This window comes from Agromyces bracchium (genome assembly GCF_009709675.1).
Classification (GTDB): domain Bacteria; phylum Actinomycetota; class Actinomycetes; order Actinomycetales; family Microbacteriaceae; genus Agromyces; species Agromyces bracchium.
This window is the reverse complement of the sequence record NZ_WMLB01000043.1, coordinates 1-55,433: the sequence shown is the minus strand read 5'-3', so window position 1 is coordinate 55,433 and position 55,433 is coordinate 1. Positions and strand designations below refer to the sequence as shown.

At 72.2% G+C, this 55,433-nt stretch carries 57 protein-coding genes and 2 tRNA genes (1 of these 59 running past the window's edge); 30 read left to right on the top strand and 29 right to left on the bottom strand.

The window, feature by feature from the left end:
• On the top strand, positions 1-761 hold the end of the coding sequence (groL, locus tag GJ743_RS18115; protein ID WP_155053298.1) for a chaperonin GroEL. It extends 859 nt beyond the left edge of the window; only the last 761 of its 1,620 coding nucleotides appear in the window; its start codon lies off the left edge, out of view; it ends in the stop codon at positions 759-761.
• A gap of 118 nt (positions 762-879) precedes the next feature.
• Here groL and GJ743_RS18110 read toward each other — a convergent pair whose 3' ends face one another.
• The 3 genes from GJ743_RS18110 to GJ743_RS18100 form a co-directional block, all read right to left on the bottom strand.
• The gene (locus tag GJ743_RS18110; protein ID WP_155053297.1) at positions 880-1,170 is read right to left on the bottom strand and encodes a WXG100 family type VII secretion target; all 291 of its coding nucleotides are present in this window, start codon (positions 1,168-1,170) and stop codon (positions 880-882) included.
• 160 nt (positions 1,171-1,330) lie between these two features.
• Entirely contained in the window at positions 1,331-3,145 is a 1,815-nt protein-coding gene (locus GJ743_RS18105) for a sensor histidine kinase (protein WP_155053296.1), read from the bottom strand.
• A gap of 41 nt (positions 3,146-3,186) precedes the next feature.
• The gene (locus GJ743_RS18100; RefSeq protein ID WP_155053295.1) at positions 3,187-3,876 is read right to left on the bottom strand and encodes a response regulator transcription factor; all 690 of its coding nucleotides are present in this window, start codon (positions 3,874-3,876) and stop codon (positions 3,187-3,189) included.
• Positions 3,877-3,988: 112 nt separating this feature from the next.
• Between GJ743_RS18100 and GJ743_RS18095 the strand changes: the two genes are divergently transcribed.
• The 4 genes from GJ743_RS18095 (at position 3,989) to GJ743_RS18080 (ending at position 7,684) form a co-directional block, all read left to right on the top strand.
• Positions 3,989-5,221, top strand: a complete 1,233-nt coding sequence (locus tag GJ743_RS18095; RefSeq protein ID WP_155053294.1) for an NAD(P)/FAD-dependent oxidoreductase — start codon at positions 3,989-3,991, stop codon at positions 5,219-5,221.
• Between the two features lie 5 nt (positions 5,222-5,226).
• Positions 5,227-6,102, top strand: a complete 876-nt coding sequence (folP, locus tag GJ743_RS18090) for a dihydropteroate synthase (RefSeq protein WP_155053316.1) — start codon at positions 5,227-5,229, stop codon at positions 6,100-6,102.
• Entirely contained in the window at positions 6,099-6,851 is a 753-nt protein-coding gene (locus GJ743_RS18085; protein ID WP_155053293.1) for a pyrimidine reductase family protein, read from the top strand. The genes folP and GJ743_RS18085 overlap by 4 nt, the downstream gene beginning before the upstream one ends.
• 101 nt (positions 6,852-6,952) lie before the next feature.
• On the top strand, positions 6,953-7,684 hold the full coding sequence (locus GJ743_RS18080; RefSeq protein ID WP_155053292.1) for a Pr6Pr family membrane protein: 732 nt from the start codon (positions 6,953-6,955) through the stop codon (positions 7,682-7,684).
• A gap of 7 nt (positions 7,685-7,691) precedes the next feature.
• Here GJ743_RS18080 and GJ743_RS18075 read toward each other — a convergent pair whose 3' ends face one another.
• From GJ743_RS18075 to GJ743_RS18065, 3 genes are all read right to left on the bottom strand, one after another.
• On the bottom strand, positions 7,692-9,335 hold the full coding sequence (locus tag GJ743_RS18075; RefSeq protein WP_155053291.1) for a DNA repair helicase XPB: 1,644 nt from the start codon (positions 9,333-9,335) through the stop codon (positions 7,692-7,694).
• A gap of 117 nt (positions 9,336-9,452) precedes the next feature.
• The gene (locus GJ743_RS18070; RefSeq protein WP_155053290.1) at positions 9,453-11,327 is read right to left on the bottom strand and encodes a helicase-associated domain-containing protein; all 1,875 of its coding nucleotides are present in this window, start codon (positions 11,325-11,327) and stop codon (positions 9,453-9,455) included.
• Positions 11,328-11,332: 5 nt separating this feature from the next.
• The gene (locus GJ743_RS18065; protein ID WP_328289332.1) at positions 11,333-11,608 is read right to left on the bottom strand and encodes a hypothetical protein; all 276 of its coding nucleotides are present in this window, start codon (positions 11,606-11,608) and stop codon (positions 11,333-11,335) included.
• Positions 11,609-11,717: 109 nt separating this feature from the next.
• Here GJ743_RS18065 and GJ743_RS18060 point away from each other — a divergent pair, with 109 nt between their 5' ends.
• Together GJ743_RS18060 and GJ743_RS18055 are read left to right on the top strand one after the other, a co-directional pair.
• Positions 11,718-12,098, top strand: a complete 381-nt coding sequence (locus tag GJ743_RS18060; RefSeq protein WP_155053289.1) for a cold-shock protein — start codon at positions 11,718-11,720, stop codon at positions 12,096-12,098.
• Entirely contained in the window at positions 12,091-12,828 is a 738-nt protein-coding gene (locus GJ743_RS18055) for a DUF3027 domain-containing protein (protein ID WP_155053288.1), read from the top strand. The genes GJ743_RS18060 and GJ743_RS18055 overlap by 8 nt, the downstream gene beginning before the upstream one ends.
• A gap of 16 nt (positions 12,829-12,844) precedes the next feature.
• On the opposite strand, the gene GJ743_RS18050 is transcribed toward GJ743_RS18055, so the two are convergent.
• Both GJ743_RS18050 and serC read right to left on the bottom strand, forming a co-directional pair.
• Complete coding sequence (locus GJ743_RS18050; protein ID WP_155053287.1) at positions 12,845-13,114, bottom strand: DUF2530 domain-containing protein; 270 nt, start codon at positions 13,112-13,114, stop codon at positions 12,845-12,847.
• Positions 13,115-13,124: 10 nt separating this feature from the next.
• Positions 13,125-14,240, bottom strand: coding sequence for a phosphoserine transaminase (serC, locus tag GJ743_RS18045; protein WP_155053286.1), 1,116 nt, complete (start codon positions 14,238-14,240; stop codon positions 13,125-13,127).
• Positions 14,241-14,392: 152 nt separating this feature from the next.
• Here serC and GJ743_RS18040 point away from each other — a divergent pair, with 152 nt between their 5' ends.
• From GJ743_RS18040 to GJ743_RS18005, 8 genes are all read left to right on the top strand, one after another.
• Positions 14,393-15,085: a metal-dependent transcriptional regulator gene (locus GJ743_RS18040; protein WP_155053285.1), complete on the top strand. Its 693-nt coding sequence runs from the start codon at positions 14,393-14,395 to the stop codon at positions 15,083-15,085.
• Positions 15,086-15,430: 345 nt separating this feature from the next.
• Positions 15,431-16,219, top strand: coding sequence for a C40 family peptidase (locus GJ743_RS20305; RefSeq protein ID WP_328289331.1), 789 nt, complete (start codon positions 15,431-15,433; stop codon positions 16,217-16,219).
• Between the two features lie 339 nt (positions 16,220-16,558).
• Positions 16,559-17,056 carry an HNH endonuclease gene (locus GJ743_RS18030; protein ID WP_155053284.1) on the top strand — a complete coding sequence of 166 codons (498 nt, stop codon included), beginning with the start codon at positions 16,559-16,561 and terminating at the stop codon, positions 17,054-17,056.
• 757 nt (positions 17,057-17,813) lie between these two features.
• Entirely contained in the window at positions 17,814-18,848 is a 1,035-nt protein-coding gene (locus GJ743_RS19265; protein ID WP_196217058.1) for a CHAP domain-containing protein, read from the top strand.
• Positions 18,849-19,161: 313 nt separating this feature from the next.
• Positions 19,162-19,233, top strand: a tRNA-Arg gene (locus tag GJ743_RS18020).
• Positions 19,234-19,320: 87 nt separating this feature from the next.
• Positions 19,321-21,003, top strand: a complete 1,683-nt coding sequence (pgi, locus tag GJ743_RS18015; RefSeq protein ID WP_328289330.1) for a glucose-6-phosphate isomerase — start codon at positions 19,321-19,323, stop codon at positions 21,001-21,003.
• Positions 21,004-21,114: 111 nt separating this feature from the next.
• Positions 21,115-21,447, top strand: a complete 333-nt coding sequence (locus GJ743_RS18010) for a DUF7882 family protein (RefSeq protein ID WP_328289329.1) — start codon at positions 21,115-21,117, stop codon at positions 21,445-21,447.
• Complete coding sequence (locus tag GJ743_RS18005; protein WP_155053281.1) at positions 21,444-21,749, top strand: hypothetical protein; 306 nt, start codon at positions 21,444-21,446, stop codon at positions 21,747-21,749. Before GJ743_RS18010 ends, GJ743_RS18005 begins: the two co-directional genes overlap by 4 nt.
• A 28-nt stretch (positions 21,750-21,777) precedes the next feature.
• On the opposite strand, the gene GJ743_RS18000 is transcribed toward GJ743_RS18005, so the two are convergent.
• The 3 genes from GJ743_RS18000 to GJ743_RS17990 all read right to left on the bottom strand — a co-directional run bounded on the left by GJ743_RS18000 (position 21,778) and on the right by GJ743_RS17990 (position 22,657).
• On the bottom strand, positions 21,778-22,131 hold the full coding sequence (locus GJ743_RS18000; protein WP_155053280.1) for a hypothetical protein: 354 nt from the start codon (positions 22,129-22,131) through the stop codon (positions 21,778-21,780).
• Positions 22,132-22,214: 83 nt separating this feature from the next.
• Entirely contained in the window at positions 22,215-22,484 is a 270-nt protein-coding gene (locus GJ743_RS17995) for a hypothetical protein (protein WP_155053279.1), read from the bottom strand.
• On the bottom strand, positions 22,481-22,657 hold the full coding sequence (locus GJ743_RS17990; protein ID WP_155053278.1) for a hypothetical protein: 177 nt from the start codon (positions 22,655-22,657) through the stop codon (positions 22,481-22,483). The genes GJ743_RS17995 and GJ743_RS17990 overlap by 4 nt, the downstream gene beginning before the upstream one ends.
• 182 nt (positions 22,658-22,839) lie before the next feature.
• On the opposite strand from GJ743_RS17990, the gene GJ743_RS17985 reads away from it, so the two are divergent.
• Positions 22,840-23,907 (top strand): ATP-dependent DNA ligase, encoded by a 1,068-nt coding sequence (locus tag GJ743_RS17985; RefSeq protein WP_155053277.1) that lies wholly within the window; start codon positions 22,840-22,842, stop codon positions 23,905-23,907.
• Between the two features lie 34 nt (positions 23,908-23,941).
• Here the strand turns inward: GJ743_RS17985 and GJ743_RS17980 are convergent, their stop codons facing one another.
• Positions 23,942-24,445 carry an Lrp/AsnC family transcriptional regulator gene (locus GJ743_RS17980; protein WP_328289328.1) on the bottom strand — a complete coding sequence of 168 codons (504 nt, stop codon included), beginning with the start codon at positions 24,443-24,445 and terminating at the stop codon, positions 23,942-23,944.
• 132 nt (positions 24,446-24,577) lie between these two features.
• Here GJ743_RS17980 and ald point away from each other — a divergent pair, with 132 nt between their 5' ends.
• Positions 24,578-25,678 carry an alanine dehydrogenase gene (gene ald / locus GJ743_RS17975; protein WP_155053311.1) on the top strand — a complete coding sequence of 367 codons (1,101 nt, stop codon included), beginning with the start codon at positions 24,578-24,580 and terminating at the stop codon, positions 25,676-25,678.
• Between the two features lie 128 nt (positions 25,679-25,806).
• Here the strand turns inward: ald and GJ743_RS17970 are convergent, their stop codons facing one another.
• Together GJ743_RS17970 and GJ743_RS17965 are read right to left on the bottom strand one after the other, a co-directional pair.
• Positions 25,807-26,103, bottom strand: a complete 297-nt coding sequence (locus tag GJ743_RS17970; RefSeq protein WP_155053276.1) for a metal-sensitive transcriptional regulator — start codon at positions 26,101-26,103, stop codon at positions 25,807-25,809.
• Complete coding sequence (locus tag GJ743_RS17965; RefSeq protein ID WP_155053275.1) at positions 26,100-26,408, bottom strand: rhodanese-like domain-containing protein; 309 nt, start codon at positions 26,406-26,408, stop codon at positions 26,100-26,102. The genes GJ743_RS17970 and GJ743_RS17965 overlap by 4 nt, the downstream gene beginning before the upstream one ends.
• 44 nt (positions 26,409-26,452) lie before the next feature.
• Here GJ743_RS17965 and GJ743_RS17960 point away from each other — a divergent pair, with 44 nt between their 5' ends.
• Positions 26,453-30,295 (top strand): AAA family ATPase, encoded by a 3,843-nt coding sequence (locus GJ743_RS17960; RefSeq protein ID WP_376862035.1) that lies wholly within the window; start codon positions 26,453-26,455, stop codon positions 30,293-30,295.
• A complete protein-coding gene (locus GJ743_RS17955; RefSeq protein ID WP_155053273.1) occupies positions 30,292-30,522 on the top strand; it encodes a hypothetical protein in 231 nt (76 codons plus the stop codon). Before GJ743_RS17960 ends, GJ743_RS17955 begins: the two co-directional genes overlap by 4 nt.
• Before the next feature lie 60 nt (positions 30,523-30,582).
• Here GJ743_RS17955 and mscL read toward each other — a convergent pair whose 3' ends face one another.
• The 3 genes from mscL to GJ743_RS17940 are packed head-to-tail and all read right to left on the bottom strand — an operon-like array spanning position 30,583 to position 32,022.
• Positions 30,583-31,023 carry a large conductance mechanosensitive channel protein MscL gene (gene mscL, locus GJ743_RS17950; RefSeq protein ID WP_328289327.1) on the bottom strand — a complete coding sequence of 147 codons (441 nt, stop codon included), beginning with the start codon at positions 31,021-31,023 and terminating at the stop codon, positions 30,583-30,585.
• Positions 31,024-31,071: 48 nt separating this feature from the next.
• The gene (locus tag GJ743_RS17945; RefSeq protein ID WP_155053271.1) at positions 31,072-31,395 is read right to left on the bottom strand and encodes an FmdB family zinc ribbon protein; all 324 of its coding nucleotides are present in this window, start codon (positions 31,393-31,395) and stop codon (positions 31,072-31,074) included.
• 48 nt (positions 31,396-31,443) lie between these two features.
• Positions 31,444-32,022 (bottom strand): 5-formyltetrahydrofolate cyclo-ligase, encoded by a 579-nt coding sequence (locus GJ743_RS17940; protein ID WP_155053270.1) that lies wholly within the window; start codon positions 32,020-32,022, stop codon positions 31,444-31,446.
• 62 nt (positions 32,023-32,084) lie between these two features.
• On the opposite strand from GJ743_RS17940, the gene galU reads away from it, so the two are divergent.
• From galU to GJ743_RS17910, 6 genes are all read left to right on the top strand, one after another.
• Positions 32,085-32,984 (top strand): UTP--glucose-1-phosphate uridylyltransferase GalU, encoded by a 900-nt coding sequence (gene galU, locus GJ743_RS17935; protein ID WP_155053269.1) that lies wholly within the window; start codon positions 32,085-32,087, stop codon positions 32,982-32,984.
• A 7-nt stretch (positions 32,985-32,991) separates the two neighbouring features.
• Entirely contained in the window at positions 32,992-33,648 is a 657-nt protein-coding gene (locus GJ743_RS17930; RefSeq protein ID WP_328289335.1) for a GNAT family N-acetyltransferase, read from the top strand.
• A gap of 52 nt (positions 33,649-33,700) precedes the next feature.
• Positions 33,701-34,786, top strand: coding sequence for a hypothetical protein (locus GJ743_RS17925; RefSeq protein ID WP_155053268.1), 1,086 nt, complete (start codon positions 33,701-33,703; stop codon positions 34,784-34,786).
• A gap of 50 nt (positions 34,787-34,836) precedes the next feature.
• Positions 34,837-34,912, top strand: a tRNA-Ala gene (locus GJ743_RS17920).
• 68 nt (positions 34,913-34,980) lie between these two features.
• Complete coding sequence (pdxH, locus tag GJ743_RS17915) at positions 34,981-35,691, top strand: pyridoxamine 5'-phosphate oxidase (RefSeq protein ID WP_196217057.1); 711 nt, start codon at positions 34,981-34,983, stop codon at positions 35,689-35,691.
• 82 nt (positions 35,692-35,773) lie between these two features.
• Entirely contained in the window at positions 35,774-37,360 is a 1,587-nt protein-coding gene (locus tag GJ743_RS17910; RefSeq protein ID WP_155053266.1) for an MFS transporter, read from the top strand.
• Positions 37,361-37,411: 51 nt separating this feature from the next.
• On the opposite strand, the gene GJ743_RS17905 is transcribed toward GJ743_RS17910, so the two are convergent.
• Complete coding sequence (locus GJ743_RS17905; RefSeq protein WP_196217056.1) at positions 37,412-38,065, bottom strand: NADPH-dependent F420 reductase; 654 nt, start codon at positions 38,063-38,065, stop codon at positions 37,412-37,414.
• Positions 38,066-38,248: 183 nt separating this feature from the next.
• Between GJ743_RS17905 and GJ743_RS17900 the strand changes: the two genes are divergently transcribed.
• On the top strand, positions 38,249-39,358 hold the full coding sequence (locus GJ743_RS17900) for an LLM class flavin-dependent oxidoreductase (protein ID WP_155053264.1): 1,110 nt from the start codon (positions 38,249-38,251) through the stop codon (positions 39,356-39,358).
• A 33-nt stretch (positions 39,359-39,391) separates the two neighbouring features.
• On the opposite strand, the gene GJ743_RS17895 is transcribed toward GJ743_RS17900, so the two are convergent.
• The 8 genes from GJ743_RS17895 to GJ743_RS17860 all read right to left on the bottom strand — a co-directional run bounded on the left by GJ743_RS17895 (position 39,392) and on the right by GJ743_RS17860 (position 46,699).
• Positions 39,392-40,594, bottom strand: coding sequence for a cation:proton antiporter (locus GJ743_RS17895; RefSeq protein WP_155053263.1), 1,203 nt, complete (start codon positions 40,592-40,594; stop codon positions 39,392-39,394).
• A 13-nt stretch (positions 40,595-40,607) separates the two neighbouring features.
• Positions 40,608-41,102 (bottom strand): cation:proton antiporter regulatory subunit, encoded by a 495-nt coding sequence (locus GJ743_RS17890; protein ID WP_328289326.1) that lies wholly within the window; start codon positions 41,100-41,102, stop codon positions 40,608-40,610.
• A gap of 111 nt (positions 41,103-41,213) precedes the next feature.
• Complete coding sequence (locus GJ743_RS17885; RefSeq protein ID WP_155053261.1) at positions 41,214-42,086, bottom strand: alanyl-tRNA editing protein; 873 nt, start codon at positions 42,084-42,086, stop codon at positions 41,214-41,216.
• Positions 42,086-42,265: a hypothetical protein gene (locus tag GJ743_RS17880; protein ID WP_155053260.1), complete on the bottom strand. Its 180-nt coding sequence runs from the start codon at positions 42,263-42,265 to the stop codon at positions 42,086-42,088. Before GJ743_RS17880 ends, GJ743_RS17885 begins: the two co-directional genes overlap by 1 nt.
• Positions 42,266-42,339: 74 nt before the next feature.
• The gene (locus GJ743_RS17875; protein WP_328289325.1) at positions 42,340-43,506 is read right to left on the bottom strand and encodes an acyl-CoA dehydrogenase family protein; all 1,167 of its coding nucleotides are present in this window, start codon (positions 43,504-43,506) and stop codon (positions 42,340-42,342) included.
• Positions 43,507-43,515: 9 nt separating this feature from the next.
• Entirely contained in the window at positions 43,516-44,490 is a 975-nt protein-coding gene (locus tag GJ743_RS17870) for a DUF4349 domain-containing protein (protein WP_155053259.1), read from the bottom strand.
• A 126-nt stretch (positions 44,491-44,616) separates the two neighbouring features.
• A complete protein-coding gene (locus tag GJ743_RS17865; protein WP_155053258.1) occupies positions 44,617-45,447 on the bottom strand; it encodes an aldo/keto reductase in 831 nt (276 codons plus the stop codon).
• Between the two features lie 43 nt (positions 45,448-45,490).
• The gene (locus GJ743_RS17860; RefSeq protein WP_328289324.1) at positions 45,491-46,699 is read right to left on the bottom strand and encodes an MFS transporter; all 1,209 of its coding nucleotides are present in this window, start codon (positions 46,697-46,699) and stop codon (positions 45,491-45,493) included.
• Positions 46,700-46,794: 95 nt separating this feature from the next.
• Between GJ743_RS17860 and GJ743_RS17855 the strand changes: the two genes are divergently transcribed.
• Positions 46,795-47,130, top strand: a complete 336-nt coding sequence (locus GJ743_RS17855; protein ID WP_328289323.1) for an ArsR/SmtB family transcription factor — start codon at positions 46,795-46,797, stop codon at positions 47,128-47,130.
• A complete protein-coding gene (locus tag GJ743_RS17850) occupies positions 47,130-47,630 on the top strand; it encodes an SRPBCC domain-containing protein (protein WP_196217055.1) in 501 nt (166 codons plus the stop codon). Before GJ743_RS17855 ends, GJ743_RS17850 begins: the two co-directional genes overlap by 1 nt.
• On the opposite strand, the gene hrpA is transcribed toward GJ743_RS17850, so the two are convergent.
• Complete coding sequence (gene hrpA / locus GJ743_RS17845) at positions 47,620-51,663, bottom strand: ATP-dependent RNA helicase HrpA (RefSeq protein WP_155053256.1); 4,044 nt, start codon at positions 51,661-51,663, stop codon at positions 47,620-47,622. The genes GJ743_RS17850 and hrpA overlap by 11 nt on opposite strands.
• Positions 51,664-51,747: 84 nt before the next feature.
• Complete coding sequence (locus GJ743_RS17840; protein WP_155053255.1) at positions 51,748-53,109, bottom strand: FAD-binding oxidoreductase; 1,362 nt, start codon at positions 53,107-53,109, stop codon at positions 51,748-51,750.
• Positions 53,110-53,215: 106 nt separating this feature from the next.
• On the opposite strand from GJ743_RS17840, the gene GJ743_RS17835 reads away from it, so the two are divergent.
• Both GJ743_RS17835 and GJ743_RS17830 read left to right on the top strand, forming a co-directional pair.
• The gene (locus tag GJ743_RS17835; RefSeq protein ID WP_328289322.1) at positions 53,216-53,833 is read left to right on the top strand and encodes a TetR/AcrR family transcriptional regulator; all 618 of its coding nucleotides are present in this window, start codon (positions 53,216-53,218) and stop codon (positions 53,831-53,833) included.
• 140 nt (positions 53,834-53,973) lie between these two features.
• Positions 53,974-54,819, top strand: coding sequence for an aldo/keto reductase (locus GJ743_RS17830; RefSeq protein ID WP_155053254.1), 846 nt, complete (start codon positions 53,974-53,976; stop codon positions 54,817-54,819).
• A gap of 426 nt (positions 54,820-55,245) precedes the next feature.
• On the opposite strand, the gene GJ743_RS19820 is transcribed toward GJ743_RS17830, so the two are convergent.
• Positions 55,246-55,433, bottom strand: a 188-nt coding sequence (locus tag GJ743_RS19820; protein WP_230386905.1) for a hypothetical protein, incomplete at its 5' end; no start/stop codon positions are given.

Here is a 55,433-nt window from a genome sequence, read left to right as displayed (position 1 = left end):
TCCAGGACATCGCGATCCTCACCGGCGGCCAGGTCATCTCCGAGGAGGTCGGCCTCAAGCTCGAGAACGCGACCCTCGACCTGCTCGGCCAGGCCCGCAAGGTCGTCATCACCAAGGACGAGACGACCATCGTCGAGGGCGCGGGCGACCCCGACCAGATCGCCGGCCGCGTGGCCCAGATCCGTTCGGAGATCGAGAACACCGACTCGGACTACGACCGCGAGAAGCTGCAGGAGCGCCTCGCCAAGCTCGCCGGCGGCGTCGCCGTCATCAAGGCGGGCGCGGCCACCGAGGTCGAGCTCAAGGAGCGCAAGCACCGCATCGAGGACGCCGTCCGCAACGCGAAGGCCGCCGTCGAGGAGGGCATCGTCGCCGGTGGTGGCGTCGCGCTCATCCAGGCCGGCAAGGTCGCGTTCGGCAAGCTCGAGCTCGTGGGCGACGAGGCGACCGGTGCGAACATCGTCAAGGTCGCCATCGAGGCTCCGCTCAAGCAGATCGCCCTCAACGCCGGCCTCGAGCCGGGCGTCGTGGCGAACAAGGTCTCGGAGCTCCCCGCGGGCCACGGCCTGAACGCCGCGACCGGCGAGTACGGCGACCTGCTCGCGCAGGGCATCATCGACCCCGCCAAGGTGACCCGCTCGGCGCTGCAGAACGCCGCGTCGATCGCCGGCCTCTTCCTCACCACCGAGGCCGTCGTCGCCGACAAGCCGGAGAAGGTCGCTGCCGCTCCCGCCGACCCGACGGGCGGCATGGACTTCTAGTCCTCCCGCGGATCCCGATCCGCACCGCGGCATCCGCCGCACCACGCGCGAAGGGCGCCTCCTCCGGGAGGCGCCCTTCGTCGTGTCCGGGCGAGCCGCGAGCAGGCCGCCCGGCGGCTCACCGCACGAACAGGCGCGCGTTCGACTGCTCGGCATCGGCGTAGTGCATCGCGGCGGCCCCGAGCGCCTGGTTCAGCCCGGCGAGGCTCTGCTCGACGTGCTGCTGCGTCACCCGCCAGTCGGCGACCGCGGCCTGGAACGCCGACGACGCCTGGCCCGACCAGGAGCCCTGCAGCCCGGTGAGTTGAGCGAGGAGCGCTGCCACCTCGGACTGGATGCGCCCGATCGTCGCCTGCATGCCCTGCGTCGCGGCGTGCACCTGCTCGCTGTCGACCTGGTACCTCGTCATGGTCTTCCTCTCGTCGTGGTGCTGCGACCGTAGCTACGTGTCGCGCGGTCACGCCGCGGTGTCTCGCGAACCGGCGGCGCGCGCGACTTCCGCGCGCGTGTGGAGGACGAGCGCGGGAGGACGAGCGGGTGGAGGTCGGGCGGCCGAGCGCGGGTGTGGTTCAGGCGTGGGCGACGGACTGCGGCGCCGCGCTCGATCCCGCGAGGGGGAGCGCCACGCGGAACGTTGCTCCACCGCCCGGCGTCTCGACGACGTCGACGTGGCCGTTGTGCGCCGAGACGATCGACGAGACGATCGCGAGTCCGAGGCCGGATCCGCCCGTCTCCCGGGTGCGGGAGGTGTCGGCGCGCCAGAACCGCTGGAAGATCTTCTCGCGGATCTGGGGCGGGATGCCCTCGCCGTGGTCCACGATCTCGAGGAGCGCCCGCTCGGCGTCGTCATCGACCGAAACGCGGATCTCGATCGGGCTCTCGACGGGCGTGAAGCGGACCGCGTTGCCCATCAGGTTGGTGATCACCTGGCGGATCTTGTTCTCCTCGGCGAGCACGGTCGCCCGGCGCACCGGGACGACCGCTGCCGGGGCCTCGGCGGGAGCCGTCGTCACGGAGGCATCCGCGGCGACATCCGCCGCGACGGTCGCGCGCGCGGACCCGCCTCGACCCGTCCGTGCCGTCGCGCCGCCGCGACCGCTACGGCGGCCTCCTCGCGGCGTGGCGGCGTCGTCGGCCGGCTCGTTCGCGCGACGTCCGCGCAGGCGGGCGAGGGTCGCCCCGGCGAACGCCATGGGGCCCGACGAACGCGCCGCCGTCGCGTCGAGGTCGACCTCGACGTCGGCGGGGACCACCTCCGTCGAGCCGGTGGCGATCGCCTCGGGTGCGATGACGGTCACGGTGCGCCCCGGGTTCGCCGCCATGGCGTCGAGCGCGGCGTCGCGTGCGAGCGGCACGAGGTCGACCTCGGCGAGGTCGAGCGGCTTCGCCTCGTCGAGACGGGCGAGGGCGAGGAGGTCTTCGACGAGGCCACCCATGCGGATGGCCTCCTTCTCGATGCGGTCCATCGCCTGGGCGACGTCCTCCGGGTTCTGCAGGGCGCCCATGCGGTACAGCTCGGCGTAGCCGCGCACCGAGACCAGCGGGGTGCGGAGCTCGTGCGAGGCGTCCCCGACGAAGCGGCGCATCTGGTCGATCGTGCGCGCGCGGTCGCGGAACGCCCGGTCGATGCGGTTCAGCATCGTGTTGAGCGAACGGTTCAGGCGCCCGACCTCGGTGTTCGGCGTCGCGCCGCCGAGCCGCTGGCTGAAGTCGCCGTCGGCGATCGCGGCGGCCGTGGCCTCGACCTCGCGGAGCGGAGTGAACGTGGTGGTGACGAGCATGCGGGTGAGCAGCGCGCCGACGAGCACCACGCCGATGCCGAAGCCGAGGAAGATCGTGAGGTACGCGGCGAGCAGCCGCTCGGTGTCCTGCGAGGAGATCGCGATGATGATCGGGGCGAGGTTGCCCTGCTCGTCGGCGTACATGACGGCGTACACGCCGCGGAACGTGAGGTCGCCGTTGGCGTCGGGGAGGGAGAAGACGCGGTACCCGCCGCCGGCGTTCTGGGCGTAGACATCCGCCTGCGTCAGCTGCTTGGGGATGAGCGGGAACGCCCCGGGTTCGCGTGCGCCCCAGTTGTGGTCGACGAACATGCCCGTGTTCGCGTCGTAGATCGCGACGAACACGTCGTCGGAGGCGTTGAAGTCGAACGCACCCTCGGATCCAGACGAGCCGCCGTCACCGCGCGTGAGGTACTCGGAGATCCTGCTGGACGCGATCGACTCGAGCTTCGCCTCGAGCTGCGACTCGACGTACGAGCGCAGCATCGCCGCCGTGCCGATGCCGGAGACCAGGAGGCCGAGCGTCAGCATGAGGACGGTGACGCCCGTGATCTTGGTCCGGAGCGAGATCCGGCTCCAACGGTCGGCGAGGGTCTGGTGCATGGCGGGCCGAGTCTACGGATCCTCCCTGTACCGGGCCTGTACTACGACTTCGACTTCAGCATGTACCCGAAGCCGCGCTTGGTCTGGATGAGCGGCTCGGAGGAGTGCTGGTCGAGCTTGCGGCGCAGGTACGAGATGTAGCTCTCGACGATGCCCGCGTCGCCGTTGAAGTCGTACTCCCAGACGTGGTCGAGGATCTGGGCCTTCGACAGCACCCGGTTCGGATTCAGCATCAGGTAGCGCAGCAGCTTGAACTCGGTGGGGGAGAGCTCGACGGGCACGTCGCCCACGAGCACCTCGTGCGTGTCCTGGTCCATCGTGAGCTCGCCGGTGCGGATCACCGCGTCCTCCTCGGCGTGCATCGTGCGGCGCAGGATGGCGCGGATGCGAGCGACGATCTCGTCGAGGCTGAAGGGCTTCGTGACGTAGTCGTCGCCGCCGACCGTGAGGCCGGTGATCTTGTCCTCCGTGTCGTCCTTCGCGGTGAGGAAGAGGATCGGCGCCGTGTACCCGGCCGACCGGAGGCGCTTGGTGACGCCGAAGCCGTTCATGTCGGGCAGCATGACGTCGAGGATGATCAGGTCGGGTTCCTCCTCGAGCACGGCCGAGATGGTCTGCGCGCCGTTGGCCACCGCGCGCACCGCGAAGCCCGCGAACCGGAGGCTCGTCGTCAGGAGGTCGCGGATGTTGGGCTCGTCGTCGACGATGAGGATGCGAGGTCCGTCACTCATGCAACGATTCTGCTGCGCGTGGGCTGAATCTTGGCTGGGAATTGCTCGAATGCGATGCGAGCGGATGCCATGAGCCTTCGACGCACGCGGGAGGCCGTGCAAGACTCGCGACATGGCACGCGAACGGGTGGTGATCGTCGGCGGGGGCCTCACGGCGGCGCGAGCGGCCGAGTCGATGCGCGAGCACGGGTCGGCCGACGAGATCGTGGTGGTGACCGAGGAGCGCCGCCGCCCGTACGAACGGCCCCCGCTCTCGAAGGGGTACCTCGCGGGCGATGACCCGTCGAGCGCCATTTACCCGCTGGATGCCGCGTGGTACCGCGACCACGACGTCGAACTCCGGCTCGGCGTGCGTGCGACCGCACTCGACGCCGATGCGCGGACGCTCGAGACCGACGCGGGCGACCTCGCCTGGGACCGCCTGCTGATCGCGACCGGCGCATCGCCACGGCGCTTCGACGGACCCGGTGCGGGTCTCCGCGGCATCCACCATCTGCGGTCGCTGCCCGACGCCACGCACCTGCGCACCGCGCTCCGTGCCGGCGACCGGCGCGTCGTGGTCATCGGTTCGAGCTGGATCGGCCTCGAGGTGGCGGCCGCGGCACGCGGGTACGGCGACGCCGTCACGGTGCTGGGGCGGAGCGAGGCGCCGCTCGTCGGCGCGGTCGGGCGCGAGCTCGGCGGCATGTTCGCCGAACTCCACCGCGAGCACGGCGTCGAGGTGCGCACCGAGGTCGCGGTGTCGGCGATCGCCGGCGAGCGGGGCCGCGTGCGCGGCGTCGTCCTCTCGACCGGCGAGGAGGTGCCGGCCGACCTCGTGGTCGTCGGCATCGGGGCGACGCCGAACGTCGGGCTCGCGACATCCGCTCGCCTCACGGTCGACGACGGCATCGCGACGGATGCCTCGTTCCGCACGAGCGCGGACGGCGTGTACGCCGCGGGCGACGTCGCGAACGTGTTCAACCCGACGCTCGGCCACCGGCTGCGCGTCGAGCATTGGGCGAACGCCGACGCGAGCGGGCGCGCCGTCGGGCGCGTGCTCGCCGGCGAGCCGCTCGAGTACGACGAGATCCCGTACTTCTACACCGACCAGTACGACCTCGGCATGGAGTACTCGGGATACGGCGAGCTCGCGGAGCGCGCCGACCTCGTCGTGCGCGGCGACCTCGCGGCCCGCGAGTGCATCGCGTTCTGGGTCCTCGACGGGCGGGTCGTGGCGGGAATGAACGTCAACGTGTGGGACGTGAACGACGAGGTGCAGCGGCTCATCCGCGACCGCGTCGCGGTCGACCCCGCGGTGCTCGCCGACCCCGCGGTGCCCCTTGGCGGAATCGGCGCCGCGTGAGCGGGATGGTCCGCCGCATCGGCCCGCGCGAGTTCGACTTCGCCCGGCAGGTCGCGGTCATGGCGATCGTGAACCGCACGCCCGACTCGTTCTACGACCGGGGCGCGACCTTCGCGCTCGACCGCGCGGTCGAGGCGGCGCAGGCCGCGGTGGCCGACGGTGCGGACTGGGTCGACATCGGCGGCGCGAAGTTCGCTCCGGGGCCGCCGATCCCGGTCGAGGAGGAGGCGGATCGCGTGGTGCCCGTCGTCGCCGCGCTCGCCGGATCGGGCGCCGTCGTCTCGGTCGACACGTTCCACCCCGAGGTGGCGCGTCGGGCGATCGCGGCGGGCGCGCACGTGATCAACGACACCACCGGCATCCACGACCCGGTCATGGCCGACGTCGTCGCCGACAGCGACGCGACGATCGTGATCACGCACAGCCTCGCCGCGCCGCGCCGGCCGCACCCGATGCCGGAGTACGGCGACGTCGTCGCCGAGGTCGCCGCGTTCCTCCGCGAACGCATCGACCTCGCCCGCGCCCACGGCGTGCCCGACGAACGCATCGTCATCGATCCCGGGCACGACCTGAACAAGAACACGCTGCACTCGCTCGAGCTGACACGGCGCCTCGGCGAGATCGCCGAGATCGGGCCGCCGCTGCTCGTCGCCCTCTCGAACAAGGACTTCGTGGGCGAGAGCCTCGGGCGCCGCGACCGGCGCGACCGGCTCGCCGGGTCGCTCGCGGCGGCCGTGTACTGCATCGACCGAGGGGCGCGCATCGTGCGCGTGCACAACGTGCGCGAGACGGTCGACGCCGTCCGGATGGTCGAGGCGATCGAGGGATGGCGCGAGCCGGCGTTCCTCGAGCACAACCTGCGGCCGGGCGGTGCGTCGTGACCGCCGGCACCACGGCAGCGGACCGGGGGCCGTTCGACGCGGATCGGATGCACGCCGCCTACGCCGTCGACGTCGTCGACTCGGGCGGCGCCGACGCGGTCTTCTGCCGGGTCAACATGGTCGAGAGCCTCGACGGCGCGGCGAGGCTCGCCGGGCGCAGCGGCGGCCTCGGCGACGACGAGGACCAGCGGCTCATGTCGGTGCTCCGGTCGCACGCCGACGTCGTGCTCGTCGGCTCGGGCACGGTCCGCGCAGAGGGCTACGGCGGTGCCGCGGTCGTCGAGGCGGATGCCGCGTGGCGGGCGGCGCGCGGACGCGACCCGCAGCCACGGTTCGCCGTGGTCTCGTCGGGGCTCGAGCTGGAGCCGGAGCATCCGTTCTTCGCCGATGCCGTCTCGCGGCCGCTCGTCGTCACGAGCGCAGCTGCACCGCCCGACCGGCGGGAGGCGCTCGACGGCGTCGCCGACGTGATCGTCGCGGGCGACCGGCGCGTCGACCTCGCCGCGGCCTTCGCCGAGTTCGGACGGCGGGGCCTCCGCTCGATCCTCTCGGAGGGCGGGCCCGGCCTGCTCGGGGCGCTTGCCGAGGACGACCTCGTCGACGAGCTGTGCGTGACGCTCAGCCCGGTGCTCGTCGGCGGCGCCGCCCCGCGCATCTCGGAGTCGGCGACCGAGCGTCCGCGCGCGATGCGGCTCGTGCACGCGATCCCGGGCGAGCGCATGCTGTTCCTCCGCTATTCGCGGCGATGAGCGCTCCGATCTTCAACGCATTGACACGCTCCGACGACGACGCCTAGCCTCTGCGTGCGGTGCGCGACGCGCCCGCCCGATGACGAGGAAGAGGTGGTGGGGTGAGCGTCGACGCCGCCGACCGGACCCGGCCCGCAGAGTGCCCCGAGTCGGAGGCGCGCGTGAACGTCTGGGCGACGCCCGCATTCTGGTGGCGCGTGGGGATCGTGCTCGTGGTGCTCTGGGGACTCGTCGCGGGCGAGCGCCGCCTGGCGTACTTCACGACGCAGAGCAACGTCATCGTCTTCGCGTACTTCGCGGGCGCGCTCTACTGGATGGTGCGGCGCGGGCGCGCTGCGCCCCCGGCGCCGATCCTGCGCGGCGGGGTGACCACCTGGATCCTCACGACGATGGTCGTCTCGCACGTCCTGCTCAACCACTTCGAGAACCCGATCCCGGGTCTCTTCGTCGCGGACCCGACCGACCAGCTCGCCAATCGGGCGATCTTCGCGATGCACTACGTCGTGCCGCTCATGGTGCTCGTCGACTGGGTCGCGTTCGGGCCGCACCGCGTGGTGCGGTGGCGGGATGCCGCGTGGTGGCTCGCCTACCCGGCCGTGTACGGGCTCCTCTTCCTCTGGCGCGCGCTGGCGCTGCCCGAGGTGCCCGACCGGTTCCCGTACCCGTTCCTCGACACCGATGCGCTCGGCGCGCTCGGCTCGCTGCTCGAGATGCTCCGGGTCGTCGCGTACATCGCGGTGCTCGGGCTCGTCGTGATGGCGCTCGACCGGCTCGCCTGGTGGGTCGGCACGCGGCTTCGCCGCGCGCGGCCCGTCGCCGAGGCATCCGTCTGAACGCGGCTCAGGCGGCCTCGAGGGCGTGCGCGTCGAGGATCGTGTAGCTGTAACCCTGCTCGGCGAGGAACCGCTGGCGGTTCAGCGCGAAGTCCTGGTCGACCGTGTCGCGCGCGACGAGCGTGTAGAAGTTCGCCGACAGTCCGGACTCCTTCGGACGCAGGAGGCGGCCGAGGCGCTGCGCCTCCTCCTGACGTGAGCCGAACGAACCCGAGACCTGGATCGCGACCGTCGCCTCCGGCAGGTCGACCGAGAAGTTCGCGACCTTCGACACCACCAGCACCGGTGTCGCGCCCTCGCGGAACTCCTGGAAGAGCCGCTCCCGCTCGTCGACGGGGGTGGCGCCGGTCAGCTGCGGCGCGCCGAGCGCTTCCGCGAGCTCGTCGATCTGGTCGAGGTACTGGCCGATGACGAGGATGCGCTCGCCCGCGTGCCTGGCCACGAGCTCCTTCACGACGCCGAGCTTCGCGGGTGCGGTCGCGGCGAGGCGATAGCGCTCGTCGTCGGCGGATGCCGCGTACGCGAGCCGCTCGGACTGCGGCAGGTCGATGCGCACCTCGTAGCAGGCGGCGGGCGAGATGAAGCCCTGGGCCTCGATCTCCTTCCACGGCGCGTCGAACCGCTTGGGGCCGATGAGCGAGAAGACGTCGCCCTCGCGGCCGTCCTCGCGCACGAGCGTCGCGGTGAGGCCGAGCCGGCGGCGGGCCTGCAGCTCCGCGGTGAGCTTGAAGACGGGTGCGGGCAGCAGGTGCACCTCGTCGTAGACCACCAGGCCCCAGTCGAGTGCGTCGAGCAGCGCCAGGTGGGCGTACTCGCCCTTCCGCTTCGCGGTCAGGATCTGGTACGTGGCGATCGTGACCGGCTTGACCTCCTTGGTCTGGCCGGAGTACTCGCCGATCTCCTCGGCGGTGAGGCTCGTGCGGCGCAGGAGCTCGTCTCGCCACTGGCGCGCGCTCACGGTGTTCGTCACGAGGATCAGCGTGGTGGTCTTCGCGGTGGCCATCGCGCCCGCGCCCACGAGCGTCTTGCCCGCGCCGCACGGCAGGACGACCACGCCCGAGCCGCACTCGAAGAAGTTGTCGACGGCCTTCTGCTGGTAGTCGCGCAGGTGCCAGCCGTCCTGTTCGAGGTCGATCTCGTGCGGCGTGCCCGGGGTGTAGCCGGCGAGGTCCTCGGCCGGCCAGCCGAGCTTCACGAGCTCCTGCTTCAACGCGCCGCGCGCCCACGCCTCGACGAGGAAGCTCGTGTCGTCGATGCGCTCGGTGAGCAGCGGTGAGACGCGCTTCGCGCCCGCGACCTCGGTCAGCACGGCGAGGTCGTCGCTGCGCAGTCGCAGCTCGCCGTCGTCGGTGCGGTCGACCACGAGCCGGCCATAGCGGTCGACGGTCTCGCGCATGTCGACGGCGACGGTCTGCGGGACCGGGAACTTCGCGTAGCGCTCGAGCGTGCCGAGCATGTCGTCGGCCGTGTGCCCCGCCGCACGCGCGTTCCACAGGCCGAGCCGCGTGATGCGGTACGTGTGGATGTGCTCGGGTGCGCGCTCGAGCTCGGCGAAGATGGCGAGGTCGTGCCGAGCATCCTCGGCGAGCGGGTTCGCCACCTCGAGGAGCACGGTGCGATCGCTCTGGACGATCAGGGGGCCGTCTGACATAGCGGACCAGTCTATCTGGGATTCCCGAGGGCGGGGCCGAGGGCGACGGATGCCACGGCGTGGCGGGCCCGGCGCGGCGTCCGCGCCCGGCTCGCCGTCGACGTCCGTCGCTTCGCGTCAGCTCCCCGCCGGAGCCGGCGCAACCGCTGCGATGGCGGAGATCGGCAGCGTCCGCTCGATGTCGGACTTGCGGTCGCGCGCGCGGAGCCGCCCGTTCGCGACGCTCGCCGGGGCGAGCAGGTAGTCGGCCGTGTCGCCGCCCGGCATCCGCACCGTCACCGTGAGGGTCTCCTTCGCGCGGGCGGCGGCTTCGAGCTGGCGCGCGAGCCAGGCCTGCTCCGTCCCGCCCTCGGCATCGGCCTCGGCGAGTCGGTCGAGCAGGGCCTCCAGCGGGTCGGTGCGCGGGGCCGGCGCCGGCGCGTGCCCGACGTGATGCCGGCGCAGGCGCACGATGCGCCCTTCCGCGTCCTCCGCGGCGACCGGGTAGCGCGCGTCGCTCAGGCCCCAGAACACCACGTCGGGCGTGAAGCGGGACAGCAGGCGGTGCGCGCCGTCCTGTCGGAGCCCGAGCGAGGAGAGGGACTGGTCGACGAGGAGCGTGCCGATGAGCTGGGGGTCCTCGGATCGCACCGATGCCCGCGCGGGCGCCTCGGACGGATCGGCGGCACCGACCCGGACGGCGCCGAACCGCGCCGCGGACTCGCTCAGCAGGTAGGCGAGCGGCTGGGGGATGCCGGTCAGCGAGATCTCCTCGAGGAAGGCGCGGATCCCCTCCTCGCTGTCTCCCGCGGCGAGGGCGCGGTTGACGGATGCCGCGGTCACGCGGTAGCTCGACGCGAGGTCGCGACCCTCGACCTCGGCGAAGGCCCGCAGCCGGGCGTCGAGGGAGGGCTCGAGCGGGCCGGGGGAGACGATCGTCAGGTCGTGCTGCACGTAGACCTTGTCGACCTGTTGCGGGAAGTGCCGGGAGAGGCGCTCGGCAGCGCCTGCGAGGTCGCCGGAGAGCACGAGGGACGCCGTCTCGAGGGGCTCGCCCGCGACCGCGAGGCCGAGCGCCTCGGCGTCCTCCAGCAGCCGGTCCATGCCGTCGCGGAGCCACGCGCCCCCGCCGGGGTAGTACCAGGCGACGTCGTCCCGGATGGACGAGGAGCTCAGGGCCTCGCTGCGCCGGACGACGAGGTCGCGCAGCGGGGCGGGGATGCGGGCCCGCCAGGCCTCAGCGAGCCGGGTCCACCGGGACCCCGTGCCGAGCATGATCCACTCCGCGCCCGCATCGGACTCGAGCCACACCGGGCCGTCGCGGACGATCAGCCCCGCCTCGGTCGCGCGGCGCACGAGACGCGGGAACTCGTCGAGCTCGACCCCGGCGGCCTCGGCGAGTCGCTTGGCATCGGGCAGCGCGAAGCCGCCCTTCGCGAGTTCGCGGGCCGGCTGCACGGCGAGTCCGGAGAGCAGCTCGGCCGTCGCGGCGACGGTGCTGTGCGCCGTCTCGGCGGCCCGCCGGTCGAGCAGGCCCGTGTCGGGGCGCTCACCTGGCACGGCGACCGGCGGGGCGTGCGCGGCGAGGGACTCGAGGCTCGGCAGGTCGTCGTCGAGCCGCGTGCCCAACCGGGCGGCGATCTCGGTCGGCACGTGGATCCGGGTGCCGTCGCGCAGCACCAGGAGACGCGCCTCGAGGCGCTCGAGCACCGCGCCCGGGTCGTGGACCAGGGCGTCGGCGAGGTCGTCGGCACCGAGTCGGCGGAGTTCGCCGGCGAGTCGGTCGAGGTCGGTCCAGCCCGCGTCGTCGGAGGTCTCCGCGGCGGCGGCGAGGACAGCGAGCGACGGCCGCTCGAGCCGGTCGACGGCGTGATCGATGGAGTCGGCGGCGGTGAGGGCTTCGGCGAGGTCGAAGAGATCGCGGACGCTCGAGTGATCGAGTTCGCGAACGGCCAGCGCGGCCGCGAGGCGCTCGCGCGGAATCGCGCGGAGGCTCGCGGCGAGCACCAGCATGGCCGTCAGTCCGTGCCCTGCCGGGACTCCCGCGAGCGTCGCAGGCCGTTGACGATGAGGAGTGCCACCAGCAGGACGAAGCCGATGGGCAGCCCGATGAGGGGGAGCACGAGCACGAACGGCCAGATCCCCTCGCTGAACCCGTCGTCGGCGCCGACCCCCGCGAGCGTGCCGATCATGACCGCGAAGAACGCGATGATCGAGAGCCCGACGGTCGCGGCCACCATGTAGGCGAGGATGCGCTCGAGACGATGATCGGTGATCGGGCCCTGATTGCTCACCGTCCCAGAATAGGCCCCACGGCGGTTCCGATGGGTGCCGGACCGTAGACTGGGGGCCGACGTCGCCGCGGTTTCCGGCGCGCCCACCGAGACAGCGGGAGTTCCATCGATGCCCACCGGCAAGGTCAAGTTCTACGACGAGGAGAAGGGGTTCGGCTTCATCAGCGGCGATGACGGCCAGGAGGTCTTCCTCCACGCCTCCGCGCTTCCCGCCGGCGCGACCGTGCGCTCGGGCACCCGGCTCGAGTTCGGGATCGCACAGGGCAAGCGCGGCGCCCAGGCGCTGTCGGTCCGCGTCCTCGACGCCCCGCCCAGCCTCGCGCGCATGCACCGCAAGCCGGCCGACGACATGGCGGTCATCGTCGAGGACCTCGTGAAGCTCCTCGACGGGATCGGCGCGAACCTGAAGCGCGGCCGCTACCCCGACAACGCGCACAGCCGGAAGATCGCGGCCCTCCTGCGCAAGGTTGCGGACGAGCTGGATGCCTGACGAGGAGTTCCCCGGCGATTCGGCCGAGGCGACCGAGGCGTCCGAACCGGGCGAGGTCGAGGCATCCGACCGCGCCGGGATCACCGAGGAGCGGGCTCCGATCGTCGCCGACGAGGTGCTGCTCGCCGCGGTGGACCTCGCGCGTGGCGCGCTGCTCGAGGTCACCGCGCCGCAGACGGTCGGCTCCGTGATCGGCCACGTGGCCAACGACGACCACGTGCTCTCGCTGCACTTCGCCGCCGACCTGCCCGGGTACCCCGGGTGGCACTGGTCGGTCACCCTCGCCAGGGTCGAGGGGGCGGACCCGACCGTGCTCGAGACCGAGCTGCTCCCGGGCGAGCGGGCGCTCCTCGCGCCAGAGTGGGTGCCGTGGTCCGAACGGCTCGCCGAGTACCGGGCGGCCCAGCTCGCGGCCGCCGCCGAGGCCGAGCCGGTCGACGACGAGTCCGACGAGGCCGATGGAGTCGACGACGGGGCCGAGGACGACGAGCTCGAGGACGACGGCCCCGCCGACGCCGACGACGACTTCGGCGACGAGGACGCGGGTGACGACGTCTTCGACGGCATCGACATCGACGCGCTCGACGCATCCGGCGGGTCCGGAGGCGACGGCGCCGATGACGAGGATGCCGCGGACGTCGGTGACGACCGCGCGGCGGACGACGACGACGAGGACGACCGAGACGACGAGGGAACCGGGGACGAGCACCCGACGGACGAGTCGGACTGAGCCGTCCGGTCCGCGTTCAGGGGGCGGGCGGTCCGTCCGGACCCTGACGATCACGGCGACGTCGCAGCTGCACGACGACGAGCCCGACGAGGCCGAGACCGACCCCGATCGCGGCGGCGGCGACGAACCATCCGAACCCCGCATCGGCGAGTGAGCCGGAGAACGCCAGCGCGAAGCCGAGCGCGATGATCCAGCCGATGGTCCCGGCGAGCAGCGCCTTGCGCGCGTCCGCCCGGACCGGCTCCGGATCCGGACGCCGCTCGGACTCGGAGAGCCACAGCCGCATGGCCGTCACCCTATCCGCTCTGGGCGAGCACCCAGTCCAGCGACGCGGTCAGCGCGCGCACGTCGTCGGGCTCGATCGCGGTGAAGGTCGCGACGCGGAGCTGGTTGCGGCCGAGCTTGCGGTACGGCTCGGTGTCGACGATGCCGTTGGCCCGGAGCGTCTTCGCGAGCGCGGCGGCATCCGTCGACCCGTCGAAGTCGATCGTGACGACGACCTGCGAGCGGTGCTCGGGGTCGGCGACGAACGGCGTCGCCGCGGGAGTCCGCGAAGCCCAGTCGTAGAGGATGCCGGAGGACTCGCGCGTGCGCGCGTCGGCCCAGGCGAGGCCGCCCGACGCGTTCATCCACTCGAGCTGGTCCTCGAGGAGCAGGAGCGTCGCGAGCGCGGGCGTGTTGAGCGTCTGGTCGAGGCGCGAGTTGTCGACCGCGTTCTTCAGCGAAAGGAAGTCGGGGATGTAGCGGTCGGATGCCGCGATCCGCTCGATCCGCTCGATGGCGGCCGGTGACATGATCGCGAACCAGAGTCCGCCGTCGGAGGCGAAGTTCTTCTGGGGTGCGAAGTAGAGGACGTCGAACTCCGCCGGGTCGGCGGCGGCACCGCCCGCTGCACTCGTGGCGTCGATCACCGTGAGCGCGTCGTCGTCGCCGTGCACCCGGCGGACGGGCGCCTGGACGCCGGTCGAGGTCTCGTTCTGCGGCCAGCCGTAGACGTCGACGCCCTCGAGCGGGGCGGCGTCGACCCGGGAGCCGGGGTCGGCCTTCCGGACGTCGGGCGCCTCGAGCCACGGCGCGGCGGCGGCCTTGGCGAACTTCGCGCCGAACTCGCCGAAGGAGCAGAGCTGCGCGCGCCGCTCGATGAGGCCGAAGGCCGCGGCATCCCAGAACGCGGTCGAACCGCCGTTGCCGAGGACGACCTCGTAGCCGTCGGGAAGGCCGTAGAGGTCGGCGATGCCCTGTCGGACGCGGCCGACGAGCTGCTTGACCGGCGCCTGCCGGTGCGAGGTGCCGAGCAGGCGCGGCCCGACCTCGGCGAGGTGCGCGAGCTGCTCGGGTCGCACCTTCGACGGGCCGCAACCGAAACGGCCGTCGGTGGGCAGGAGCGACGAGGGGATCACGAGCTCAGGCATGGTCCGATCCTAGACGCGGCGCATTCGCCATGGCGGCGGATGACGCCGTCCCCGTCGTTCGTCGTGTCCACCCGATGGGCTCGGCGGCATGTCGGCTGCGGCCAGTAGTCTGTTCTGATGCACGAGGCGCCCGACGGCCGAGGGGGAGCGAATTGACCGACCTCATCGACACGACCGAGATGTACCTGCGCACCATCCTCGACCTCGAGGAGGAGGGCATCGTGCCGCTCCGCGCCCGCATCTCCGAGCGCATCGGGCACTCCGGTCCCACCGTGTCGCAGACGGTCGCGCGGATGGAGCGCGACGGCCTCGTCGTGGTCTCCGGCGACCGGCACCTCGAGCTCACGGCCGACGGCCGCCAGAAGGCCGTGCACGTCATGCGCAAGCACCGACTCGCCGAGCGCCTGCTCGCCGACGTGATCGGCCTCGACTGGGAGTACGTCCATGAAGAGGCGTGCCGCTGGGAGCACGTGATGAGCGAGCACGTCGAGCGTCGCCTCGTCGAGATCCTCGGCCAGCCCACGCACTCGCCCTACGGCAATCCGATCCCCGGGCTGGAGGAGCTGGGCGCCCCGCCCGCCGCGCCGTTCATGCAGGGCGTGCGCAACGTGCTCACGGCCCTCGACGAGGGCGGCGGTTCGGCCGAGGGCGTGATCCGCCGACTCGCCGAGCCCGCGCAGTTCGAGCCGGAGCTGCTGGCGCGGCTCAAGGCGGCCGGCGTGCTTCCCGGCACCCGGGTGACGCTGCGTCGCGACGGGGCCTCCGTGGCGGTCTCGGTCGAGGGTCGCGACGACTCGCTCGAGCTGCCGTCCGAGCTGGCCGGTCACCTCTTCATCGGGGATTGATCCGGACGGTCCCGTGCGGGCGGGGTGCCCGGCGCGCGTCGCGTTCGGATCCGGCATCGGCGACCGTCGCAGGGCGCGGAATCCGGCGCTCCGTGATCGAAATGTGACAATCGACGACCTCTCGCGTATTCTCGATCGAGTCCGCCGGCGACAAGCCAGCCGGAGGAACAGGGTCGAGACGCCTCCCGCGCTCACCGCTCGGCCCCGATACCCGTGACGCGCCCCCAAGCGCACAGGTGAGACGGAGCTTCGGCCTCGTGGGGCGGAGGACACGTTTTGGCTCGATTCCCCCGGCGCCGCTCCGGCGCGACCACCGCCCCCAAGCCCAGGACCGGAACCGCACTCGTGCGTCGCGCGACTCCGGCGGCGCCCGCGGCGACGCCCGACGTCGCAGCGGAGGCGAAGCTCCAGAAGGACTCGCTGGGTCGCCGGCTCCGCCGCGGCAGCGCCAAGAACGTGATGGTGATGTCCGTCGCGGCCGGCCTGGTCGGCACGCTCGCGATCCCCGCCTACGCGTTCGCGCCCGGCACCGACGGCATCCAGTTCGGCGCCACCGCGAGCACCCAGCTGACCAAGGCGGCCCCGCAGGACGTCGAGGTCGCCGAGGACGTCATCGCGGCGCCCATCTCGGAGGACGGCTACGACGCCGTCTCGGGCGAGGAGATCCGCGCGGCCGAGGAGGCGCAGCGCGCGGCCGAGGAGGCCGCCGCCGCCGAGGCCGCACGTCAGGCCGCCGCCGAGCAGATGACCTCCTACGCCGCGGCCGCGAGCGAGTACACCCCGGCCGCCGTCTACGGTTCGGCGGATCCGGCCAGCGTGTTCGCCGTCGCCCAGCAGTACCTCGGCGTCCCGTACGTCTACGGCGGCGCGACGCCGGCCGGGTTCGACTGCTCCGGCCTCGTGCAGTACGTCTACGCGCAGTTCGGCATCAGCCTCCCGCACTCGTCCTCCGCGCAGGGTGCCGCCGGCACGCAGATCCCCGTCTCCGAGGCGGTTCCCGGCGACCTCGTCGTCATGAGCGGCCACATCGGCTTCTACGCCGGCAACGGCATGATCCTCCACGCGCCGTACGAGGGCACGGTCGTGCGGACCCAGCCGATCTGGACGAGCGACTACTGGATCGTGCGGATCTGACGTGTGAACAGCGTGTGAAGCGTGTCGCGAGTGGCGTGCCGGGAGGACCCGGCACGCCATTCGTGTCGTAGCCTTGACCCTGACGATTCCGAATACCGGGTAGGGGAAGTCCGATGGTCGGTCCGCGCAGCAGCACCCATTCCGCGGGTGCGCGCGTGCTCTTCGACCAGCGGCGCAGTAGTCAGCCGAGTCGCGACCGCGCCGGGATGCCGACGGGCACTGTCTTCACGACGGTGCCCGTTTCGCGTCTCCGGGGCGGTTCCGCGCACCCCGCGGCATCCGGATCGTCCTTCCCTTCACGCGGCTGGAAGCCATCCAGCACCGATCGAAAGGCACCCCATGCGCACCCTCGTGCTCAACGCCGGATATGAGCCCCTCGCGGTCGTCTCGTTCAAGCGCGCCCTCCTGCTCGTCATGAACGAGAAGGCCACCGTGATCCTGCACGACGAGGGGAATCCGGTCCACGGCACGACCGGCGACTGGGTCCGACCCAGCGTCATCCTCCTCACGAGATACGTGCGGACTCCGCGCGTGCACCAGGTGCCGGTCAGCCGTCGCGGCGTCCTGCGCCGCGACGAGCACCGCTGCGCCTACTGCGGCAAGTCGGCCGGGACGATCGACCACGTGCTGCCGCGTTCGCGCGGTGGACGCGACACGTGGGAGAACCTCGTCGCCTGCTGCCTGCGGTGCAACAACGCCAAGGGCGACCACACGCCCGCCGAGATGGGCTGGACGCTGCGGATCACGCCGCGCATGCCGCACGGGCGCGGGTGGGTGGTGCGCGGGTTCGAGCGCCCGCTGCCGCAGTGGAGCGACTTCCTGGAACGTGCAGCCTGAGCCTCGGCTCGGCGCGCCGGTGCGGCGCATCGTGACAAGCGCTCGGGCGGTGCCCTAGGGTGGTACGAGTCCGGAGCACCCCCGGCTCCGGCAGACCCGCAACGCCCCGCCACCGCCTCCCCCGAGCCGGTGCCGGACCGGAGGTTCCACATCCTTGTACGGTGACGACGCGCACGGCCAGCCCCCGACCATGCGGCCCCGACGGCACTCGGCCCTGCCCGCAGACGGCACCGTCGGCTGGGCGCCCGATTCCCGTCGTGCTGGACCGCATCCGGATTCCGTGACGCATCCGGATGCCGCGTCCGGGCCGCCCGCGACAGGTCGCCGCACCGATCGCCGGCGTCCGACCGACGGGATGGTCGGTGGGGAGGGTGCGGCGCTCCGCGACCGCTCGGCCCTGCGGGAGACCGGAGCAGCTCCGGTACGGCCGCTCGCGCCCGGGCACGAGCGGTCCGCGAGGCCGGACCTCGAGCGGTCCGCGAGGCCGAACCCCGACCGGTCCGCGAGGCCGGACCTCGACCGGTCCGCGAGGCCGGACCTCGACCGGTCCGCGAGGCCGAACCCCGACCGGCCCGCGAGGCCGAACCCCGACCGGCCCGCGAGGCCGAACCTCGACCGGTCCGCGAGGCCGGCACCCGACCGGCCCGCGCGGCCGGCACCCGACCGGCCCGCGAGGCCGGCATTCGACCAGCCCCTGGCGTCCGCTCGGCCCGTCCGCCCTGCGGGCTCCGGCGGCGCCCCCGGCCACCGTCCGCCGATGCCGAACCCGGCGTCGCGACCGCCCGTCGAACGAGCCGCCGCTCCGGTCGCGGGGCGCCCGCCGTTCCCCGACGCCGTCGCGGTGCCGGCTGCGTCCCACGCCGACCCCGCCGGGATCCCGGCCGTCGCCACGGTCGACGCTCGTGCAACGGGCGCCTCGTCGGTGGCCGTCGCCGCTGCAGCCGGCGAGGCATCCTCGTCGGTGATGCCGACCATGGGCCGTCGTCGAGCCGCCGTCCGGACCATCGCCGCACGTGCCGTGAGGCCGTCCGCTCCCGTGGGCGCTCGCGATTCGCGCCCCGTCTCGCGTCGCAACGGCCCGATGCGCGTCGCGGCCACCGTCCTCCTCGTTCCGGCGCTCGTCGGCACCGTGGCCCTGCCGGCGTACGCGTTCCTTCCGGGCGGCCACCTGCCGGGCGGCGCGCCGACCAAGTTCAGCCTGTCGATCGCCGAGGCCCAGGGGCTCGAGGTCTCCGACCTCGCCGCCGGCGCCGCCGTGTCGAGCGACAGCTTCTCCGTCACGACGAAGGAGGAGATCGACGCGGCGGCGGCCGAGGCCGAGCGCGCGGCCTGGGAGGCCGAGCTGGCCTCCCGCGGAACGGGCGAGTACGCGATCGTCGCCCAGCAGGCCGAGGGCGACGACTACCCGTGGTGGTACGAGACGCCCGACGACTACGGCGGCGGGCTCTCCCCGCTGCGCTACTACTACCGCGAGTGCGTCGACTTCGTGGCCTGGCGCCTCAACCGCGACGCCGGCGTGACCGGCGCACCGTGGAAGTGGGACTGGAGCAACCTCGCCTCGGGCAGCGCCTGGATGTGGGCCGACGAGTGGGCCGCCAAGGGCTGGCCGTCGAGCAGCGAGCCCGTGGTCGGTGCGGTCGCGTGGTTCCCGTACAACCACGTCGCCTACGTGCAGTCGGTCAACGGCGACGGCACGGTCACGATCGAGGAGTACAACTGGAACTCCGACCACTCGTACCACGTGCGGACGATCCCGGTCGGCGAGGCGCTGTACCTGTACCCGCCCGCCTGATCGAGCCCGTCGTGGGCGCCGTTGGGTGACATCATGGCGAAACGTCCGGCCGAAGTTGGACGTTCCGGACAATGACCGGGTCGAGTCGCCGACGGTAGCCTGAGATCCCCCGCCAGAGTAGCGAAGCAAGGTGACCGCGATGACGCAGCCCTCAGACGACAACCGGTTCGACGAGAACGGGTTCGTCGACGAGCTCGCCCCGTCGACGTCGGCGATCGTGGTGCTCGGCTACAACTGAGCCCTCCGTCCCCTCCGGTTCAGAGCGCGCCCGGCGGTCGGGCCGTTCCCTGTGCCCGCTAGACTCGACCGGTCAGCCTCTGTAGCTCAATGGAAGAGCAGCTCCGTCCTAAGGAGAGGGTTGGGGGTTCGAGTCCCTCCAGGGGCACCTCGGCGGATGCCGCATCCGGATCGCTCCCGTAGCCCGGCGTCGCACGGGTTCACGCACCCGGTCGGGGCGGGTAGCGTGAGGCGGGTGAGCACCCCGATCGATCCCACCGCCACCGCCGCCTGGTCCGAGCTCGAGGCTCTCCGCGACGCGTTCGAACCCGACCTCCGAGCCTGGTTCGCCGCCGATCCGGGTCGTGTCGAACGACTGAGCCTGCCGCTGGCCGACCTGCACGTCGACCTGTCGAAGAACCTCGTCACCGACGAGATCGTCGCCTCGCTCGTGCGTCTCGCCGAGGAGATCGGGGTCGCCGAGCGGTACGCCGCGATGCTCGCGGGCGAGCACATCAACACCACCGAGGACCGCGCGGTGCTGCACACCGCCCTGCGTCGCCCGAAGGGCGCCGAGCCCGCACTCGCCGTCGACGGACAAGACGTCGACCACGACGTGCACGAGGTGCTCGATCGCGTCGCCGCGTTCGCCGACCGGGTCCGGTCGGGCGACTGGCTCGGGGTGACGGGCAAGCGCGTGACCGACGTCGTGAACATCGGCATCGGCGGGTCCGACCTCGGCCCGGTCATGGTCTCGGAGGCGCTGAAGCCCTACGCCGACGCCGGCATCCGCGCGCACTTCGTCTCGAACATCGACCCGACCGACCTCGCGCAGAAGACGGCCGGCCTCGACCCCGAGACGACGCTCTTCATCGTCGCGTCGAAGACCTTCACGACCCTCGAGACGCTCACGAACGCGCGCCTCGCGCGCGACTGGCTGTGGGCCGGGCTCGGGGCGGCGGGCGCGATCGGCGCCGACGAGGCATCCCGCACCGACGCCGTCGCCCATCACTTCGTCGCCGTCTCGACGGCGCTCGACCGGGTGGCCGAGTTCGGCATCGACCCGCAGAACGCGTTCGGCTTCTGGGACTGGGTCGGCGGCCGGTACTCGGTCGACTCGGCGATCGGCCTGTCGCTGGCGATCGAGCTCGGGCCCGAGGCGTTCCGCGAGCTGCTGGCGGGCTTCCACGCCGTCGACGAGCACGTGCGCACGACGCCGCTCGAGCGCAACGTGCCGGTGCTGATGGGCCTGCTGAACGTCTGGTACTCGAACTTCCTCGGATCGCAGTCGCATGCCGTCCTGCCGTACGCGCAGCAGCTGCACCGCTTCGCCGCGTACCTGCAGCAGCTCACGATGGAGTCGAACGGCAAGTCCGTCCGGTGGGACGGGTCGCCGGTGACGACCACGACGGGCGAGGTGTTCTGGGGCGAGCCCGGCACCAACGGCCAGCACGCGTTCTACCAGCTGATCCACCAGGGCACCCGGCTGATCCCCGCCGACTTCATCGCGTTCGTGAACCCCGCGTATCCGCTGACCGACGGCGGCCGCGACGTGCACGGGCTCTTCCTCGCGAACTTCCTCGCGCAGACCAAGGCGCTCGCATTCGGCAAGACCGCTGAGGAGGTCGAGGCGGAGGGCACGACGGGCGCGCTCGTCGCTGCGCGCACGTTCGCCGGCAACCGCCCGACGACGTCGATCTTCGCGCCGTCGCTCACCCCGTCGGTGCTCGGCCAGCTCATCGCGCTCTACGAGCACATCACGTTCACGCAGGGCGTGATCTGGGGCATCAACTCGTTCGACCAGTGGGGCGTCGAGCTCGGCAAGCAGCTCGCGCTCCAGATCGCCCCGGCGATCGAGGGCGACGAGGCGGCGACGGCGGCACAGGATGCCTCGACCCGCGCGCTGCTCGAGTACTACCGCGCGCACCGCCGGGCCTGAGCGCCGAGCGCGACCGGCCGGCGGACGGTCCGGCGGCATGAGGGCAACCCCTGTTCCACGGGCCGCCTCGGCGTTACGCTGTGCGTCAGGTTGGCAGCGCCGGAGGTGGACGTGGGGAAGTTGACGTACGACTCGACCCTCGGGGTGGACTTCGACGATCGCGTGCTCGCCCATCTGCAGCTCGTGATCGGCGCGAAGCTCCGCCGGGGCGAGTCCTTCTACTTCAGTTGGCGGGATGATCCCGCGATCGGCGACGGTCGGAGCACGCTCTGGATGCACCCGCGGATCCCGCTCGTCTTCAAGTACGCGGGCGGTCGTCAGCCCTCGATCAATCGCGCCTGGGTCGACGCGCTCATGGCGACGGCGAACTCGCCGGGCGGCCTCGTGCTCGTTCCCGAACCCGAGGCGAGGAACGCCGATGCGAACGGGGGCCACGAGTCGTGAAGCGCGTGAACATCATGTACGGCGGGGCGCAGTACTCCGTCGGCGAGGCCGACGTCGAGGCGATCAAGGAGGCGATCGAGCGCGCGCACGAGCGCGGGCTGGCCGATTGGATCACCGTGAACTTCGGCGAGGGCCGGCCGCAGCCGGCGCAACTGCTCGTGGGCCCCGGCATCCCGATCAGCATCGTCCCGATCCCGGCCGACGACCCGCTCCCCGGCGAGGGCGAGGGCGAGCCCAAGGGCGAGGGCGGCCGCGAGCGGGCGCGCGAAGGCGGCGGCGAATCGCCCGACCTCGTCGGCTGAGCCTCGGGGAGCCCGCGCCGAGGGCGCGTCACCTGATCGGCGGCCACTCCAGGTCGTCGGTGTCGCCGTCGTCCGACCCGTCCTCGGACTCCCCGACGACGGGCCGGATCGACGAGAGCGCCGTCGTCGCGGCGCGGAGACGCGACACGAGGTCCTCGTCGACGAGTTCGTCGAGGTCGGTCTCCACCGGTTCGGTGAGGAGTTGGCTCGCCGGCCCGATCAGCAGGTGCGCGCGTGCGGTCGACCCGTCGCCCGCACGGATGGGGATGTCGATGGATGCCGCGGACCGACGCGACGCGAGCGCGGCCGCGTAGTCGACGATCGCGTCGGCGATCGCACTCCCGGTGAGCAGCTCACCGCCTGCGTAGTGGATCCGGTCCATACCTGCTGGTCTATCGGCCCGGATCGGATCGTCTCAACCGCTTGCGTTCGCGGGCGCGACGTGGTCTCATCCGGACACCATCCTCAGGTCCAGTCGGTGGCGTGCGTCCACCCTGCGAGGTAGGCGCGTTCGTTCTGGTCGAGCCGGACTCCCGAGCGCGGCATCGGCCGATCGTCGAGCTCGCACAGTTCGAGGATGCGCCGGACGACCGCGGCGCGGAGCGGTGCGGTCGGATGCTCGAGGATCTCGCGCTGCAGCGGCGCCTCGAGCATCGGCCACCAGACGCCGATGGACGGCAGCAGGCGACGCTGGTGGTCGGTCTCGTGGTCGGGCCGGTCGATCACGGAGCTCATTGCGCGCGCTCCTCGATGATCCGCCCGTCATCGTCGCGGACCGCGACGCGTTCGTCGGCGTCGGCGTCCTCCTGCGCCCGTGCCCGTCGCTCGACCTCGTCGACCGCGGCATCGGCGACGAGATCCTCCTCCGATCGGTCGCCCTGCGGTCTGTGTCCCTCCGATTCGGACATGGTTCCACTCACCCCTCCGGTGGTCCGTGCGCCCCGAACGCGATCCCCGTCGACGAGGCTACGCCGAGCGGTCCGTCGGCGGCAGGCCCTTGATCGCCCGTGGGGGTGGTGCTACCCGAGCGGATGCCGCGGCTCGCCGGCGCCCGGGTGCGCATGTCGGGGGAGCGGAGCATGATGGGCGGATGGACCTGCCGGTGATGCCGCCCGTCAAGCCGATGCTCGCGAAGTCGGTGAAGGGCATCCCCGACGTCGGGCACGTCGAGCCCAAGTGGGACGGCTTCCGCACGATCGTCTTCCGCGACGGCGACGAGGTCGAACTCGGCAGCCGCAACGAGCGGCCGATGACGCGGTACTTCCCAGAGCTCGTCGAGGCGCTCAAGCGGCACCTCCCCGAGCGGTGCGTCGTCGACGGAGAGATCGTGCTCGTGACCGATGGCCGGCTCGACTTCGACGCGCTCCAGCAGCGCATCCACCCGGCGGCGAGCCGGGTGAAGCTGCTGGCCGAGCAGACGCCGGCCTCGTTCGTCGCATTCGACCTCCTCGCGCTCGGCGACGACGACCTCACGGCTCGGCCGTTCGCCGAACGGCGCGCCCTCCTCGTCGAGGCGCTCGCCGCGGCATCCGACCCGGTCTTCGCGACGCCGGCCACGGCCGACCTCGCCGAGGCCGAGGACTGGTTCGCCCGGTTCGAGGGGGCCGGGCTCGACGGGGTGGTCGCGAAGCCCCTCGACGGCACGTACCAGCCCGACAAGCGGACGATGTTCAAGGTCAAGCACGAGCGCACCGCCGACTGCGTGATCGCGGGGTACCGCTGGCACAAGACGGGCGGGATCATCGGCTCGCTGCTGCTCGGGCTGTACGGCGACGACGGGCGCCTGCATCACGTCGGCGTCGCGGCGTCGTTCCCGATGGCGAAGCGGCGCGAGCTCGTCGAGACCCTGGCGCCGTACGTCGAGGAGGACCTGTCGCGGCATCCGTGGGGGGAGTGGGCCGACCAGGATCCCCATCGCAGCGGCCGGATGCCGGGCGCGGTGAGTCGGTGGAGCGCGGGCAAGGACCTCTCGTTCGTGCCGCTGCGCCCGGAGCTGGTCGTCGAGGTGGCGTACGACCACATGGAGGGCGACCGGTTCCGGCACACGGCGCAGTTCCGGCGCTGGCGCCCAGACCGCGAGCCCGCGAGCTGCACCTACGAGCAGCTCGAGTCGCCCGACGGGCTCGACCTCGCCGAGATCCTGCCCGTGACGCGCTGACGCGGGGGCGTGGCATCCGTCGCGGAGCGTGCGGTCAGAGGACTGCGCGAAGGCCCGCCGAGTCGGCGGTGTGGTGCTCGAAGACGAGGTTCGTCTCGGTGAGGGCGACGGCCGGGTTCGCCGAGAGGTTCTTCAGGACGAACTGGCGGACGTGCTCGCTGTCGCGCACGCGCACGTGGATGAGGAAGTCCTCGCTGCCGCCGAGGAAGAAGAGCTGCGCGACCTCGGGCTCGCGCCGGAGGTCGTCGGAGATCTGCTCCATGAGGTGACGCGCGCCGGGGCGGATCCGGACCGAGACGAGCGCCTGGAGCGTGAAGCCGAGCGCCGCGGGGTTGATCTCCGCCGTGTAGCGCGTGATGACGCCGCGCTCGCGCAGCGAGCGCACCCGTGCGAGGCAGGTCGACGGCGAGACGCCGACTTCGCGCGCGAGATCGACGTTCGGGATGCGGGCGTTCTCGTGCAGGAGCGCGATGATCTGCCGGTCGATGTCGTCGAGGACGACTCGGGAGGGTTCGCTGAACTTCGGCAGATCGGTCACGGCGGGGCTCCTGTACGAACATTCGAGACGGATGCCGTGAGTCTACCGAACATCATGCGGAACCACTTCACAAACAACGAACATGCGGCGACCATGGAAGCAACCATCCACACAGCATTCGGAGCGACCACCATGCACGTCGGCGTGCCTGCAGAGATCAAGAACAACGAATTCCGCGTCGCCATGACGCCGGCGGGAGCGAACGCGCTCTCGCTGCGCGGCCACCGCGTCGACATCCAGGCGGGTGCCGGCGAGGGTGCGGGCTACCACGACGACGAGTACCGCGCCGCAGGCGCGAACATCGTCGCGACCGCCGAGGAGGCGTGGGCGGCCGAGCTCGTGCTGAAGGTCAAGGAGCCCATTGAGCAGGAGTACCGGTTCCTGCGCGCCGACCTCACGCTGTTCACCTACCTCCACCTCGCGGCCGACCCGCCGCTGACCCGCGCGATCCTCGATTCGGGCGTGACCGCGATCGCCTACGAGACCGTGCAGCTCGCCGACCGGTCGCTGCCGCTGCTGACCCCGATGAGCGAGGTGGCCGGCCGGCTCGCCCCGCAGGTCGGCGCGTCGTCGCTGCACGCGTCGAAGGGCGGCCGCGGCGTGCTCCTGGCCGGCGTGCCCGGCACGGCCCCGGCGAAGGTGCTCGTCATCGGCGGCGGCGTCGCCGGCGAGCAGGCCGCGGCGACCGCGATGGGCATGGGTGCCGATGTCACCGTCATGGACATCTCGCTGCCCAAGCTCCGCGAGATCGACGCCCGCTACGAGCACCGGGTCAAGACCCTCGCCTCCTCGCCCTACGAGACCGCCCGCCAGGTCCGTGACGCCGACCTCGTGATCGGCGCGGTCCTCGTCCCGGGTGCGGCGGCGCCGAAGGTCGTCACCGACGAGATGGTCGCCACCATGAAGCGCGGCGCCGTGCTCGTCGACATCGCGATCGACCAGGGCGGCTGCTTCGAGGGCTCGCGCGCGACGACCCACGCCGACCCGACGTACCAGGTGCACGACGCGATCTACTACTGCGTCGCGAACATGCCCGGCGCGGTCCCCGCGACCTCGACGCCGGCACTCACCAACGCCACGCTGCCGTACGCGCTGAAGATCGCGGACCTCGGCTGGGAGGCCGCGCTCGCCGCGGACCCGGCCCTCGCCAAGGGACTCAACGCCACGGCCGGCAAGCTGACCAACGAGGGCGTCGCCAAGGCGCACGGACTCGAGCTGTCCTCCCTCGTCTGAACGCCGGGGTGCCCCACCAGGCGCTCCGTGAGCACACGACGGCCGCCGTCCCGATTCGAATCGGGCGGCGGCCGTCGTGGCGTCTGCCGGCGTGTCAGGAGAGCCGGTGTCTCCGGAGTGCCGGCGTATCAGGAGAGCGAGAGGAACAGCTTCTCGAGCTCGTCGAAGTCGAGCCGCTCGCCGGAGCCGTCGACCTTGCCGTCGGGGTCGGCGGCGCAGTCGCGCATCGCGGTCGAGATGACCGCGAAGCCCGCGCGGTCGAGCGCACTCGACACCGCCGCGAGCTGGTTCACGACGGTGCGGCAGTCGGCGCCCGACTCGACGGCGTCGATCACGGCGTTCAGCTGGCCGCGGGCGCGCTTCAGGCGGTTGGCGATGCGGCGCTGGGCGTCTGCGGTCGACTCGGTCGCCACGTTCGCGGTCATTCGGCACCTCCGATGGTGAGGGGGAGTCCGGAGCGGTACCACTCGGTGATGCCGCCCGAGATGTTCACGGCGTCGACGCCCTGCGTCGTCAGGTACTCGGTCGCCTGCGCGCTCCGGCCGCCGGCGTGGCACATCACGTAGACGGTGCGGTCGCGGGGCACCTCGTCGAGGCGTTCGACGAGCGTTCCGAGCGGGATGTGGTGGGCGTCCTCGAGGCGGGCCTGTTCGAGCTCGTGACCCTCGCGGACGTCGAGGATCCACGCGTCGGCGACGGCGTGGGCCTCGTTGGGGGAGATCGACTTCATCTGCTGCTCCTCGTACGCTGGTGTGCCAGGGAAAGCATACCCCCATGGTATCAATACCCGGCGGGTATCGAAATCCTGCGGAGTGCGGCGATGCTCCGGAGGATCGCCGCACTCGGCCGTATGGTGTCGATGTGCAACGGCTCGATCGGAACGACGGGGACGAGTTCCCCGACGACGGCACCGAGACCCCTGCCGCCGAGCGTGCCGGGTCGACGGTTCCCGAACGCGACCCCGCGACACCGCACGCGGTGACGATCGGCGATCCCTCGGTCGTCGCGGGCAACATCGCCGAGCCGAGCTGGCGGCGCTGGCACGCGGAGCTCCGCGACCTCGGCGGACGTTCCCCGCTGGTTCACTTCGACGATGCGCCGCGAACGCGCATCGAACTCTCGACGACCCACCCGGGCGGGTTGCCGCAGTTCATCACGGGCAAGTCCACGCTCCTCTCGAGCCTCATCCGCGACGAGCTGGCCCTGCGCAACGCGCGTCTCGCGGCGGCCGAGATCACGCAGAAGGGCGTCGAACTCCGATCCGTCCGCGGCATCGAGTCGGTGCACCTCGCCATCGGCCTCGCGTCGTGGCAGTCCGCTGGCGAGGACTTCCTCGCGCCCGTACTGCTCCGGCCGCTCGCCATCCGCCGTTACGGCCGCGACTTCGAACTCAAGCTCAAGGGCCAGCCCTTCCTCAACCCCGCACTGGCTCGCGAACTGCACGAGCGCTTCCAGATCACCCTCGACGCCGACGCGTTCGTCGCGCTCGCGATCACGAACGGCGTCTTCAAGCCGCAGCCCGTGATCGATCGGCTGCGCGGCCTGACCTCGCACCTGCCGTACTTCCACGTCGCTCCACGTCTCGTGGTCTCCTCGTTCGCCGAGGTCGGGCCGGCGATGGGGGCGGATGCCTCGCGGCTCGAGCATCCCGTCATCGACGCGATCGCCGGCAATCCGAACGCCCGTGCCGCCGTGTCCCGCCAGGCCGAGGCGCCGAGCATCGTCCCGCAGGACGAGCGGCCGCCCTCGACCGACCGGCTGCTGCTCGACGCCGACCCGGAGCAGGAGCAGGTGATCGCCCGGATCGAGCAGGGCGACTCGATCGTCGTGAAGACCCTTCCGGGGACCGGCGGAACGCAGACCATCGTGAACGCGATCGGGGCACTCGTGGCCAACGAGCGGCGCGTCCTCGTCGTGGGCGGCCGACGCGCCAGCCTCGACGGCATCGCGCATCGACTCGGCCAGGTCGGCCTCGGCGGGCTGGCCGTTGGCACCGATCGCCTCCGCCGCGACCTCATCCAGTCGATCACCCGGAACGAGAAGGCCGAGCAGCCGCGCATCGCCGACATCGACGACGCGCTCGTGCGCCTGCGCCGTGTGCTGCTCGACTACCGGCACGCGCTCACCCGCCACGACGGCGAACTCGGGGTCTCGGTGCTGGATGCGCTCACCGCGCTCGCCGGACTCGCCTCGATGCCCGAGCCGCCCGACACCACCGCGCGGCTCGACCGCGGCTCGCTCGTCGCGCTCGCCGCGGGCCGCGACGCGGTCGCGGCCGACCTCGTCCGCGCCGCGACGCTCGGCGAGTTCCGCTACGGCCCGGGCGACTCGCCCTGGTACGGCGCCGACTTCGCCACCTCCGAGGAGGCGACCGCCGCCCACGAGCTCGCCAAGCGGCTGAGCGCGACCGACGTGCCGCGCCTCCTGGACCGCGCTCGCGCGCTGATCGCGCAGACCCGCCTGCGTCAGTTCGAGTCGGTCGCCGAGCTCGGCGTCTTCCTCCGACTGCTGCACGACGTCCGCGACACGCTCGACAAGTTCCTGCCGTCGGTCTACGACCGTCCGCTCGGCGAACTCATCGCGGCGACGGCGCCGCGCCGCGAGACCGGCATGTCGGGCGCGAACCGCCGACGCCTCAAGCGCCTCGCGCTCGAGTACGTGCGCCCCGGGGTGCACGTCGGCGACCTGAACGCGTCGCTCCGCGGCATCCAGCAGCAGCGCACGCTCTGGCACCGGTACTCGGAGGCGGGCGCCGTGCCGAGCGTGCCCGTCGGGCTCGACGACGTGCACGTGGCGTACCACACGGTCGCCGCCGACCTGCAGGAACTCGACGCGCCGCTCGGCCTGGCCGGAACGCCCAAGCGGCTCGGCGCTCGCCCGCTGCGCGACCTCGAGGCCACCCTCGTCGGCCTCGCCGCGGAGTCCGAGGTGCTGCTCAACCTGCAGGAGCGGACGGCGCTGCTCCAGAAGCTCCGCGGGCTCGGGCTCGACCCGCTGCTCGTCGACCTGGCCAAGCGTCACGTCCCCGAGCAGCAGGTCGCCTCCGAGCTCGAGCTCGCCTGGTGGCAGTCGGTGTTCGAGATCGTGCTCGCGGGCGACCCCGCGCTCCTCGGGGCGAACACGAGCGTGCTCGACCGGCTCGAATCCGACTTCCGGCTCGTCGACGACGCGCACGCCTCGGCGGCCGGGCCGCTTCTCGCGTGGCGCCTCGCCGAGGCCTGGCGGGTCGCGCTGGTCGACCAGCCCGACGAGGCCGAACGACTGCGGCGGATGCTCCGCGGCGACCGCGTCCGTCCGGAGCGGCTGCACCGCGAGGCGCCCCACCTGTTCCGGCTGCTCGCTCCCGTCTGGCTCGCGTCGCCGTACGAGGTGCCCGAGATCGACGACGCGATCCGGTTCGACACGGTGCTCCTCGTGGATGCGGGCGCGACGACCATCGCCGAGAACCTGGGTGCGATCCGCCGCGCGACCCAGGTCGTCGCCTTCGGCGACCCGGTCACGCAGACGCCCACTCGGTTCGAGCTCGCGATCCGGGCCGATGCCGACGAGCGTCCGCGTGCCGAGCACGGCGTCGACGCGCTGCACGCCGACTCGGCGCTCGCGCGCCTCGCCGACCTGCTGCCGACCATGACCCTCACGCGCAGCTACCGCGCCGGCGGCGAGGATCTGGCCGAGCTCGTCAACCGCCGGTTCTACGGCGGGCGCATCGTGTCGATGCCGTGGGCGGGCAGCTTCCTCGGCCACGGCAGCCTCGGACTGCACTACGTTCGCGGCAACGGGCTGCCCGATCCCGTGACCGGCACGGTCGAGAGCCTCGACGCCGAGGTCGCGAAGGTCGTCGAGCTCGTGATGGAGCACGCGGTGAAGCGGCCGCGCGAGTCGCTTATGGTCATCACTGCGAGCGCGCGGCACGCGGCCCGCGTGCACCAGGCGGTGCTCGCCGCGTTCGCCAAGCGCAGCGACCTGTCCGACTTCATCCTGCGCGACCGCGCCGAGCCGTTCACGGTGCTCACGCTCGAGCAGGCGGTGGCGCAGAGCCGCGATCGCGTCGTGTTCTCGATCGGCTACGGCCGCACGCCGCACGGCCGGCTGCTGTCCAACTTCGGCGCGCTCGGCGAGCCCGGCGGCGAGCGGTTGCTCGCGGTCGCCATGACGCGCGCGCGTCGCTCGATGGACATCGTCTCGGCCTTCCGCCCGGAGGACATCGACGAGGATCGCCAGCGCCACGGCGTCGTCGCGCTCGCGAGCGTGCTCTCGCACACCGAGGAGCAGAAGGACGCGGTCCGCGACCGCGGTCGCGGGGACCCCATGCTGGTCGACCTCGCGACGCGGCTCGAGCGCCGCGGCATCCGCGTGAGCGTGGGCCACCGCGACACGCTCTCGCTCGCGGCGTCGCACGCGGGGAGGGCGGTCGTCGTCGAGACCGACCAGGCGCTCGTCGGGCAGAGCCTTCGCGAGTCGCTCCGGCTCCGGCCCGACGTGCTGCGCCGACTCGGATGGCACTACCTGCGCGTGCACAGCTTCGAGCTCTTCGGCGACCCCGAGGCGGTCGCCGAGCGCGTCGCCTCGCTGCTCGGTCGGGGAACCCCGGCGGTCGAGGAGGCCGAGACCGCGTGACGGGCCCGTCCCATGACGACGACGGCGAGGCGGATGGCCCGCCCCCGCGTCAACGCGTCGAGCGCGCGCGCGGCGCGCGTCGCGCACGTCTGACCCCCGCGCCGGGCACGGATCCCGCGCCGGAGTCGGCCGTGCCGGGCGCCCACGACGAGCGCGAGGGCGGGCCGGCGCCGAAGGCGCGTCCCGAGGACGACCGGATCACGCGCGAGCGCCCGCCGCACTGGTGAGACGACGGAGGCGCCCGCCGAGCGAGGTCGACGCGCGCCCGGGTCGGGTGCGAGGCGCGGCTAGTCGGCCCGGTGGGATCCGGACTGACCCTGTCGCTCCGCGGCGAGCAGGTCGCGGATCTCGGCGAGCACGGTGAGCTCGGTCTCGGGGTCCTCGGCCTTCGGCTCGCCGGCCTGCCGACGGGCCTCCGCGCGCTCCTTGAGGACGTTCATCGGCATGACGAAGACGAAGTACACGACCGCGGCGACGATGAGGAAGGTGAGGATCGCGCCGAGCACGGCGCCGAACTTCACCTCGGCGACACTGCCGTCCATCGTGGGGATCTCCCACACGAACGCGGAGTCGAGGCTGTCGGCGCGGAACAGCGCACCGATCAGCGGGTTGAACAGGTTGTTCACGATCGAGTTGACGACCGCCGTGAACGCGGCGCCGATGACGACCGCGACCGCGAGGTCGATGACGTTCCCCCTGAGGATGAACTCCTTGAATCCCTTGAGCACTCGGGCCCCCTTCGCTTCCGTTCCGGTGTGCGTGGACAGGACGTCGACCTACGCGGCGGTCGACGAGGAGCTCGTCGTCGAGCTCGAGGATGCGGTGGACGAGGACGACCCGGACGAGGCCGACTCGGACGAGGACGAGGACCCGCCGGTGCCCGACTCCGAGCCGGGGCCCCCCTTCGCGCCCTTCGAGCCCGACTCGCGCGAATCGGTGCGGTAGAAGCCCGAGCCGTTGAAGGTCACGCCGACCGTGCCGTAGAGCTTGCGCAGCCGACCGGAGCAGGCCGGGCACTCGGTCAGGGAGTCGTCGGTGAAGGCCTGCTGGATGTCGAAGGCCTCGCCGCACTCGGTGCAGCGGTAGGAATAGGTGGGCATGGTGATCTCTCGATGTCCGTCGGTGGAGGTCGGGTACGCGGCGCGAGGTCAGAACGCGACGATCCGCGTGGGGGTCACGACGCCGTTCACCGGCTGGTCGTGCACCTCTCGCGGCACCTCCTCGACGAACTCGCCGTCGAAGACGATGGCGTACACCGGAGGACATTTTCCCATCGAACCGAGGGTCTTGTCGAAATACCCGCGCCCCCAGCCGAGACGCATGCCCGTGGCATCCACCGCCGCAGCCGGGACGAGGATCAGGTCGACGTCGTTGATCGCCATCGGGCCGAGGAGCTCGCCGACGGCCTCCGGCATGCCGTGCAGCCCGGTCACCTCGTCCTCCTCCTCGCCGACGGTCCAGTCGAGCAGGCCGTCCTCCCTCGTGATCGGGAAGAGGACGCGGATGCCCCTCGCCTCCGCCCAGTTCACGAACGGGCGCGTGTCGGGCTCGGTCGGCATCGAGAGGTAGCACGAGATCGACGCCGCCTCGGTGGAGCCCACGAGCTCCTGCAGGCGGGAGGTGAAGCCCTCGGTCGCCAGTTCTCGTTCGTGCGCGGGCATGTTCCGGCGGCGCTCGCGGAGCTCGGCGCGGAGGATCCGCTTGACCACGGTCGGATCGTCGGGCATGGCAGCCATCCTAGGACGATGCATCCGTCCGAGGCCGATGCCGTACGGCTACGCTGAAGCCCATGACTGAACGGATCACGAAGGCCGTCATCCCCGCTGCCGGCCTGGGAACGCGCTTCCTGCCCGCGACCAAGGCGATGCCGAAGGAGATGCTGCCGGTCGTCGACAAGCCCGCCATCCAGTACGTGGTCGAGGAGGCCGTCGGCGCGGGCCTCACCGACGTGCTCATGATCACCGGCCGCAACAAGAACGCGCTCGAGAACCACTTCGACCGGGTCGCCGAGCTCGAGTACACGCTCGAGCAGAAGGGCGACACGGCCAAGCTGCAGAAAGTCAACGAGTCGACCGAGCTCGCGCAGATGCACTACGTCCGCCAGGGCGACCCGAAGGGCCTCGGCCACGCGGTGATGCGCGCCGAGATGCACGTGGGCGACGAGCCGTTCGCGGTGCTGCTCGGCGACGACATCATCGACGAACGCGACGTGCTGCTCACGCGCATGCTCGACGAGCAGGTCGCCCGCGACGCGAGCATCGTGGCCCTCCTCGAGGTCGACCCCGACAGCATCCACCTGTACGGCGCCGCCGAGATCGAGGAGACCGACGACCCCGACGTCGTCCGGATCACCGGCCTCGTCGAGAAGCCCGCGAAGGAGGTCGCCCCCTCGAACTACGCCGTCATCGGCCGCTACGTACTGAAGCCCGAGGTGTTCGAGGTGCTGCACCGCACCGAGCCCGGCAAGGGCGGCGAGATCCAGCTCACCGATGCGCTCATGGAGATGGCGGGCGACGTCGAGAGAACGGGCGGCGTGTACGGCGTCGTCTTCCGGGGTCGTCGCTACGACACCGGCGACAAGCTCGACTACATCAAGGCCGTCGTCCAGCTCGCCTCCGATCGCGACGACCTCGGCGCCGACCTGCGGGCCTGGCTCGTCGAGTTCGCCGCCGGTCTCGAACGAGGCTGACGTGCCGGTGGCATCCGTTCCGACCCTCGTCGACGGGTCGCTGACGCTCCGTCCGATCCGGGTGCGAGACGCGCGCCAGCTCGAACGGGTGCTGCTCGACAATCGCGCGTGGCTGCGGCGCTGGGAGGCGACCTACCCCGGCGGGGGCACGGTCATCGACGCGCGTGCGAGCATCCGCAACCTGAACGCCCACGCACGCGCCGGCACGGCGCTCCCGTTCGTCATCGAATGGGAGGAGGAGCTCGTCGGGCAGCTGAACGTCTCCTCGATCACGCACGGGTCGCTCGCGTCGGCATCCATCGGGTACTGGGTCGCGAAGGAGGTCGCCGGCCGCGGCATCACCCCGACCGCGGTCGCCCTCGCGACCGACCACTGCTTCCGCACGCTGCGCCTGCACCGCATGGAGATCTGCATCCGCCCGGAGAACGGGCCGTCGCTCCGGGTCGTCGAGAAGCTCGGCTTCCGCTACGAGGGGCTGCGCCGCCGATTCATCCACATCGACGGCGACTGGCGCGACCACTTCGCGTTCGCGCTCGTCGCCGAGGAGGTGCCCGGCGGGGTGCTCCGTCGCTGGCGGGAGGGTCGCGCGCCGACGGACGCCGCCGCGATCCCCGAGGCCGACCGCGAGGCCGCGCGCACCCCCCTTCGGGTGGGGGATCGCTGACACGCCCCACGGCGAGCGGGATCGCCGGCGCCCGGTGACCTAGCGTGGTGCCATGGATCCGATCGGCGGTGGCGTGCTCGTGGCGGTCGCCGCGACGCTCTGGATCGCCTATCTGCTCCCGAGCTGGCTCCGCCGGCGACAGTACCTCGCCACCGAGCGCAACGCGGTGCGCCTGCAGCAGACCCTGCGGATCCTCGCCGAGACGGCCGAGGCGCCGGAGGAGGTCCGCACGGGCGTGACCGCGCGCGAGGTCGCCGCGCAGGAACGGATCCTCCACGAACACGAGCTCGCCTCGCGCCTCGAGGCGCAGGCCGCCGAGAACCTCGCGATCGCCGAGCGCATCGCCGCCGAGGAGGCCGCCGCCGCCGCCGAACGCGAGGTCGCGGCGCAGGCGGAGCGGGCGGCGGCCGCCGAGCGCGCGGCGGCCGCACGGCGCACCGCCGCGCTCGCGGCCGAGGCGGATGCCGCGGCTCGTCACGGGACGACGGCGCCCGCCGCTGCCGACGCCCGCGCCGCCCGCCGCGGACGGCGTCGCCGTCGCGCGATGTGCTCGCTGCTGCTCCTGGCCTCGCTGGTCGCGCTCGTCGTCGGCCTCGTCGTGCTCGCCCTGGGTGGCACGGGCCTGGTCACCCTCGCCGGCGGCCTGGGCATCGTCGCGGCCATGAGCGGCCTCGCGGTGCTCGCCCGCCGCCGGCCGATCCCGGTCGTCGCGGCGCCCGTCGCGGTGCCCGTCTCCGAGCCCTTCGAGCCCATCGACGTCGAGGAGGCCGACCCCTCCGAGGGAGCCGGCTGGACGCCGCAGCCGCTGCCGAAGCCGCTCCACCTCTCGCGCGGCACGATCGCGGCGAGCGTCATGGCCTCGATCGCCGAAGCCGAGCAGCTCAAGCGCGCCGCGACGGAGGCCGAGTTCGCCGAGCGCGCCGAGCGGATGGAACGGCAGGTTCCCGTGCTCCGGCCGACCGCGGCATCCGTCGAGGACGCACCGACCCAGGCGGCCGGCGACGCGGAGGCGCACCGCCGGGCCGGTTCGGCGTCCGAACCCGCCAACCCGTACGCGCGCATGGGCATCGTCGACGGTGCCGAACCGGGCATGGGCGACCTCGACCAGGTGCTGCGGCGCCGTCGCACCGCCGTCTGATCGGGTGGTCCGGACCACCCTTCGGAGGATGGTAGAGTCGTTCACGGCTCGGGCCCATGGCGCAGTTGGTAGCGCGTCTCGTTCGCAATGAGAAGGTCGGGGGTTCGAATCCCCCTGGGTCCACCAACCTGATGAAAGCCCCCGGAATCCGATCGGATCCCGGGGGCTTCGTCGTCCGCTCGTACGCTGGAGCCATGAGCGACGCGATCGACCCCGACCGCATGGGCGCCGACCGGATCGACCGGGCCGTCGAGCACGCCCTGACCCGGCGCAAGGACTACGGCGAAGAGCGCCTCGACGAGGCGGCGCTCGCCGCCGACCCGTTCGTGCAGTTCGACCGCTGGCTCGCCGAGGCCGACGAGCGCGACGTGTACGAGCCGAACGCGATGGTGCTCGGCACGGTCGGCGCAGGCGGCACGCCGTCGAGCCGGACCGTGCTGCTGCGTGGCGTCGACGATCGCGGGTTCGTGTTCTACACCGACCGCTCGTCGCGCAAGGGGCGGGCGCTCGCGGCGTCCCCGACCGCGACGCTGCTCTTCCCGTGGTACCTGATCCACCGGCAGGTCATCGTCACGGGCGTCGTCGATCCGGTCCCCGACGAGGAGTCCGACGCGTACTGGGCGACCCGCCCGTACGGGTCGCGCATCGCCGCGACCGCGAGCCGCCAGTCGCAGCCCATCGGTTCGCGAGCCGAGCTCGAGGAGCGCGTGCGCGAGCTCGAGGAGGAGTACGCGGGCGTCGACGACATCCGTCGGCCGGATCGGTGGGGCGGCTACCGGCTGCGCCCGTGGCGGATCGAGTTCTGGCAGGGGCGGACCTCTCGGCTGCACGACCGGATCGTGTTCGACCGCGATCCGGAGGCCGCGGCGGGGTCGCCGTGGCGGATCGGCCGTCTCCAGCCGTAGGACGTATCCGGTCGCGGCGATCGGCCCGAGGCGACGGCGCCGCGGGCCGGTGCCTGCGACGCGCAGGCGTAGGCTGGAGCGGATGTCGCAACCCCCGGTGCCTCCCGTTCGCGAGGCGAACGATCACCGCTGGCGCGCCTACTGGGTGTGCGTCGGCGTCGCCGCACTGACGATCATGGACCTGACCAAGGTCAACGTCGCACTGCCGTCGATCGAGGAGGCGCTCGGGGCCGGGCCGACCGAGCTCGGCCTGCTCGTCTCGGGCTTCGTGCTCGCGTTCGGGCTCACGCTCGTGCCCGCGGGACGACTCGGCGACCAGGGCTCGCGCAAGACGATGTTCATCGTCGGTCTCAGCCTGTTCGCGCTGACGAGCCTCGTCTGCGCGATCGCGCCGAGCGCGCCCGTGCTCCTCGCCGGCCGCCTGCTGCAGGGCGTGGCCGCCGGCATCCAGATGCCGCAGGTGCTCGGCATGGTGCAGCAGCTCTTCCAGGGCGCCGAGCGCGGGGCGGCCTTCGGCCTCTTCGGCGCGACGATCGGCATCGCGACGGCGTTCGGCCCGACGCTCGGCGGTCTCGCGATCGCGATCGGCGGGCCCGACGACGGATGGCGCGGGATCTTCTGGATGAACGTGCCCCTCGCGCTCATCGCCATCGCGTTCGCCGCGCGCCTGCTGCCCGGACGGCCGCCCGGCGATGCCCGGCGGATCTCGCTCGACCCCGTCGGGGTCGTGATCTTCGGGGTCGTCGTCGCGTCGCTCATGTGGCCGTTCCTGCTCACCACGGGTTCGCCCGACGACGACCCGGCGCGGTGGTGGACGCTCGTCGTCTTCGCGGTCGCGCTCGGCGCGTTCCTCTGGTGGGAGCGGCGGTACGCGGCATCCGGCCGTGCCCCGCTCGTGCCCCTCGACCTGTTCTCGCTCCGCTCGTACCGCAACGGCACGCTGCTCGCGACCGTGTACTTCGCGGCGATGCCGGCGTCGTTCCTGCTGACGACGCTGTACCTGCAGCAGGGGCTCGGTCTCGAGCCGGTCTTCGCCGGCATGGTGACGATCGGCTTCGCGCTCACGAGCGCCTACACGTCGTGGCTCGGCGGGCGGCTCGTGAACCGCGTCGGGCGCCCGCTCGTGGTCGGGGGCCTGGTCCTGCTGCTCATCGGGTTCGGCCTGCTCGTGCTGGTCGCCGTGGCCACGCCGCCCGAGCTCACGCCGTGGCTCATGGCCGCCGTGATGCTGGTCGGCGGGGCGGGCGGCGGGCTCGTCATCGCGCCGAACCAGGTGCTCGCGCTCGCCGACATCCCGGTGCAGCGAGGCGGGCTCGCGGGGTCGGTGGGGCAGCTCGGCCAGCGCATCGGCACGGCGATCGGCACCGCCGTCGCGCTCTCGCTGTTCTACTCGACGGTGTACCGCGAGCAGGGTGCCGAGCCCCGCATCGACGTGTTCCACCAGGCGTACGCGGTCGGCATCGCGGCCGTGGGGGCGCTCCTCGTCGTCGCGCTCGTCGTCGGCCTCGTCGACCTCCGGCAGCGCCTCGGCGGCACGCGCCGCGAGCGCGAGCGTGAGCGTGAGCGTGAGCGTGAGGTCGAGCGTGAGCGCGAGCGCGAGTCCTCCGACGGTGACACGCAGGCCCGGCCCCTGATCGACCCGGAGAGCGACGGGCCCGTCTCGGCCTGAGCGTGCCATCGGGGACCGTGCCGGCGCGTCAGCCGGCCGGCGCGCGCGCGGTCAGGCGGCCACGGCGCGCTCGGCCTCGAGCAGTCGGGCGAGTTCCCGCGCCGAGAGCTCCCGCCCGAACGCCGGGTGGCCCGGCTCGAGCGCGCGACCGTTCGCGAGCACGCCGCCGTCGACCGGGTCGAAGCCGAGGTCGTCGATGATGCGCGCGACCGCCGCGCGCGCATCGGCGTCGTCGCCCACGACCGCGATCGCGCGTCGGAGGGGCGAGCCCGACGGCATGGGGTCGTCCTCCATGTCGTGGTAGCCGAGGTGGTTGAGGGACTTCACGACGCGGGCCGCGGGGTTCAGCGCCGCGTGGATCTCGCTCGTGGTGCGCTCGTCGGCGTCGACGTCGGGGATGTGCCCGTCGACCGGCGGCCAGTAGTTCGTGGCATCCACCACGACCTTGCCGTCGAACGCGCTCCACGGCACGGTCGGCGCCTTGCCGAACGGCACCGCGACGACGATCACGTCGGAGTCCGCGGCGAGGCGGTCGCCGTCGGCCACGCGGGCCCCTGGCGCGACCACCGAGACGAGGAGTTCGAGCGCCGTCTGACGGGGTGAGCCGGTGAGCGCGACCTCGTAGCCCGCATCGACGAGCAGGCGCGCGAGCGCGGTGCCCACCTTGCCGGCGCCGAAGATGCCGATCGTCGGTCGTTCCGCCACGCGCTCCTCCATTCCCGCCCGGCCGCCGGGCGCGCCGACGCGATGTCGGCCGTCCGGCGCCGTCTCCATCGTGAACGCGCCCGCCGGGACGGGCATTCCCGGAGCCCCACGGAATAGTCTCTCAGCAGACGGGGTTCCGATCAGGTGCATGCACGTGCATCGATCACACGACGGGAGCAGCGGATGGCGCGCAACCACGAATTCGGACTCGACACCTTCGGCGACGTGACCCTCGGCCCGGACGGCGAGCCGCTGCCGCAGGCGCAGGTCCTCCGCAACGTCGTCGAGGAGGCCGAACTCGCCGATCGCCTCGGCCTCGACTTCTTCGGCGTGGGGGAGCACCACCGGCACGAGTTCGCGATCTCGGCGCCCGAGGTCGTGCTCGCGGCCATCGCCGGCCGCACCGAGCGCATCCACCTCGGCTCGGCCGTCACGGTCCTGAGCTCGGACGACCCCGTGCGCGTCTACCAGCGCTTCGCGACGCTCGACGCCGTCTCGGGCGGACGTGCGGAGGTCATCCTCGGCCGCGGCTCCTTCATCGAGTCCTTCCCGCTGTTCGGCTACGACCTCAGCCAGTACCAGGACCTGTTCGAGGAGAAGCTCAACCTGTTCTCGGCCCTGCTGCCGCAGGAGCCGGTGACCTGGACCGGCAAGCTGCGCTCGTCGCTGACCGACCAGGAGGTCTTCCCGAAGGTCGAGCACGGCAGCCTGCGCACGTGGGTCGGGGTCGGCGGCAGCCCGGAATCCGTCGTCCGTGCGGCGCACTACGGCCTGCCGCTGGTGCTCGCCATCATCGGGGGCAGTCCGGCACGATTCGCCCCGCTCGCCGACCTCTACCGGAAGGCGCTCGCGCAGTTCGGCCACGAGTCGCAGCCGATCGCGGTGCACTCCCCGGGCATCGTCGCCGACAGCGACGAGCAGGCGCTCGAGACGCTGTGGCCGCACTACGAGGTCATCATGAATCGCATCGGGCGCGAGCGCGGCTGGGGTGCGGTCACCCGCGAGCACTTCGAGGGCGAGGCGAGCCCGAACGGTGCGCTCTACGCGGGTTCGCCCGAGACCGTCGCGCAGAAGATCGCCGCAACGCTGCGCGCTCTCGGCGCGCAGCGCTTCGACCTGAAGTACTCCAACGGCACGCTGCCGCACGAGGCGATGCTCCGCACGATCGAGCTCTACGCGACCGAGGTGGTCCCGCGAGTGCGGGAACTGCTCGCCGCCGACGAGGCGGATGCCACGGGCGAGACGGATGCCGCAGGCGACGCCGACGCGACCCCGGCGACGCCCGGCGCCTGACCGGGGCAGCTCCCGGCGCCTGACCGGGGTCGACTACGGCTTCGCCGCGGACAGCCCGGCGCGCTTCGCGGCCGACCGACGTCGCACCGCGGTGCGGAACCACTCGGCATCCGGCAACCGGGCCAGGAAGCTGCCCGCCAGGATCGTGATCAGCACGTAGCCGGTGGCGAGCGGCGCGAGCGCGGGCTCGATGCCCGAGCCGACCGCGAGCCCGGCGATGACGATCGAGAACTCCCCGCGCGGGGCGAGCACGAGCCCGGCGCGCCACTGGCCGAGCGTGCCCACTCCGGCGCGCCGTGCGGCGTACGCGCCCGAGATGAGCTTGGTGAGGATCGTCAGGGCCGCGAGCGCGGCGGCCGGCAGCAGCATCGAGAGGATCGCCGACGAGTCGGTCGCGAGCCCGAAGAAGACGAAGAAGATCGCTGCGAACAGGTCTCGAAGGGGCGTGAGCACGGCGCTCGCGTTCGCCGCCACCCGACCCGAGAGCGCGATGCCGACGAGGAAGGCGCCGACCGCGGCCGAGACGCTGACCTCGGCGGCGAGCCCGGCGACGAGCATGACGAGTCCGAGCACCCCGAGCAGCAGCGGCTCGGCGTGCTCGGCGGGGAAGAAGCGGGAGATCACGTGGCCGTGGCGGAGCGCCAGGAAGAGGATGACGACCACGATCGTGACGGCGATCGCGACGCCGATCGCGCCCTGGACGAGGCTCGCGCCGACGACCAGCGCCGACAGCACCGGCAGGTAGAACGCCATGGCGAGGTCCTCCATGACGAGGATGGCCAGCACCCCGGGCGTCTCGCGGTTGGAGAGCCGCCCGAGGTCGCGCAGGAGCTTCGCGATGACGCCAGACGACGAGACCCACGTGACGCCCGCGAGGGCGACGGCCGCGATGGGCCCCCAACCGAGCAGGAGCGCGAACGCCGCGCCGGGCAGGGCGTTCATCAGGGCGTCGAGGATCCCGGCGCGCCGCGAGGACCGCAGGCCGATGACGAGCTCCTCGGCGGTGTACTCGAGGCCCAGCAGCGCGAGCAGCAGGATGACGCCGATCTCGGCGCCGGTGGCGAAGAACTCCTCGCTCGCGTCGAAGGGGAGCAGGCCGCCGTTGCCGAAGGCGAGTCCGAGCAGCAGGTAGAACGGGATCGGGGAGAGGCCGATGCGGATGGCGAGGCGCCCCAGGAGGCTCATGGCGAGGAGCAGCGCGCCGACTTCGATGAGGAGCAGCGTGGTCTCGTGCATCGGGCCCCCGGGGTCAGTCGGGGCCGTTGGCGAGCAGTCGGGCCAGTCCGTCGAGTCCGTCGCGCGTTCCGACGGCCACGATCACGTCGCCGGCGCGCAGCACGTCTGCGGGGGTCGGCGACGGGATCACCTCGCCGTCGCGCATGATCGCCACGATCGACGAGTGCGTCCGGGTGCGCGCCTTGGTGTCGCCGAGGGGGTGGTTCAGGTAGGGCGAGTCCGTCGGCAGGGCGATCTGCTCGGTGAACAGCCCGGTCGTCAGGTCGGAGAGGCTGGTGAGCCGGGCGAGCATGACGGAGGCGCCGAGCACGTCGGCGAGGGCTGCGGCCTCGTCGTCGCTCAGCGGAATGGTGTCGCGGCACTCGTCGGGGTCGTCCTCGTCGAAGACCCCGAGATCGCGCTCGCCGTCCCGGTGCGACACCACGCTGATCCGCCGGCCGCTCTCGGTCACGAGGTCGTGGCGGAAGCCGATCCCGGGCAGGTCGACCTTCTCGATGCGAATTCCCACGTCCGCCATGCTAGACCCGTCCGGGGACGTCCGGTCCGAGGAACGCTCAGGATTCAGCGGTGCGCATTCCCGTTTCGGGATCCGTCGGCTCATCGCCGAGCCGGCGCCGTTTCACGCGGATGCGGCGGCGCGCGTCGTCATCTCGAGCACCGGCGTGCCGCCGTCGTCCTCGACGGTGAACGAGACGCGGACCGCACCCAGCTCGCCGAGCGAGTCGACGTGCGTGCCGCCGCACGGGATCCGCGCGGAGGCGTGCGGGAGTTCGCACACCCACGTGCGGCGGTCGGTGAGGTCGTCGCCCACGCGTTCGATGCGGACCCTCGCGTCGGCGCCGACCCATTCGGCGAGCGTCGCGTCGACGGATGCCGCGAGCTCGCCGAGGCCGTCGGCGAGCCCGGTCGCGTCGAAGCCGGCCCGGCGCAGCGACTTGTTCAGTCGGTAGCGATCGACCGACGCCGACGGCTGGATCTGCGACGACGCGATCGCGATGCCGTCGAAGTCGGGGGAGCCGAGTGCATCCTCGCGCGCGGCCTTCGACCAGCGGCCCGCGAGCGCGCGGTTCAGGGCGAGCGAGGCCGCATGGCACGCGGTGTGGCCGATCGAGAGCGCTCGACGGGTCGCGGCATCCGCCTCGAGCTCGACCTCGTCGCCCTCGTGGACGTCGGCGTCGGCGTCGAGGAGGTGCGCGACGAGGAAGGACCAGCCCTCGGTGCCGGGACGCACGGGGAGCGCGCCGACGTGCAGTTCGCCGCCGTCGGTCGCGGCGACCACCGCATCGCGGATCGCGTACTCTCGAGCGCCGAGGCGGAGCACGCCCGCGTCGGCGGGCTGGTCGGGCCAGGCGGCATCGACGGGGTGGACGCTCGTCCGGTCGGTGATCACGGCGAGGCGGTCGCCGTGCGGTGCGACCGCGAGGACGCGGGCCTCGGCGCGCAGGTCGCCGGCCGGATAGGTGACGATCGTGTCGGTGTCGGGCAGCCCCATCAGACGCCGGACTCGCGCCGGCCGAGGACGTTGAACGGGATGGCGAGCGAGAGCGACACGAGCACGATGCCGCCGAAGAAGACGGGCGCCTCGAAGCCGACCACCACGTCGGCGATGCTGAACACCCACATTCCGAGTACGAACAGCGCCATGGCGATGAGGAACGGGAACACGCTCACGAGGGACCTCCTTCGGACGCGGCGGACCGCCGCGGCGCCAGTCTAGCCATGGGACGGGGTCCCGCGCGGGGCCCTCAGTCCTGCACAGGTCCGAGCCAGGCGTTCGCGATCGTGTTCAGCGCGGCATCGTCGCTCGAGGGGTGGAAGACGCCCGCGAGCACGTCGCGCTGGAGTCGCCCGAGCTCGTTCCCGGCGAAGTAGGTCGCGCCGCCGGCGACCCGGACGGCGGCGTCCACGACCTCGCGCGCCGTCTGCACGGTCCGCACCTTCACGCCCGAGAGCTTGGCGAACCAGAAGGCGCCGTGGTCGGTGCCGTCGGCGACATCGTCCGCGAGTGCGACGAGCTGGGGCGCGACGGCGTCGAGTGCGAGTGCGGCCTCGGCGATGCGCCGGCGCACCGCGGGATCCTCGGATCGGGGCAGGCCGGTGCGAGCCGACGTGCGCGAGCGGGCGGCGTCGACCGCGATCGCCAGCGCCCGCTCGGCGAGGCCCGCGTAGACGGCGCTCAGGAACAGCTCGAAGCACGCGAAGATCGCGAAGACGAACGGGTCGGGGTTCGGACCGGGGTCGAGTCGCCGCACGATCCGGTCGGATGCCGCGACCGCGCCGTCGAGCACCGTGGTGCGGCTCTGGGTGGCGCGCATGCCGATCGTGTCCCAGTCGTCGAGGGTGCGCACGTCGGGGTCCTCGCGGTCGATGAAGCCGTACACGAGCTTCGGGCCGTCCACCGACGCCGTGTCGAGCCCGTGCACCCCGAGCCGCGTCCACGCGGGCGAGAGCGAGGTGAAGATCTTCCGGCCCGTGTACCGGACGCTCCCGTCGGGCTGCGGATCGGCGACGGTGCCCGAGCCGAACAGCATGAGGTCGTTCCCGGCCTCGCTGATCCCGAACGCGAAGACCTCGCCGGCGGCCGCCTCGGACAGCACGAAGTCGAGCGCGTCGTCGCCGCGGTCGTGCAGGAGGCGCGCGACGCCGGTCCAGACCAGGTGCATGTTCACGCCGAGGGCGGTCGCGGGGGCCGCGGTCGCGAGCCGCGACTGCGCGCGCACGACGTCGGCGAGGCTCCAGCCGAGGCCGCCGAGATCGGCGGGCACGAGTGCCCCGAGGTAGCCCAGGTCCGCGAGCTCGGCGAGGTCCTCGGCGAAGAACGCGTTCTCGCGGTCGTAGCCGGCCGCGCGTTCGCGGAACCGGGTGAGCAGGTCGTCGTCGAGCAGGGTTCCCGGGGTCGTGTCGGCGGTCACGGCGCCAGCCTACGCCGGGCGGTCGGCACCCGTGTCGGACCCCTGCGGGGCGCCGGTCGCGCCCGGCGACGCCGCGGCGTCCCCCGTACCTGTCGCCCTGCCGCCCCCGCGCGGCCCGCGCCCGCCGCGGGTCGCGAGCACGATGATCCCGACCACGATCGCGGCGATCACCGCGAGCAGCGCGAGCCACGGCAGCATGACGCCGATCACCACGAGCAGGCCCGAGACGAACCCGACCAGCCCGTTCCATCCGGCGACGACGCCGCTCCAGAAGTCGTTCGGGCCGGCCTCGGGCGCGAGGCCCTCCGACAGCAGCTCGACCGTGAGCGTCGAGTAGTCGACCTGGTCGACGAGGGCGTCGCGCTGGGCCGTGAGCGCGTCGAGCTCCGATTGGCGGGTGGTGAGCTCGGACTCGATCGCGATGAGGTCGCCGACGTCGTCGGCCTGCGCGATCAGCGTGCGGAGCCGATCGACCGAGGTGCGCAGCGACTCGATCCTCGAGTCGAGGTCCCGACGCTGCTGGCTCACGTCGGTGGAGTCGAGCTGGACCGAGTCGACCTCGCCGAGCTCCCTGAGATCGGCGAGCACGTCGTCGAAGCGGTCGGCGGGGATCCGCACGACGAGCGTCGCCCGCGCCTGCTGGGTCTCGGTGCCGGGGGTCTCGTTGCGGCTGTCGATGCGTCCGCCGGCGGCGTCCACCAGCGCGGCGACCTCGGCGGCCGAGTCGATGGGGTCGTCGACGGTGATCGCCATCCAGCCGGTCTTGATGACGTCCTGGTCCTCCTCGATCGAGCCGGCCTGCTCGTCCTCCGTGAACGGCTCCTCGTCGCGCGGCGCGACGGCGCCTCCGTCGGCGGGTGCCTCCATCCCGACGTCGGGCTCCGACGTCCCGCTGTCGGAGCCCCCCGAGGCCATGCTGCAGCCCGTGAGGAGGAGCGCGGAGAAGGCGATGAGCCCTGCGATTCGGATCCCTCGGCTGGTCATGCGGTCACCGTAGCCCCGCGGCGGGATCCGATGTCTGGACGCCGGCTGCAAGTCGGATCACGATCCGGTTGCGGCGCGCTGTGAGCGATCGGCCCCGGTCGGCGGATGCCGCGCCCCGCGCGCCCGTCAGTCGGAATCGGGGTCCCGGCCCGTGCGCTCGCCGGACTCGAGCGTCGCGATGGCCGCGACATCCGCGTCGTCGAGCTCGAATGAGAACACGTCGAGGTTCTCGGCGATGCGCTCCGGGCTGGAGGCCTTCGGGATCACGATCGTGCCTTGCGCGACGTGCCACGCGAGCACCACCTGCGCGACCGAGCGGCCGTGCTTCGCGGCGATCGGCTCGAGCACGGGGTCGCCGAGGAGGCGACCGCGGGCCAGCGGCGACCAGGCCTCGGTGCGGATGCCCGCCCCCTCGTGGAACGCGCGGAGTTCGCGCTGCGGCAGCCACGGGTGCAGTTCCACCTGGTTCACCACGGGCGCGACGCCGGTCTCGCCGATGATGCGCTCGAGGTGGTGCGCGTGGAAGTTCGAGACGCCGATCGAGGTCGTCCGGCCTTCGTCGCGGAGGCGAACGAGCGCCCGCCAGGTGTCGACGTACCGGTCGCGCGACGGCACCGGCCAGTGGATGAGGAAGAGGTCGAGCCGGTCGAGCCCGAAGCGCTCCATCGCCGCATCGAACGCGCGGAGCGTCTCGTCATAGCCGTGGTCGTCGTTCCAGACCTTGCTCGTGACGAAGAGCTCCTCGCGGGGCAGGCCGGACTCGCGCACGGCGACGCCGGCCTCGGCCTCGTTGCCGTAGAGGGCCGCGGTGTCGAGGTGCCGGTAGCCGAGCTCGATCGCAGTGAGCGCGAGCCGCGCGGCATCCGCCGCCGGCACCTTGTACATGCCGTAGCCGACCTGCGGGATCGCGCGGCCGTCGGCGAGGGGGATCATGGGTGCGAGGGGCGGATGCGGCATCCGTTCGCCTTTCGTCTCTGGATCGCGTCGGCGTCGAGCCACGTCAGCTCGGCGTGATCGTGACCGGTTCGGTGTCGGGGATCGGGCTCGCGTCGCGACCTCGCAGGTCGGGATGCCACCGGCGAGCGAGCGCCGGCACGACGAAGCCGAGGAAGGCGAGCACGGTCGCCGCCCAGAACGCGCCGACCGCGTCGAAGCCGTCGATGAGGAAGCCCGCGAGCGCCGAGCCGAGCGCGGCGCCGATGAGCTGGCCCGTGCCGACCCATCCGTACGCCTCGGCGGTGTCGGAGAACTTCACGCTCGCCGAGACGATCGCGAAGAGCACCGCGAGGGCCGGCGCGATGCCGATGCCCGCGATGAAGAGGGTGAGCGCGAGCCACCAGAAGTCCATCGAGAAGGCGGCGAGCGCCGTGCCGACGAACACGATGAACATGCGGCGGGCCGTCGACCACGGGCCGATCGGGACGTGCCCGAGGCCGAGGCCGCCGGCGAGGCTGCCGATCGAGAAGATCGCGAGCACGATGCCGGCCTCGGCGCCGTCGTGGCCGAACGCCGCGACCACGCCGGCCTCGATGGCGGCGCACGCGCCGATGAGGAGGAAGCCGACGATCGTCGCGAGCATGACGGGCGGGCGCGTGAGCACCTTGCCGAACGCGCGCTTCGAGCGGGGGATGCGCACGCGCCCGAGTTCGGGCGAGGAGATGAACCAGATGCCGCCGACGACCATGAGCGCCGCGGCGAGCAGGATGCCCCAGACCGTGCCGATCTGCGTCGAGACGAAGGTCGTGACGACCGGGCCGACGACCCAGATGATCTCCTGCGCGGAGGCGTCGAGCGAGAACAGCGGGGTCAGCTGCCGGGAGTTGACCATCTTCGGGTAGATCGTGCGGACGGCCGGCTGCACGGGCGGCGTCGAGAGCCCGCACACGAAGCCGATCGCCATGTAGAGCGGCACCGTGAGCGGCAGCACGCCGATGGCGACGACGGATGCCACGCACACGACGAGCGTCGTGATGAGCACGGGTCGCATGCCGAACCGGCCCATGAGCCGGCTGGTCAGGGGGCCGGCGATGGCCTGCCCGATCGAGGTGGCGGCGAGCACCAGGCCGGCCGCGCCGTACGAGCCGGTCTGCTGCTCGACGTGCAGCAGGAAGGCGAGCGAGAGCATGCCGGAGGGGAATCGTGCGGTCAGCTGGGCGGCGATGATGCGCGCGACGCCCTTGGTCCTGAGGAGATCTGTGTAGCCGGCCACGGTGGCTCGATCCTATCGACGCGGATGCCGCCCGCCCGTGCAGCTCGATCGCATCAGTCCTTCCATATATAACTACAGAATGATAGGATGACGCCGTGCACGCGTTCGATGTCCTGGGCGACCCTGTGCGCCGCCGCATCCTCGACCTCCTCGCCGACGGCGAGCGTCCGGCGGGCTCGGTGGTCGACGTCGTCGCGGGGGAGTTCGGCATCACGCAGCCGGCCGTGTCGCGTCACCTGCGGATCCTGCGCGAGCACGGGTTCGCGACCGTCCGTGCCGACGGCGCTCGCCGGATCTACGCGCTCGAGCGCACCGGGCTCGACGAGGCGGGCGCGCAGCTCGAGCGCTACCGCCGGCTCTGGCCGCAGCGGCTCGACGCGCTGCACACCGAGATCGCGCGCGGCGTGCGCGCCCGACGGAAGGACGCATGATGGCCGTGACCGGAGAGATCCACGCCGACGAGCCCGGCTTCCGGCTCTCGTTCGACGAGGTCTACGACACCGACCCCGACGACCTGTGGGAGGCGGTCACCACGCCCGAGCGACTCGCGCGCTGGATGGCCGCGTACCGCGGCGACTTCCGGCCGGGCGGGCGCTGGCAGGCGCTCACGCGCGACGGCGAGGTCTACTGCGACGGCGAGGTCGTCTCGTGCGACCGGCCCAACGGCTTCACGACGACCTGGACCGTGGTCGGCGAGGCGCCGACCCTGCTGACCGTGCGCCTCGAGCCACAGGGGGCGCGCACGCGACTCAGCCTGCAGCACGAGCACGTGACACGGCCCGACTACGGGCCCGGCTGGCACACCTACCTCGAGAGCCTCGCCTGGCACCTCGCCGACCCGGCCGCCCCGAAGGACCGCGCCCGGTGGGACGCCCGGTTCGAGGAGCTCGAGCCGGGTTACGCCGCGCGGCTCGCCGCGCTCACTCGGTGAGCGCCTTGACCACGCGCTTGACCGAGACGGTCTCGGCCGTGCGCAGCTCCTGGGCGAAGAGGCCGACTCGGAGCTCCTCGAGCATCCACCTGACCCGCACGAGCCGTGCATCGGCCTCGGCGGCGATCGGGAACGTGCCGCCGGCCTTCTCGTAGGCCGTGCGGGCCTGGTCGAACTCGGTCAGCACCTGGCGGTCACGGCCCGGGTTCTCCTGCATCCGGCGCACCCGGACGGTGATCGCCTCGAGGTAGCGCGGCAGGTGCCGCAGCCGTTCGAGCCCGGTGGTCGACACGAAACCGGATGGCACGAGCGCCTCGAGCTGCGACCGGGCGTCGGCGAGCGCCGACATGAGCTGCAGGCTCGACGCCTTCGAGATCGCCCGGTCGGCGTCGCGGGCCGCGACGAGGATCCTCGACACCAGGGCCACCGTCTCGAACATCCGATCCATGACGTTCGCCGAGACCGCGTCGCGCGCGGCCTCGAACTCGGCGCGCGTGCGCACGAGCCCGTCGGCGTGCCGCTCGCGCAGTTCGGCGTCGACCACCGCGGCGAGGCAGTCGTCGAGCAGCGCGCGCGGGCCGGCGTAGGCGCTCGAGGCCAGCGCGAGCTTCTCCTGGTTCGACAGGTGCTCCTGCACGTACGCCACCGGCGTCGGCGTCGCGAGGATCAGCAGGCGACGGATGCCGCGGCGCGACGCGCGATCACGCTCGTCGTCGGTCGCGACCAGCCGCAGTGCCACGGACGATCCCTCGTCGACGAGCGCGGGATACGCACGCACGACGTTGCCGGCCTGGCGGGTGTCGACGTGGGCGGGCAGGTCGTCCCAGTCCCAGGTCGTGAGGCCGGTGCGCTCGGCGAAGGTCGGGCCGGAGGTGCCGCCGGGCACCCCGCCTCGGCGACCGCGACGGGACGGGCCGACGCCGTCGCGGCCCGCGGAATCCGTGCCGGTCGCCGACCCGCCCGAAGCCGAGCCCGCGGCATCCGCCCCACCCTGGCCGCGGCGGGTGGGCGCATCGGCGAACGTCGAGGCGACCGCCCGGCCCGCGCGCTCGGCGAGGCGCGCCTGCAGCGCGGCGAGGTCCTTGTCGTCGCCCGCGGCCCGCCCGCGCTCGTCGACCGCCCGGAACGTCACGCGAAGGTGCGGCGGCACCCGCTCGAGGTCGAAGTCGTCGGCCGTCACGGGCGCGTAGGTGAGGCGCTTGATGACGCCGGCCACGGTCTCGGCGAACGGGGCTCGCGCCTCGCCCGTCTCGGGCCCGTCGGGCAGCTCGGCCGCGATCTTCGCCGCCCACTCCGCTGCGGGCACGACCTGGCGGCGCAGCACCTTGGGGAGCGTCCGCAGCATCGCGGTGATGAGGTCGTCGCGGAAGCCCGGAACCTGCCAGTCGAAGCCCGTCGGCTCGAGTCGCGGCAGCAGCACGAGCGGCACCTGCACGGTCACGCCGTCGTCGTCGGCGCCGGGCTCGAACCGGTAGCGGAGCGTGAGGGTCTGGTCGCCCTGCCGCCACCGATCGGGCAGTCCGCCGTCGGACGAGACCTCGTCCTCGCCGAGGAGGTCGGTGCGCGTCATCGTGAGCAGGTCGGGGTGCGCCCGATGCTCGCCCCGCCACCACCGCTCGAACGCGCGCGCGTCCGTGGCCTCCGCCGGCAGTCGCTGCTCGTAGAAGGCGACCACGGCCTCGTCGCCCGCGAGCACGTCGCGGCGACGAGTCCGCTCCTCGAGCTCGCCGAGTTCGCGACGCAGCTCGCGATTGCGTCGCACGAACGCGAACACCCGCGTGTCGAGCCGGTTCCAGTCCCAGTCCTCCTCGACGAGCGCATGGCGGATGAACAGCTCGCGCGCGAGCGCGGCATCGACCCGGGCCAGCTGGATGCGGCGCTTCGGGATGATCGGGACGCCGAACAGCAGCACCTTCTCGTCGGCGACGGCCGAGCCCTGCCGGCGCTCCCAGCGCGGCGAGGAATACGAGCGCTTCGCGAGGGGGCCGGCGAGCTGCTCGGCCCAGGCCGGATCGATCGCCGCGGCGGTTCGTGCGAACAGGCGACTCGTCTCGACGAGCTCGGCCGCCATGATCGCGGCCGGCGGCTTCTTCGCGAGGGCCGAGCCCGGGAACACCACGAAGCGCGTAGTGCGCGCCCCCGCGAACTCGGCCTGCTGGCGCCGTCCGCGGCGCTCGGCCTCGCGCTGGGTCCCCGCGCCGCCCCGGCCGCTCGAGGTGCGGCTGTCGTCGCGGATGCCGATCTGCGAGAGCAGCCCGGCGAGCAGCGACCGATGGATGCCGTCGGGGTTCGGCGCGCCCGCCGCGCTCGCCACGTGGAGGCCGAGCGGCTTCGCGAGCCGCACCAGCTGGCGGTAGAGGTCCTGCCACTCGCGCACGCGCAGGTAGTTGAGGTACTCGGTGCGGCACATGCGGCGGAACGCGCTGCCCGACAGCTCGCGCTGCTGCTCCTCGAGGTGGTTCCAGAGGTTCAGCAGTGTCAGGAAGTCGCTCGTCGGGTCGACGAACCGCCGGTGCATCTCGTCGGCCTGCTCGCGCCGCTCGAGCGGGCGCTCGCGCGGGTCCTGGATCGTGAGTCCCGCGACGATCGCGAGCACCTCGCGGCTCACGCCCTGCGCCTTCGACTCGAGCACCATGCGCGCGAACCTCGGCTCGATCGGCAGGCGGGCCAGCTGGCGACCGATGCGGGTCAGCTGCGGCCCGGCCGCGGCATCCGCCTCGTCGATCGCGCCGAGCTCGCGGAGCAGGTCGACGCCGTCGCGGATGCCTCGGGCGTCGGGCGGGGTCAGGAACGGGAAGTCCTCGACCGCGCCGAGCCCGAGCGAGGCCATCTGGAGGATGACGGCCGCGAGGTTCGTGCGCAGGACCTCGGGGTCGGTGAACTCCGATCGCTTCTCGAAGTCGTCCTCGGAGTAGAGGCGGATGGCGATGCCGTCGCTCGTGCGGCCGGAACGGCCCGAGCGCTGGTTCGCCGAGGCCTGCGAGATCGGCTCGATCGGAAGGCGCTGCACCTTCGACCGCGCCGAGTACCGGCTGATCCGCGCGGTGCCGGCGTCGACGACGTACCGGATGCCGGGGACCGTGAGGCTCGTCTCGGCGACGTTCGTCGCGAGCACCACGCGTCGCCGCAGTCCCGCGACCTTCGACGGTTCGAACACGCGGTGCTGGTCGGCCGACGACAACCGGCCGTAGAGGGGGAGCACCTCGGTCACGTCGGCCGCCCCGCGACGCGCGGCGTGGGCGCGCACGGCGACCTCGGCGTCGCGGATCTCGCTCTCGCCGGAGAGGAACACGAGGACGTCGCCGGATGCCTCGCGCCCGAGTTCGTCGAGCGCGTCGAGGATGCCCTGCTGCACGTCGCGGTCCTCGGCCGCCGCGCCCTCGTCGTCGTCCTCGCCCTGGCCCGATCCCGCGGACTCCGCGACGAGCGGGCGGTACCGGACCTCGACCGGGTAGGTGCGCCCGGACACCTCGATGATCGGGGCAGGCGTGCCCGAGCCATCCGCGAAGTGCGCCGCGAAGCTCTCGGGGTCGATCGTCGCGCTCGTGATGATCACGCGCAGGTCCGGCCGGCGGGGGAGCAGGCGTTTCAGGTACCCGAGCAGGAAGTCGATGTTGAGGCTGCGCTCGTGCGCCTCGTCGATGATGATCGTGTCGTACCGGCGCAGGTCGCGGTCGCGATGGATCTCGTTCAGCAGGATGCCGTCGGTCATCACCTTGATCCGCGTGGCCTCGCTCGCGCGATCGGTGAATCGCACCTGGTAGCCCACGAGGTCGCCGAGCTCGACGCCGAGCTCCTCGGAGACCCGCTCGGCGATCGTGCGCGCCGCGATGCGGCGCGGCTGCGTGTGCGCGATCGACTCGCGCCCCAGCTCGAGGCAGATCTTGGGCAGCTGGGTCGTCTTGCCCGAGCCGGTCGCGCCGGCGACGATGACGACCTGGTGGTCGCGGATGGCGCGCGCGATGTCGTCACGTCGACCGCTGACCGGCAGGTCGGCCGGGTACGTGATCGTGGCGGGGACGGGCGCGGGCATAGCCCTCCATCCTAGCCGCGCCTCGCACGGGCAGGCGCGGGGCCGGAGGTCTCGATCCCTCCGGCCGCGCCGGTCTCGGGTCGCTCAGGCGGCGGGCTCGGCGGCGGGTGGGACGTGGTGGTTGCCCCGGACGCGGTCTTCGGGATCCCATGCCGCCTTCACCGCGCGCAGCCGCTGCCAGGTCGCGTCGTCGAAGAACCGGCTCGCATCGACCGGGTGCTCGACGAGGTTCGGGTACTCGCCGACGGTCTGCGGTTCGAGGACGTCGTCGAGCGCGCCGAGCCCGGCGGCCACCGCGGCGTCGGACGCGGCATCCATCGGCACGCCGAGCCCGAACACGAGGATCTCGCCGTCGATCGTCGCTCGGGCGCCCGCGTCGGCCGGTCGCCGGCCGAATGCGCCGCCGATGTGGCGGATCTGGAGCATCGCGAGCGATCCGCCGGTTCCCGCGATCTCGGCCACCGCATCGATCGTCTCGTCCGGGAGGCCGTCGAGCAGCGCGGTCGTCGAGCGATAGGGCAGCGGCGACTCCGGGTCCATGGCGAGCGTCCCGAGGGCGATCGGCTCCTGCGTGCCGAGCGTGTCCATCGCCGGACCCAGGTCCTGGATCGGACGCAGCAGCCGCCGTGCCTCCTCCTCGCCGCCCAGGTGCGCCGCCATCACGATCGCGAACGACCGACCGCGGACGACCTCGGGCACGTCGGGCGTCGGAGGGAAGTGGATGACGGTGACCCAGGTCGTGAGTTCCTCGGGGAACGTCGGCAGGAGGGGCGTCCAGGTGCGGAGCACCTCGGCGGTTCGATCGACGGGGAAGAAGAAGGATCCGGCCGTGAGTTCGGGCACGTCGACGACCTCGAACTCGATCGCCGTGACGACGCCGTAGTTGCCGCCGCCGCCGCGAAGCGCCCAGAAGAGGTCGGCGTGGTGTTCGGCGTCCGTGCGGACGAGCGCACCCTCGGCGGTGACGAGTTCGATCGCTCGGACGGCGTTGGCCTGCAGCCCGTGGCGCCGGGTGAGCCATCCGATGCCGCCGCCCATCGAGTACCCCGCGATGCCGACGTCGAGCGAGGAGCCGTGCAGTCCGGCGAGCCCGCGCTCGGAGAGCATCGGCGCGACGTGCTCCCACTTGGCTGCGGCCCCGACCCGGACGCGCCGCGCGACGTGGTCGATCTCGACGTCCGTCATGCGCGACGTGTTCACGAGCATGGCTCCCGCGAGCGTGTCGCGTGACGATGCGCCGTGGCCGGTGCCCTGCGCCGCGAGCCGGAGACCGGCGTTCCTGGCGAGTGCGACGGCCTGGGCGACCTCCTCCGCATCGCGCGGGAGCGCGATGAGCTCCGGCCGCTGGTCGTCGAGCAGGTTGAACGTGGCGCGAGCCTCGTCCCAGCCGTCGTCCTCCGGTGAGAGGACGGTGCACGTCGCGTCGGCGGTGTCGATCGTGGTCATCGGGGTGCTGCCTTTCGGAGAACATGGGTGTGCAACGAAACAAACGGTACGACCGTTGCCGGTGCCGTGTCAATTGATCGAACAGATATGTGCGTAGAATTCAGGGGTGGCACGGAGATACGAGCAGAAGGCACGCGCGGAGCAGCAGGAGCAGACCCGGCGACGCATCGTCGAGGCGGCGCTCGAGTTGCACCGCACTGTCGGCCCCGCGGAGAGCTCGTTCAGCGCCGTCGCCGAGCGGGCCGGCGTGCAGCGGAGCACGTTGTACCGGCATTTCGCCGACGATCGCGCCCTCTTCCTGGCCTGCTCCGGCCTGCACCTCGATCGGCACCCGTTCCCCGACGCCACGCCGTGGCGCGACATCCGCTCGCCCGAGGCACGCGCCCGATCGGGCCTCTCCGCCGTGTACGGGTTCTGGGCGGAGAACGAGTCGCTCATCGCCAACGTCCTGCGCGACGGCGAACGCGACGCCGTGCTGCACGAGGTGAACGAGTTCCGGATGTCAGGGCCCCTGCGCCTCGCCCGTGACGCGCTCGTCGAGGCATGGCCCGAGCGCCTTCGCACCCCGGCGCTCGTCGCGGCTGCCGCGCTCGCCGTCGACTTCCGGACCTGGCAGACACTGGTCCGGCGAAGCGGGCTCGACCAGGCCGATGCCGTGGCGCTCATGGCCTCGAGCCTCGTGCACGCCGCCGAGCGCGGCACCGGCTCCGCCGCAGCAGCCTGATCCGGGGGCTCGCGCCCATCCCGTCCGGCGCGCCCTCGCCTTCGGGGGCGCGGTCGCGCCGCCGCCGCGCTCATGTTCGAGCTGTTCGCGGCCCGCGAACCCCGGATGCCTCGCGCCTCCCCGACGTGTTGCATGTCGGTATGACCCAGATTCCGACCAACCCGGTCCCTCGCGTGCAACTGAACGACGGCCACTCGATCCCGCAGCTCGGCTTCGGGGTGTTCAAGGTCGACCCGGCGGAGACCGAGCGCATCGTCACCGACGCGCTCGAGGTCGGGTACCGGCACCTCGACACCGCGCGCATCTACGGCAACGAGGAGGGCGTCGGGCGCGCGGTCGCGGCCTCCGGCCTGCCGCGCGAGGAGCTGTACGTGACGACCAAGCTCTGGAACGACGACCAGGGCACGCAGTCGGCGTTCGACGCATTCGAGGGGAGCCTCGACCGGCTCGGGCTCGAGTACGTCGACCTCTACCTGATCCACTGGCCCGTCCCCGCACAGGACCGCTACGTCGAATCGTGGCGGGCGCTCGAGCAGATCCGCGAGTCGGGTCGTGCCCGATCGATCGGCGTCTCGAACTTCATGGTGCCGCACCTGCGGCGCCTCCTCGATGAGACCGACGTGGTGCCGGCCGTCGACCAGATCGAGCTCCACCCGGCGCACCAGCAGCCCGAGACGACCGAGTTCGCAGCCGAGCACGGCATCGCGATCGAGTCGTGGGGTCCGCTCGGGCAGGGCAAGTACCCGCTCCTCGAGCTGCCCGAGGTCACCGACGCGGCAGCGGCGCACGGGAAGACGCCGGCGCAGGTCGTCATCCGCTGGCACCTGCAGCGCGGCTTCATCGTGTTCCCGAAGTCGAATCGGCGCGAGCGGATGGCCGAGAACTTCGACGTCTTCGACTTCGCGCTCTCCGACGGCGAGATGGATCGCATCACGGCGGTCGAGCGCGTCGGTCGCCTCGGTCCCGACCCGCAGCGGTTCGGCTGAGCGATCCCGCGGCTGATCGGGGGTTCGACCGGGTGGTCGAACCCCCGATGGGGGCGGGCGGATGCCGCGACACGCGCGGGATCCGAGACCGATTTGTGATCGGGGGGCAGCGCTGCATATGGTTGTACCCGTCGCCGCGGCGGCCGGGAGCGAACGCCCCTGGCGAAGCGGTCAGGTCTTAGCCAAACAGCCTCGAAGGCGCTCCATTGCGACTCGGTTGCTTCAAGCCTAAGATGACGATTCCATACCTCCTCGAACTCGACGACCTCAGGGCTGTCGGGCGATCGGAACCGTGAGTCCGGCTCAGCCGGATGGATCGGATCCGCAGGAGCGCGTGGTACAGTAGGGAAGTTGCCCTGAGGGCAGGCCGTGAGGCTGGAACTCGGGTGCGTCCGTTCCTTGAGAACTCAACAGCGTGCACTATGTTCAATGCCAATTTTTGAATCCCGTGTTCTCACTTTTTTGGTGGGGATGGGTTTCCTTTGATTGATGGACAATTTGATTTTTTGAAGTCAGTTGTTTCTCTGTCAGTGATTGAACTTGACCTTCTCCTTTTTGGGGTTGGTTGAACCATTTTTTTTGGAGAGTTTGATCCTGGCTCAGGACGAACGCTG

Bases quoted from the DNA above. Each gene is read 5' to 3' on its own strand.
- GJ743_RS17985 (WP_155053277.1), top strand. From the start codon at position 22,840: ATGGACCTGCCGGTGATGCCGCCCGTCAAGCCGATGCTCGCGAAGTCG.
- GJ743_RS17870 (WP_155053259.1), bottom strand. From the start codon at position 44,490: ATGACCAGCCGAGGGATCCGAATCGCAGGGCTCATCGCCTTCTCCGCG.
- GJ743_RS17885 (WP_155053261.1), bottom strand. From the start codon at position 42,086: ATGGGGCTGCCCGACACCGACACGATCGTCACCTATCCGGCCGGCGAC.
- GJ743_RS19265 (WP_196217058.1), top strand. From the start codon at position 17,814: ATGCCGAACCCGGCGTCGCGACCGCCCGTCGAACGAGCCGCCGCTCCG.
- GJ743_RS17960 (WP_376862035.1), top strand. From the start codon at position 26,453: ATGGTATCAATACCCGGCGGGTATCGAAATCCTGCGGAGTGCGGCGAT.
- hrpA (WP_155053256.1), bottom strand. From the start codon at position 51,663: ATGCCCGCGCCCGTCCCCGCCACGATCACGTACCCGGCCGACCTGCCG.
- GJ743_RS18100 (WP_155053295.1), bottom strand. From the start codon at position 3,876: ATGAGTGACGGACCTCGCATCCTCATCGTCGACGACGAGCCCAACATC.
- GJ743_RS17925 (WP_155053268.1), top strand. From the start codon at position 33,701: ATGGATCCGATCGGCGGTGGCGTGCTCGTGGCGGTCGCCGCGACGCTC.
- GJ743_RS17830 (WP_155053254.1), top strand. From the start codon at position 53,974: ATGACCCAGATTCCGACCAACCCGGTCCCTCGCGTGCAACTGAACGAC.
- GJ743_RS17895 (WP_155053263.1), bottom strand. From the start codon at position 40,594: ATGCACGAGACCACGCTGCTCCTCATCGAAGTCGGCGCGCTGCTCCTC.
- GJ743_RS17965 (WP_155053275.1), bottom strand. From the start codon at position 26,408: ATGAAGTCGATCTCCCCCAACGAGGCCCACGCCGTCGCCGACGCGTGG.
- serC (WP_155053286.1), bottom strand. From the start codon at position 14,240: ATGCCTGAGCTCGTGATCCCCTCGTCGCTCCTGCCCACCGACGGCCGT.
- pdxH (WP_196217057.1), top strand. From the start codon at position 34,981: ATGAGCGACGCGATCGACCCCGACCGCATGGGCGCCGACCGGATCGAC.
- GJ743_RS17910 (WP_155053266.1), top strand. From the start codon at position 35,774: ATGTCGCAACCCCCGGTGCCTCCCGTTCGCGAGGCGAACGATCACCGC.
- GJ743_RS17900 (WP_155053264.1), top strand. From the start codon at position 38,249: ATGGCGCGCAACCACGAATTCGGACTCGACACCTTCGGCGACGTGACC.
- GJ743_RS17995 (WP_155053279.1), bottom strand. From the start codon at position 22,484: ATGAGCTCCGTGATCGACCGGCCCGACCACGAGACCGACCACCAGCGT.
- GJ743_RS18105 (WP_155053296.1), bottom strand. From the start codon at position 3,145: ATGCACCAGACCCTCGCCGACCGTTGGAGCCGGATCTCGCTCCGGACC.
- GJ743_RS17970 (WP_155053276.1), bottom strand. From the start codon at position 26,103: ATGACCGCGAACGTGGCGACCGAGTCGACCGCAGACGCCCAGCGCCGC.
- GJ743_RS17850 (WP_196217055.1), top strand. From the start codon at position 47,130: ATGGCCGTGACCGGAGAGATCCACGCCGACGAGCCCGGCTTCCGGCTC.
- GJ743_RS18070 (WP_155053290.1), bottom strand. From the start codon at position 11,327: ATGCTGGTGCTCGCCGCGAGCCTCCGCGCGATTCCGCGCGAGCGCCTC.
- GJ743_RS18095 (WP_155053294.1), top strand. From the start codon at position 3,989: ATGGCACGCGAACGGGTGGTGATCGTCGGCGGGGGCCTCACGGCGGCG.
- galU (WP_155053269.1), top strand. From the start codon at position 32,085: ATGACTGAACGGATCACGAAGGCCGTCATCCCCGCTGCCGGCCTGGGA.
- GJ743_RS18110 (WP_155053297.1), bottom strand. From the start codon at position 1,170: ATGACGAGGTACCAGGTCGACAGCGAGCAGGTGCACGCCGCGACGCAG.
- folP (WP_155053316.1), top strand. From the start codon at position 5,227: ATGGTCCGCCGCATCGGCCCGCGCGAGTTCGACTTCGCCCGGCAGGTC.
- GJ743_RS18060 (WP_155053289.1), top strand. From the start codon at position 11,718: ATGCCCACCGGCAAGGTCAAGTTCTACGACGAGGAGAAGGGGTTCGGC.
- GJ743_RS17990 (WP_155053278.1), bottom strand. From the start codon at position 22,657: ATGTCCGAATCGGAGGGACACAGACCGCAGGGCGACCGATCGGAGGAG.
- GJ743_RS17865 (WP_155053258.1), bottom strand. From the start codon at position 45,447: ATGCCGCATCCGCCCCTCGCACCCATGATCCCCCTCGCCGACGGCCGC.
- GJ743_RS17945 (WP_155053271.1), bottom strand. From the start codon at position 31,395: ATGCCCACCTATTCCTACCGCTGCACCGAGTGCGGCGAGGCCTTCGAC.
- GJ743_RS18030 (WP_155053284.1), top strand. From the start codon at position 16,559: ATGCGCACCCTCGTGCTCAACGCCGGATATGAGCCCCTCGCGGTCGTC.
- GJ743_RS18055 (WP_155053288.1), top strand. From the start codon at position 12,091: ATGCCTGACGAGGAGTTCCCCGGCGATTCGGCCGAGGCGACCGAGGCG.
- ald (WP_155053311.1), top strand. From the start codon at position 24,578: ATGCACGTCGGCGTGCCTGCAGAGATCAAGAACAACGAATTCCGCGTC.
- GJ743_RS17840 (WP_155053255.1), bottom strand. From the start codon at position 53,109: ATGACCACGATCGACACCGCCGACGCGACGTGCACCGTCCTCTCACCG.
- GJ743_RS18000 (WP_155053280.1), bottom strand. From the start codon at position 22,131: ATGGACCGGATCCACTACGCAGGCGGTGAGCTGCTCACCGGGAGTGCG.
- GJ743_RS18075 (WP_155053291.1), bottom strand. From the start codon at position 9,335: ATGTCAGACGGCCCCCTGATCGTCCAGAGCGATCGCACCGTGCTCCTC.
- GJ743_RS18050 (WP_155053287.1), bottom strand. From the start codon at position 13,114: ATGCGGCTGTGGCTCTCCGAGTCCGAGCGGCGTCCGGATCCGGAGCCG.
- GJ743_RS17940 (WP_155053270.1), bottom strand. From the start codon at position 32,022: ATGCCCGACGATCCGACCGTGGTCAAGCGGATCCTCCGCGCCGAGCTC.